General features: G+C 66.5%; 56 protein-coding genes and 1 tRNA gene (1 of these 57 only partly in view). 34 read left to right on the plus strand and 23 right to left on the minus strand.

The genetic code is table 11. The features are described from left to right. Positions 1-9 precede the first annotated feature (9 nt). Both AC5Y5O_RS05680 and AC5Y5O_RS05685 read right to left on the minus strand, forming a co-directional pair. Positions 10-354, minus strand: coding sequence for a DUF202 domain-containing protein (locus AC5Y5O_RS05680; protein ID WP_096283359.1), 345 nt, complete (start codon positions 352-354; stop codon positions 10-12). Beyond that, the gene (locus AC5Y5O_RS05685) at positions 351-752 is read right to left on the minus strand and encodes a YidH family protein (protein WP_423790839.1); all 402 of its coding nucleotides are present in this window, start codon (positions 750-752) and stop codon (positions 351-353) included. The genes AC5Y5O_RS05680 and AC5Y5O_RS05685 overlap by 4 nt, the downstream gene beginning before the upstream one ends. 236 nt (positions 753-988) lie before the next feature. Between AC5Y5O_RS05685 and AC5Y5O_RS05690 the strand changes: the two genes are divergently transcribed. Genes AC5Y5O_RS05690 through AC5Y5O_RS05710 form a run of 5 tightly spaced genes read left to right on the plus strand, consistent with a single transcriptional unit; the run spans position 989 to position 6,057 of the window. Next, entirely contained in the window at positions 989-2,464 is a 1,476-nt protein-coding gene (locus AC5Y5O_RS05690; RefSeq protein WP_341477044.1) for an ABC transporter substrate-binding protein, read from the plus strand. A gap of 32 nt (positions 2,465-2,496) precedes the next feature. Then, positions 2,497-3,387, plus strand: a complete 891-nt coding sequence (locus tag AC5Y5O_RS05695; RefSeq protein ID WP_096283363.1) for an ABC transporter permease — start codon at positions 2,497-2,499, stop codon at positions 3,385-3,387. Next, positions 3,384-4,187, plus strand: a complete 804-nt coding sequence (locus tag AC5Y5O_RS05700) for an ABC transporter ATP-binding protein (protein WP_500024158.1) — start codon at positions 3,384-3,386, stop codon at positions 4,185-4,187. Before AC5Y5O_RS05695 ends, AC5Y5O_RS05700 begins: the two co-directional genes overlap by 4 nt. Then, positions 4,184-4,543, plus strand: coding sequence for a hypothetical protein (locus tag AC5Y5O_RS05705; RefSeq protein ID WP_133160805.1), 360 nt, complete (start codon positions 4,184-4,186; stop codon positions 4,541-4,543). Before AC5Y5O_RS05700 ends, AC5Y5O_RS05705 begins: the two co-directional genes overlap by 4 nt. After that, a complete protein-coding gene (locus tag AC5Y5O_RS05710; RefSeq protein WP_096283367.1) occupies positions 4,540-6,057 on the plus strand; it encodes a SulP family inorganic anion transporter in 1,518 nt (505 codons plus the stop codon). Before AC5Y5O_RS05705 ends, AC5Y5O_RS05710 begins: the two co-directional genes overlap by 4 nt. 82 nt (positions 6,058-6,139) lie before the next feature. Here the strand turns inward: AC5Y5O_RS05710 and AC5Y5O_RS05715 are convergent, their stop codons facing one another. Next, positions 6,140-7,168 carry a zinc-binding alcohol dehydrogenase family protein gene (locus AC5Y5O_RS05715; RefSeq protein ID WP_500024161.1) on the minus strand — a complete coding sequence of 343 codons (1,029 nt, stop codon included), beginning with the start codon at positions 7,166-7,168 and terminating at the stop codon, positions 6,140-6,142. Positions 7,169-7,250: 82 nt separating this feature from the next. Here AC5Y5O_RS05715 and AC5Y5O_RS05720 point away from each other — a divergent pair, with 82 nt between their 5' ends. The 5 genes from AC5Y5O_RS05720 to AC5Y5O_RS05740 all read left to right on the plus strand — a co-directional run bounded on the left by AC5Y5O_RS05720 (position 7,251) and on the right by AC5Y5O_RS05740 (position 12,132). Beyond that, positions 7,251-7,922, plus strand: coding sequence for a TetR/AcrR family transcriptional regulator (locus AC5Y5O_RS05720; RefSeq protein WP_500024163.1), 672 nt, complete (start codon positions 7,251-7,253; stop codon positions 7,920-7,922). A 47-nt stretch (positions 7,923-7,969) separates the two neighbouring features. After that, positions 7,970-9,589, plus strand: a complete 1,620-nt coding sequence (locus tag AC5Y5O_RS05725) for a CocE/NonD family hydrolase (protein WP_500024428.1) — start codon at positions 7,970-7,972, stop codon at positions 9,587-9,589. Between the two features lie 121 nt (positions 9,590-9,710). Continuing rightward, positions 9,711-10,565 carry a transglutaminase-like domain-containing protein gene (locus AC5Y5O_RS05730; protein WP_096283373.1) on the plus strand — a complete coding sequence of 285 codons (855 nt, stop codon included), beginning with the start codon at positions 9,711-9,713 and terminating at the stop codon, positions 10,563-10,565. Positions 10,566-10,669: 104 nt separating this feature from the next. Next, on the plus strand, positions 10,670-11,749 hold the full coding sequence (gene cax / locus AC5Y5O_RS05735; protein WP_500024165.1) for a calcium/proton exchanger: 1,080 nt from the start codon (positions 10,670-10,672) through the stop codon (positions 11,747-11,749). 62 nt (positions 11,750-11,811) lie between these two features. Next, positions 11,812-12,132, plus strand: a complete 321-nt coding sequence (locus AC5Y5O_RS05740) for a DUF1330 domain-containing protein (protein ID WP_342930717.1) — start codon at positions 11,812-11,814, stop codon at positions 12,130-12,132. On the opposite strand, the gene AC5Y5O_RS05745 is transcribed toward AC5Y5O_RS05740, so the two are convergent. From AC5Y5O_RS05745 to AC5Y5O_RS05760, 4 genes are read right to left on the minus strand one after another with little or no spacing between them, the layout of a single operon-like run. Next, positions 12,110-12,511, minus strand: a complete 402-nt coding sequence (locus tag AC5Y5O_RS05745) for a protease inhibitor I42 family protein (RefSeq protein ID WP_500024167.1) — start codon at positions 12,509-12,511, stop codon at positions 12,110-12,112. The two genes, AC5Y5O_RS05740 and AC5Y5O_RS05745, sit on opposite strands and share 23 nt — an antisense overlap. Before the next feature lie 26 nt (positions 12,512-12,537). Further along, on the minus strand, positions 12,538-13,365 hold the full coding sequence (locus tag AC5Y5O_RS05750; RefSeq protein WP_096283381.1) for a mycofactocin-coupled SDR family oxidoreductase: 828 nt from the start codon (positions 13,363-13,365) through the stop codon (positions 12,538-12,540). Beyond that, positions 13,362-14,939, minus strand: coding sequence for a flavin-containing monooxygenase (locus AC5Y5O_RS05755; RefSeq protein WP_096283383.1), 1,578 nt, complete (start codon positions 14,937-14,939; stop codon positions 13,362-13,364). The genes AC5Y5O_RS05750 and AC5Y5O_RS05755 overlap by 4 nt, the downstream gene beginning before the upstream one ends. Continuing rightward, positions 14,932-15,534 (minus strand): TetR/AcrR family transcriptional regulator, encoded by a 603-nt coding sequence (locus AC5Y5O_RS05760; RefSeq protein ID WP_500024170.1) that lies wholly within the window; start codon positions 15,532-15,534, stop codon positions 14,932-14,934. The genes AC5Y5O_RS05755 and AC5Y5O_RS05760 overlap by 8 nt, the downstream gene beginning before the upstream one ends. 130 nt (positions 15,535-15,664) lie before the next feature. On the opposite strand from AC5Y5O_RS05760, the gene AC5Y5O_RS05765 reads away from it, so the two are divergent. Together AC5Y5O_RS05765 and AC5Y5O_RS05770 are read left to right on the plus strand one after the other, a co-directional pair. Beyond that, positions 15,665-15,838, plus strand: a complete 174-nt coding sequence (locus AC5Y5O_RS05765) for a hypothetical protein (protein ID WP_165796260.1) — start codon at positions 15,665-15,667, stop codon at positions 15,836-15,838. A gap of 224 nt (positions 15,839-16,062) precedes the next feature. Then, positions 16,063-16,593 (plus strand): hypothetical protein, encoded by a 531-nt coding sequence (locus tag AC5Y5O_RS05770; RefSeq protein WP_500024430.1) that lies wholly within the window; start codon positions 16,063-16,065, stop codon positions 16,591-16,593. On the opposite strand, the gene AC5Y5O_RS05775 is transcribed toward AC5Y5O_RS05770, so the two are convergent. Both AC5Y5O_RS05775 and AC5Y5O_RS05780 read right to left on the minus strand, forming a co-directional pair. Further along, positions 16,568-17,899: a cytochrome P450 gene (locus AC5Y5O_RS05775; protein WP_096283390.1), complete on the minus strand. Its 1,332-nt coding sequence runs from the start codon at positions 17,897-17,899 to the stop codon at positions 16,568-16,570. The genes AC5Y5O_RS05770 and AC5Y5O_RS05775 overlap by 26 nt on opposite strands. A 123-nt stretch (positions 17,900-18,022) precedes the next feature. Next, positions 18,023-18,592: a helix-turn-helix domain-containing protein gene (locus AC5Y5O_RS05780; RefSeq protein ID WP_096283392.1), complete on the minus strand. Its 570-nt coding sequence runs from the start codon at positions 18,590-18,592 to the stop codon at positions 18,023-18,025. A 64-nt stretch (positions 18,593-18,656) separates the two neighbouring features. On the opposite strand from AC5Y5O_RS05780, the gene espB reads away from it, so the two are divergent. Further along, complete coding sequence (gene espB / locus AC5Y5O_RS05785) at positions 18,657-20,081, plus strand: EspB family ESX-1 secretion system-associated protein (RefSeq protein WP_500024173.1); 1,425 nt, start codon at positions 18,657-18,659, stop codon at positions 20,079-20,081. Positions 20,082-20,234: 153 nt separating this feature from the next. Then, positions 20,235-21,272, plus strand: coding sequence for a ketopantoate reductase family protein (locus AC5Y5O_RS05790; protein WP_500024175.1), 1,038 nt, complete (start codon positions 20,235-20,237; stop codon positions 21,270-21,272). A 7-nt stretch (positions 21,273-21,279) separates the two neighbouring features. On the opposite strand, the gene AC5Y5O_RS05795 is transcribed toward AC5Y5O_RS05790, so the two are convergent. Together AC5Y5O_RS05795 and AC5Y5O_RS05800 are read right to left on the minus strand one after the other, a co-directional pair. After that, on the minus strand, positions 21,280-22,755 hold the full coding sequence (locus tag AC5Y5O_RS05795; RefSeq protein ID WP_096283396.1) for an FAD-dependent oxidoreductase: 1,476 nt from the start codon (positions 22,753-22,755) through the stop codon (positions 21,280-21,282). Then, a complete protein-coding gene (locus tag AC5Y5O_RS05800) occupies positions 22,752-23,159 on the minus strand; it encodes a hypothetical protein (RefSeq protein WP_096283397.1) in 408 nt (135 codons plus the stop codon). The genes AC5Y5O_RS05795 and AC5Y5O_RS05800 overlap by 4 nt, the downstream gene beginning before the upstream one ends. 86 nt (positions 23,160-23,245) lie before the next feature. Here AC5Y5O_RS05800 and AC5Y5O_RS05805 point away from each other — a divergent pair, with 86 nt between their 5' ends. Together AC5Y5O_RS05805 and AC5Y5O_RS05810 are read left to right on the plus strand one after the other, a co-directional pair. Further along, positions 23,246-23,803: a TetR/AcrR family transcriptional regulator gene (locus AC5Y5O_RS05805; RefSeq protein ID WP_096283399.1), complete on the plus strand. Its 558-nt coding sequence runs from the start codon at positions 23,246-23,248 to the stop codon at positions 23,801-23,803. Between the two features lie 4 nt (positions 23,804-23,807). After that, on the plus strand, positions 23,808-24,230 hold the full coding sequence (locus AC5Y5O_RS05810) for a nuclear transport factor 2 family protein (protein WP_096283401.1): 423 nt from the start codon (positions 23,808-23,810) through the stop codon (positions 24,228-24,230). Positions 24,231-24,238: 8 nt separating this feature from the next. On the opposite strand, the gene AC5Y5O_RS05815 is transcribed toward AC5Y5O_RS05810, so the two are convergent. Continuing rightward, positions 24,239-24,754, minus strand: a complete 516-nt coding sequence (locus tag AC5Y5O_RS05815) for a nuclear transport factor 2 family protein (RefSeq protein ID WP_500024178.1) — start codon at positions 24,752-24,754, stop codon at positions 24,239-24,241. A 33-nt stretch (positions 24,755-24,787) separates the two neighbouring features. Between AC5Y5O_RS05815 and AC5Y5O_RS05820 the strand changes: the two genes are divergently transcribed. After that, positions 24,788-25,669, plus strand: a complete 882-nt coding sequence (locus AC5Y5O_RS05820) for a TIGR03854 family LLM class F420-dependent oxidoreductase (RefSeq protein ID WP_500024180.1) — start codon at positions 24,788-24,790, stop codon at positions 25,667-25,669. 12 nt (positions 25,670-25,681) lie between these two features. Here AC5Y5O_RS05820 and AC5Y5O_RS05825 read toward each other — a convergent pair whose 3' ends face one another. Continuing rightward, entirely contained in the window at positions 25,682-26,257 is a 576-nt protein-coding gene (locus tag AC5Y5O_RS05825) for a hemerythrin domain-containing protein (RefSeq protein WP_500024182.1), read from the minus strand. Next, positions 26,250-27,695: an MFS transporter gene (locus tag AC5Y5O_RS05830; protein ID WP_096283407.1), complete on the minus strand. Its 1,446-nt coding sequence runs from the start codon at positions 27,693-27,695 to the stop codon at positions 26,250-26,252. The genes AC5Y5O_RS05825 and AC5Y5O_RS05830 overlap by 8 nt, the downstream gene beginning before the upstream one ends. Positions 27,696-27,813: 118 nt before the next feature. Here AC5Y5O_RS05830 and AC5Y5O_RS05835 point away from each other — a divergent pair, with 118 nt between their 5' ends. Next, complete coding sequence (locus AC5Y5O_RS05835) at positions 27,814-28,533, plus strand: NUDIX hydrolase (RefSeq protein ID WP_096283409.1); 720 nt, start codon at positions 27,814-27,816, stop codon at positions 28,531-28,533. On the opposite strand, the gene AC5Y5O_RS05840 is transcribed toward AC5Y5O_RS05835, so the two are convergent. After that, a complete protein-coding gene (locus AC5Y5O_RS05840) occupies positions 28,534-29,604 on the minus strand; it encodes an LLM class flavin-dependent oxidoreductase (protein ID WP_500024185.1) in 1,071 nt (356 codons plus the stop codon). 167 nt (positions 29,605-29,771) lie between these two features. Between AC5Y5O_RS05840 and AC5Y5O_RS05845 the strand changes: the two genes are divergently transcribed. Next, a complete protein-coding gene (locus tag AC5Y5O_RS05845) occupies positions 29,772-30,713 on the plus strand; it encodes an alpha/beta hydrolase (RefSeq protein ID WP_500024187.1) in 942 nt (313 codons plus the stop codon). A 3-nt stretch (positions 30,714-30,716) separates the two neighbouring features. On the opposite strand, the gene AC5Y5O_RS05850 is transcribed toward AC5Y5O_RS05845, so the two are convergent. Continuing rightward, a complete protein-coding gene (locus AC5Y5O_RS05850; protein ID WP_500024189.1) occupies positions 30,717-31,976 on the minus strand; it encodes an MFS transporter in 1,260 nt (419 codons plus the stop codon). Positions 31,977-32,262: 286 nt separating this feature from the next. On the opposite strand from AC5Y5O_RS05850, the gene AC5Y5O_RS05855 reads away from it, so the two are divergent. The 3 genes from AC5Y5O_RS05855 to AC5Y5O_RS05865 all read left to right on the plus strand — a co-directional run bounded on the left by AC5Y5O_RS05855 (position 32,263) and on the right by AC5Y5O_RS05865 (position 34,756). Continuing rightward, entirely contained in the window at positions 32,263-33,024 is a 762-nt protein-coding gene (locus tag AC5Y5O_RS05855; RefSeq protein WP_500024432.1) for an ABC transporter ATP-binding protein, read from the plus strand. Next, the gene (locus AC5Y5O_RS05860) at positions 33,021-33,986 is read left to right on the plus strand and encodes an aliphatic sulfonate ABC transporter substrate-binding protein (protein WP_096290781.1); all 966 of its coding nucleotides are present in this window, start codon (positions 33,021-33,023) and stop codon (positions 33,984-33,986) included. The genes AC5Y5O_RS05855 and AC5Y5O_RS05860 overlap by 4 nt, the downstream gene beginning before the upstream one ends. A 71-nt stretch (positions 33,987-34,057) precedes the next feature. Next, complete coding sequence (locus tag AC5Y5O_RS05865; protein WP_165796280.1) at positions 34,058-34,756, plus strand: ABC transporter permease; 699 nt, start codon at positions 34,058-34,060, stop codon at positions 34,754-34,756. A gap of 4 nt (positions 34,757-34,760) precedes the next feature. Here the strand turns inward: AC5Y5O_RS05865 and AC5Y5O_RS05870 are convergent, their stop codons facing one another. Next, positions 34,761-35,726 carry a 2-hydroxyacid dehydrogenase gene (locus AC5Y5O_RS05870; protein ID WP_096283421.1) on the minus strand — a complete coding sequence of 322 codons (966 nt, stop codon included), beginning with the start codon at positions 35,724-35,726 and terminating at the stop codon, positions 34,761-34,763. A 120-nt stretch (positions 35,727-35,846) separates the two neighbouring features. On the opposite strand from AC5Y5O_RS05870, the gene AC5Y5O_RS05875 reads away from it, so the two are divergent. Next, complete coding sequence (locus AC5Y5O_RS05875; RefSeq protein WP_500024191.1) at positions 35,847-36,788, plus strand: alpha/beta fold hydrolase; 942 nt, start codon at positions 35,847-35,849, stop codon at positions 36,786-36,788. A gap of 26 nt (positions 36,789-36,814) precedes the next feature. Beyond that, on the plus strand, positions 36,815-37,612 hold the full coding sequence (locus AC5Y5O_RS05880; RefSeq protein ID WP_096283425.1) for an adenylate/guanylate cyclase domain-containing protein: 798 nt from the start codon (positions 36,815-36,817) through the stop codon (positions 37,610-37,612). Here the strand turns inward: AC5Y5O_RS05880 and AC5Y5O_RS05885 are convergent, their stop codons facing one another. The 4 genes from AC5Y5O_RS05885 to AC5Y5O_RS05900 form a co-directional block, all read right to left on the minus strand. Continuing rightward, entirely contained in the window at positions 37,613-38,830 is a 1,218-nt protein-coding gene (locus tag AC5Y5O_RS05885; RefSeq protein ID WP_500024193.1) for a GNAT family N-acetyltransferase, read from the minus strand. 224 nt (positions 38,831-39,054) lie between these two features. Then, the gene (locus AC5Y5O_RS05890; protein WP_096283429.1) at positions 39,055-39,474 is read right to left on the minus strand and encodes a hypothetical protein; all 420 of its coding nucleotides are present in this window, start codon (positions 39,472-39,474) and stop codon (positions 39,055-39,057) included. Positions 39,475-39,484: 10 nt separating this feature from the next. Further along, on the minus strand, positions 39,485-40,696 hold the full coding sequence (locus AC5Y5O_RS05895) for an acyl-CoA dehydrogenase family protein (RefSeq protein ID WP_500024195.1): 1,212 nt from the start codon (positions 40,694-40,696) through the stop codon (positions 39,485-39,487). Between the two features lie 37 nt (positions 40,697-40,733). Beyond that, positions 40,734-41,345 (minus strand): TetR/AcrR family transcriptional regulator, encoded by a 612-nt coding sequence (locus AC5Y5O_RS05900; RefSeq protein WP_096283433.1) that lies wholly within the window; start codon positions 41,343-41,345, stop codon positions 40,734-40,736. Between the two features lie 153 nt (positions 41,346-41,498). Between AC5Y5O_RS05900 and AC5Y5O_RS05905 the strand changes: the two genes are divergently transcribed. After that, a complete protein-coding gene (locus AC5Y5O_RS05905; protein WP_096283435.1) occupies positions 41,499-42,386 on the plus strand; it encodes a fructose bisphosphate aldolase in 888 nt (295 codons plus the stop codon). A gap of 14 nt (positions 42,387-42,400) precedes the next feature. On the opposite strand, the gene AC5Y5O_RS05910 is transcribed toward AC5Y5O_RS05905, so the two are convergent. Further along, positions 42,401-43,234, minus strand: coding sequence for a DUF1707 SHOCT-like domain-containing protein (locus AC5Y5O_RS05910; RefSeq protein WP_500024198.1), 834 nt, complete (start codon positions 43,232-43,234; stop codon positions 42,401-42,403). An 83-nt stretch (positions 43,235-43,317) separates the two neighbouring features. Between AC5Y5O_RS05910 and fdh the strand changes: the two genes are divergently transcribed. From fdh to nrfD, 3 genes are read left to right on the plus strand one after another with little or no spacing between them, the layout of a single operon-like run. Continuing rightward, positions 43,318-46,659, plus strand: coding sequence for a formate dehydrogenase (gene fdh, locus AC5Y5O_RS05915; protein ID WP_500024200.1), 3,342 nt, complete (start codon positions 43,318-43,320; stop codon positions 46,657-46,659). Beyond that, positions 46,634-47,608: a 4Fe-4S dicluster domain-containing protein gene (locus AC5Y5O_RS05920; protein ID WP_500024202.1), complete on the plus strand. Its 975-nt coding sequence runs from the start codon at positions 46,634-46,636 to the stop codon at positions 47,606-47,608. Before fdh ends, AC5Y5O_RS05920 begins: the two co-directional genes overlap by 26 nt. Continuing rightward, positions 47,605-48,702: an NrfD/PsrC family molybdoenzyme membrane anchor subunit gene (nrfD, locus tag AC5Y5O_RS05925; protein ID WP_500024204.1), complete on the plus strand. Its 1,098-nt coding sequence runs from the start codon at positions 47,605-47,607 to the stop codon at positions 48,700-48,702. Before AC5Y5O_RS05920 ends, nrfD begins: the two co-directional genes overlap by 4 nt. A 6-nt stretch (positions 48,703-48,708) precedes the next feature. On the opposite strand, the gene selD is transcribed toward nrfD, so the two are convergent. Next, a complete protein-coding gene (gene selD, locus AC5Y5O_RS05930) occupies positions 48,709-49,692 on the minus strand; it encodes a selenide, water dikinase SelD (RefSeq protein WP_500024206.1) in 984 nt (327 codons plus the stop codon). Positions 49,693-50,026: 334 nt separating this feature from the next. Between selD and AC5Y5O_RS05935 the strand changes: the two genes are divergently transcribed. The 6 genes from AC5Y5O_RS05935 to AC5Y5O_RS05960 all read left to right on the plus strand — a co-directional run. Then, a tRNA-Sec gene (locus AC5Y5O_RS05935) sits at positions 50,027-50,122 on the plus strand. 21 nt (positions 50,123-50,143) lie between these two features. Further along, positions 50,144-51,463 carry an L-seryl-tRNA(Sec) selenium transferase gene (selA, locus tag AC5Y5O_RS05940; protein ID WP_096283452.1) on the plus strand — a complete coding sequence of 440 codons (1,320 nt, stop codon included), beginning with the start codon at positions 50,144-50,146 and terminating at the stop codon, positions 51,461-51,463. Further along, positions 51,460-53,250, plus strand: a complete 1,791-nt coding sequence (gene selB, locus AC5Y5O_RS05945) for a selenocysteine-specific translation elongation factor (protein WP_500024435.1) — start codon at positions 51,460-51,462, stop codon at positions 53,248-53,250. Before selA ends, selB begins: the two co-directional genes overlap by 4 nt. A 25-nt stretch (positions 53,251-53,275) precedes the next feature. After that, positions 53,276-54,223 (plus strand): NAD(P)/FAD-dependent oxidoreductase, encoded by a 948-nt coding sequence (locus AC5Y5O_RS05950; protein ID WP_096283453.1) that lies wholly within the window; start codon positions 53,276-53,278, stop codon positions 54,221-54,223. 170 nt (positions 54,224-54,393) lie between these two features. Continuing rightward, complete coding sequence (locus AC5Y5O_RS05955) at positions 54,394-55,722, plus strand: sensor histidine kinase (protein ID WP_096283455.1); 1,329 nt, start codon at positions 54,394-54,396, stop codon at positions 55,720-55,722. Between the two features lie 353 nt (positions 55,723-56,075). Beyond that, on the plus strand, positions 56,076-56,619 hold the 5' portion of the coding sequence (locus AC5Y5O_RS05960; protein ID WP_500024437.1) for a class I SAM-dependent methyltransferase. The gene runs 41 nt beyond the window's last position; 544 of the gene's 585 nt are visible here — the first part of the coding sequence; its start codon is at positions 56,076-56,078; its stop codon lies beyond the right edge, outside the window.

The following is a 56,619-nucleotide window of genomic DNA, read 5'->3' on the forward strand; positions in this document are numbered from 1 at the left end:
GTCGCCGAATCACACCCCGAGTGCCAGATAGGCAACCACGACTACCGTCAACGCCACGACCAAGACGGCGACAATAGGTACCGCGGCGCGAGCGCATAGTTGCGGAGGCAGTGGGCGGACCGTGAGAGTGCGGCGCCGGCGGATACCCACGGCGAACACCGTGAGCGCGAGTAACGCTGCCGCACTGCCGATACCGAGTCGGACGGTGCTCCCGTTCGGGTCGGTCACGGTGCGATCCTTGAGAACAATGAACACCCCGGAGGCGACGACGGACAGTGACGTACGCGTCCAGGACAGTGCCGTGCGTTCGGGCTGCATCCCGCGGTCCGGCGACGTGGCTGCCGAGTGGATCATCGGCTGACGCCGGACGCGGCCAATGCCAGGGCTACTGTCACCAAGCCGACCGTAATCAGGGCCACCGCCAAGTAGATCGGAGTGGACGGCCGGGGCAAGGGTTGATCAAGGCGCATCGCGTGGTCGACTTGGCTCCAACGATGCAGGCCAGCAGCCGAAGTCAGCATCGCCACGGTGCCGAGCACACCGCCGAGGATATGCCGCAGCCCCGGGACGGCCAATTCCGGCAGGAACTGCACGACACCGACCGCCGCGGCAAGCAAGCCCAGCGCGGTGCGCTGCCATGCCAGAAATGTCCGCTCGTTCGCCAGTGTGAATCGATAGTCCGGTTCGGCAGCGGTGGCGGTGGATGCTGCACCGTTGGCGTCCAATGTGGTTGACGAGCTTGTAGATTCCACAATCATCTAGTCTTTCGGTGGCCGTGGTTCGGCGCCAGAGCGGCGGTGGTGGCGTAACTCAAGTGTCATGTGCGCCGTTCTCGGCGCCGAAGACTGCCACGCGATGCCATGGCGAACCGCGCCCGGATGCCGAACCGCGGCACCGTGACCTTCGCGGCTCGAAAACGCCAGATGGCGTAACGGTGGCGCAACGTCCAGTGATCGAGCGGTAATAGATTGCCCCGACGCTGGACTGCGTGGACGACGTAAGACAGACCGACCGTCCCGGCCGACGCACCGGGCGAGCCCCCTGGTCGCGTGCGCGGGCGGTCGCCGCCGCGCTCGTCGTGCCCGCAGTGCAGATGCTCAGCGGATGCGGCCTACTCAGCGAGGGCGCCGAGGTGGTCAACGTGGGCTACCAGTCCAAGACCATCAACACCGTCAATGTCGGAACTTTGATGCGCGATCGCGGTGAGTTCGAAAAGGCGCTGGGCCAACTCGGCAAGTCCACCGGCAAGAAGTACCGCGTTGTATGGCAGGACTTCGCCTCCGGTGCACCTCTCACCGCGCAGATGATCGCGACGCATGTGGACATCGGCTCGATGGGCGACTACCCGCTACTTGCCAACGGATCGAAGACCAAAAGGTACAGCGATTCCGAAACCGAACTGATCGCTACCACCGGCTATAGCCTGCGCGGTTCCCTCAACCAGGTCGTGGTGCCCACCGGTTCCGCCGCCCACACACTCGCCGACCTCGTCGGCAAGCGGGTGTCGACCAGCCTTGGATCGGCGGGGGACGGCATGTTCTCAACCGCGTTGCAACACAACGGTATCGACACGCATGCCATCCACATTGTGAACCAGGATCCGTCGATCGGGGCCTCGGCGATCGACGGCGGGCAAGTCGACGCATTGGCGCAGTTCGTGCCGTGGCCGCAGCTGGTGATTTTCCGCAACCAGGGCCGGCTGCTTTACGACGGCGGCGACAACGAGGTGCCGACCTTCCACGGCGTCGTCGTCCGCAGACAGTTCGCCGACGCCAACCACGACGTGATGGCCGCGTTCATGCAGGCGATGAAGACGACCACCGACTACATCGTCGCGAATCCGCTCTCGGCCGCGTTACGGGTGAGCCAGCTCACCGGCATCGAACCCGAGGTTGTCTATCTCTATAACGGACCCAACGGCCTGGTGTCTTTTGACATGACGCTCAAGCAACAACTCGTGCTGGCTGCCGACAACGTCAAGAAATTCCTGGTCGCCCGGGGGTCGGTGAGCAAGGACTTCGACGTCGCGTCGTTCATCAATGACGAATACTTGCGGGAGCTGTTCGGCCCCGACTACGAGCGCCGGCGCGCCGACGTCGCGAACGCCAGCCGGCTGACCGGATACGACGGCGTGTGCCGTCAGCCCGTCGGCGATCCGGCCGAGGCGTCGGAGCTGTGGCCGCAAGGCGCCGCCACCACTACCGTAGCGGCCACGCCGACGTGCCTGCTGCGCCAGGTTGCGGCCACCGCCGCGGTGCGGGCCGCTTACGTGCCCGACGCTATCAGCCACACCAGATTGCTCGCGAATCACGCTGTCTGGCTTGATGATCCGACCGCGCCGGCGATGCAGCGTTACAAACCATTTGCGACCGACGCCGGCGCCGAGTTCTACCGCGCGCGTCACCCGGCGGCCACGCCGCTCACTTATCCGGCAGCTGTAGCGCAGTCTCGGTCGCTGGGATAGCCGACAACAGACCCCGTAGAGGAAGGAACCCCGTGACAACCACACTGAACCCCCATCAACTGGCCGTCAAACCCACACCAGCCTTGCCGGCCTCAGCACCGCGGCTCAGCTCGCGGCGGCGGATCACCTGGCGCATTCCGGCGGGCATACGGCGCCGCGCTGCGGCATTGTTCCTGCCGCTGATTCCGATCACCGCGTTCGTCGCGCTGTGGCAGATGCTCACTGCTCACAACGTTGTCGCTTGGCTGCGATTTAATCGGATGCCCGCCCCGATGCGGGTCGTCGACGCCCTGGCTGCGCGGATCAGCTCCGGGGGTTATTACGACGACTTGCTGGCAAGCCTGCAGCGGATTCTGCTCGGGTTCGGGCTTGCCGCAGCGGCCGGCATCGCCCTGGGAGTCTTGATCGGTCGCTCACCGACAGCAAGGATGACGCTGCGGCCCTTCATTGAGATCGTGCGGCCCATCCCGGCGATAGCCCTGGTCCCGCTGACCATCCTGCTGTTTCCTTCCAGCGAACAGGGCATCGTCTTCATCACCTTCTTCGCCGCTTTCTTTCCCGTCGTGGTCAGCACCATCCATGCCATGGAATCGCTACCGAAGGTGTGGGAAGAGGCCGCCAAAACAATGGGGGCGGGCCGACTGTCACTCTTATGGCACGTGATCCTCCCTGGTGCACTGCCCGGCATCTTCGCCGGCCTGTCCGTCGCGATGGGCGTGGCGTGGATCTGTGTGGTGAGCGCCGAGATGATTTCCGGACAGTTCGGTATCGGCTACTACACCTGGCAGTCCTACGGCCTGCTGGACTACCCGGGGGTGGTCGTCGGCATGATCTCGATCGGCGCGTTGGGCCTGATGACGGCGTGGGCAGTAGAACGTGTGGGCCGGCGAGTTAACCACTGGTTACCAAGGGCCGGCCAGTGAGCACCGGTGCGGTTCGGCTGGCCGGCTTGAAGCTGGGATTCAACGGAGTCGTCGCCGCCAACGTCACCCTGGACATCGATCCAGGCGAGGTCGTCGTCTTCCTCGGTCCGTCGGGATGCGGAAAGTCGACAATCCTGCGAGCGCTGGCCGGACTCCTGACTCCGCTGAGCGGGCACGCCGCCGTCGACGGCGCACCTGTCGCGGGCGATGCAGCCCAGTGCGCCATGGTCTTTCAGGAAGACGCACTGTTCCCGTGGCGCACCGCGCTGAAGAACGTCATGTACCCGATTCGGCTGCGCGGGCTCCGGGGCAAGGCGGCGAAAGCCGCGGCGCAAGGCCGTCTCGATCAGGTAGGCCTCGGATCCTACGGGGACCATCTGCCGAGCCATCTGTCCGGCGGCATGCGCCAGCGAGTTCAACTCGCCCGCACCCTGGCGTGCGAGCCAAAGGTGATGCTGATGGACGAACCATTCGGTGCTCTGGATGCTCAGACTCGACTGGAAATGCAACGACTACTGATGACGGTGTGGGAGCAACAGAAGATGACCATCCTGTTCGTCACTCACGACGTCGACGAGGCACTGTTGCTCGCTGATCGCATCGTATTGCTGAGCCACCGGCCCGCTACGGTCGCAGGCATCATCACGATCGACGAACCACGTTCTCCGGCAGCGCAATTCACCGAAGGCTACCAACGGCGGCGTTACGACATCCTGCAATTTCTGGGGCACGACCCGGATGACCGACAAGACGCGCCGCGCCCCGCGTGCCACTCCGCCGTAGGCGGTGAAGGACAGTGACGACAGAAAGCGACCTGAGAACACCGCGAGATCTCAGCGCCAACGCGCACCGCGGCCGCTACCACGTGCCCTACGTATCGGTGCGCGAACATATCCCGTACTCTGCCGCCGAGAGCCTCCGGCCAGCGAGCCACCAATTCCCGACGGCCTCTGGGCATTACGCCGACATCGCACAAGCACGTCTATTCGCCGACCTGTTGCGGGCAGAGCATGCCGAGCTGGGAGCCGCCGCGGGACTCGGCGCACGTGGGCGCGCTGCCCCGTGTCCTCCCGACCAGATGGTGTTGTTGCAAGCAAGGATGCGAGAAGTCCGCCAACTTCTCGAGGCCCTGGAACAGCGGTTTCCGTGGTCATGAGTCTGAAGACCCCGGGCACCCGCGCGGCTGCGACGGGTCCCGACAACTCCGTGCTGGGCGCGCTGCGCAGCCCCGCACGGTTGCGCACCGAAGCACTCGCCGGATTGGTGGTGGCGCTCGCCTTGATTCCTGAGGCGATCGCCTTTTCGGTGATCGCGGGGGTCGACCCGCGGGTCGGCCTGTTCTCTTCGGTCACCATGGCAATCACCATCGCGGTGGCCGGTGGCCGACCGGCTTTGATCTCCGCGGCCACCGCGGCCGTGGCCCTCGTCGTCGCCCCGATCAGCCACGAGCACGGAGTCAGCTATTTGATCGCGACGATCATGCTGGCCGGCGTCATCCAGGTGCTCCTCGGCCTGGCCGGGGTCGCGAGACTCATGCGGTTCATCCCGCGCAGCGTGATGATCGGCTTCGTCAACGCGCTGGCGATCCTGGTGTTCGTGTCGCAGCTGCCGCACTTGCTGGGGGTCCCGTGGCTGGTGTACCCGCTCGCCGCCGCGGGCATCGCGATCATGGTCGTAGTGCCCAGGCTCACCACATCCCTGCCAGCGCCGTTGGTGGTCGTGCTGGTGCTGACGGCGACGGTGGTTGCGTTCGGCTGGCACGTTCCCGACGTGGGATCTCAAGGGGCACTGCCGCGTTCGCTGCCGTTGCCTTCGATTCCGCACGTGCCGTTGACGTGGACGTCCCTGCAGATCATCACTCCCTACGCCATCGGCGTGGCCTTCGTCGGTCTGCTGGAATCTTTGATGACCGCCAAGCTCGTCGACGACATCACCGAAACCGCGTCCAACAAGACCCGCGAATCTTGGGGCCAGGGAGTGGCCAACATCCTCACCGGCATGTTCGGCGGCATGGGCGGCTGCGCCGTCGTCGGCCAAACCATGATGAACGTCAAGGTCGCCGGCGGTCGGACGCGGTTGTCGACCTTCTTCACTGGGGGGTTTCTGCTGCTACTGATCATGTCCCTCGGTGACCTGGTTGGGCGGATACCCATGGCGGCGCTGGCCGCCGTCATGATCGTGGTCTCGGCGGCCACCTTCGACTGGCACAGTGTGGCGCCACGCACGCTGAAAGTGCTGCCGCGCAGCGAGACCGTAGTCATGATCCTCACCGTCGTCGCGACCGTGGCTACCGGAAATCTGGCAGTCGGGGTGACGCTGGGCGTGCTCGCCGCCACGGTGGCATTCGCCCGCCGCGTCGCCCATCTGACCATTGTGGAATCCGATCACCTACCCACGACCGACGACTCCGAGACCCGCGTGTACCGGGTACGAGGCGAGCTTTTCTTCGCCTCCAGCAACGACCTCGTGCATCAATTCGACTATGTGAATGATCCCAAGGACGTCCTCATCGACATGTCCGACACCGACATCTGGGACGCCTCCGCGGTGGCCACTCTCGACGCCATTCGCAACAGATACCAGGTCCGTGGCAAGACCGTACGGATCAGCGGTCTGGACGGCGCCAGTCTCGAGCGCCTCAACCGGTTATCCGGCCGACTCGGCGTCTGACCGCGATCGCCGTCCCGTTTATGGTGCGTCGTAAGACATTCCGGGCATGGCATGTCCAGGCAGGCCTGTAGCCGGGTCCGGCTTACAGGGTCACGACGAGTTTGGCGGCCGACACACCGGCCATGAGGCGTTGGAACGCGTCGGGAATGCGCGCCAGTCCCTCGCCCACGATGGTCGCGGGGGGAGCAGCCCGGTAGCTGCCGTTAGCGAGTGCTGCGGGTAGGAATTCGACGTAGATTCCGGGCCCAACTTCGTTGTCCTTCAACGAGCCACCCCAGATGCCGCTCACCGACACGTCACCGTGCTGGGTGGTCGGGCTCGGCATGACGCTCGCGACGCGCTTGCTACCGCTGGTTCGGCTCGCGATCGCGATCCCTGCCTCGACCGATTGGTGCCCGATGGCCAGCGTGCCGGCCAGCTCGCGGTCACCGATCCATTCGACGATCTCGTCGACGGCGCCCGGACTGTCGTAGTCGAACGCGGCCGATGCGCCGAGGGATCGCACGTAGTCGAAGTTGCGCGGCGAGGCGGTGGCGATCACTTCGTAGCCCCCGGCGCGGGCGGGCTGAATTGCGTTGCTGCCCACACTTGTTGACCCGCCCCACACGAGCACGGCTTCGCCCTTGTCGAACGGCTCGACACTCGGCATCGTCAGCCCGAGGTGGTCCTGTTGAAATAGACCGGTCGCCGCGGTCGAGAGCCCCATCGGCAGCACGGCGGCCTGCCGGAACGACAGGTCGTCTGGAATGGGCGAGACCATGTGCGGCTTCAGCACGACGTAGTGCTGAAAAGCGCCTTCCGCCGGGCGATTCTGCGATTGTTCGATACCCATCGCGCCTCCGACGACCCGGTCTGCGGGAGCAAACCGGGAAATACCTTGCCCGACCTCGACGACTTCGCCCGCGACGTCGGATCCGACGACGGCCGGGTAGGTCAGCCACGGCAGGATCTGCTGCAGCAGCGGGCCGGTGATGACGTCGATAGGGTTTACCGCGACGGCGCGCACGCGGACCACGATTTCGCCGGGGCCCGGTGAGGTGTATTCGGCGGGGCCGACCTCGCAGGGACCGTCGGGTGTGCGCAGCCATAACGCCGTATTGTGTTGATTCACAGTCGAATTCCTTTTCCTCAAGGGGCGTGCCCACCGCGCGACCAACCAGAGCCGAAAGTAGTCGTTGACAACTACGTAGTCAATGACTACTTTTGGTGAGGTGGCCGAGCAGAAGCCGTTCCACCACGGCAACTTGCGTGCCGTCCTGCTCGACCAAGCGCAGGCGGTGCTGCGGGAGGGCGGCCTGGACGCGCTGTCCCTGCGGGAGCTGGCGCGTGAGGCCGGCGTCAGCCATGCCGCCCCGCGCAAGCACTTCGCCGATCGTGATGCGTTGCTCGACGCACTTGCCGAACGCGGCTTCGATCAGCTGGCCGAGCGAATCGGTGATGCGGCCGCACGAGAACCCGCCGACTTCCGACGCGCCCTGCATGCCGTGGCATCGGCGTATCTCGAATTCGCGGTAGCCGAGCCCGCGCTCTTGGACTTGATGTTCGCGGCCAAGGTGAACAACCCGTCTGATGCGGTCCGCAACGCATTCGTGAATCACATGGCGGCACTGTTGCGCATCATTTCCCGCGGTGTCGACGCCGGTGTGTATGCAGCGAGCGACGTGGAACGCCTGACGCTGGTGCTGTCGGCGAGTGTGCAGGGCATTGGCGGCCTGGTCACCTCGGGCCGGATCACGGAATCGCAGAGCGAGGCCCTTGTCGGCGATGCGATTGCGCTGTTTCTCGCGGGCGCATCGACCGACGGCTGGAGGACGTTCGCCGACGACCATCCCTGGCAGTTCTGGACGGACCGGGAAACACGATGACGGACAAGCTGATTCGCGAGGTACCGGCGGTTGAACGCTCGGCAGGTATGCGACTAGTCGATCGCGCGATGAACCGCATGCTCGGCCTGCCCCCGGCGACGACCGACTACTCGGTGCGCAAAAGTGTCCCCGTGCCGATGCGCGACGGCGTCGTCCTTCGCGCCGATCACTACCTGCCGCGCACCGCGACACCGGCCGGCACGCTACTGCTGCGCAGCCCCTATGGCCGCGGCGCGCCGGTGTCGTGGATATACGCCCAGCTATATGCCCAACGTGGCTATCACGTCGTATTGCAAAGTGTGCGCGGTACATTCGGTTCCGACGGCGAATTCGCACCGGCCACACACGAAGTCGAAGACGGGGCCGACACCGTGGCCTGGCTGCGCGACCAGCCCTGGTTCACCGGCACTTTCGCCACCCTTGGCCAGTCGTATCTCGGCTTCACCCAGTGGGCGCTGCTCGTCGACCCACCTCCCGAACTCGTCACCGCGGTCATCATCGTCGGGCCCCACGAGTCCAAGTCGCTTATCGCACGAAACGGCGGACTCGCCTTGAACAATGTGTTGTGGTGGTGTGCTCAGGTCGCCAATCAAGAGATCGGCGGCCCCGCGCGAAGAACGCTGCGGCAGTTCACTTCCGAGCGTGGCGTGCGGGCGGCGGCGAACCGGTTGCCGCTGGGCCGCAGCGGGCGGGACCTGCTGCGGCAAGGAGCATCGTGGTACGAAGACGCGCTGGAGCACAGCGGTGTCAACGACGAGTACTGGCGGCGCGCGGACGTCGAGGCGGCTCCGGACCGCACGAGAATTCCGGTGCTGCTGATCGGCGGGTGGCAGGACCTCTTCCTCGGTCAGACGCTCGAGCAGTACCGGCGGCTGAAGGCCAACGGATCAAATCCGGCGCTGCACATCGGTGCGTGGACACACCTCGAGATGTTGGGTAGGTCGGCCGGACTGATCACCCGCGAGACATTGCCCTGGCTGGCAAGGCATCTCGCCGGCACGAGTGCGGCGGCTCGGAGTCCGGTGCGTATCTTCGTCACGGGCGGCCCTGGCTGGCGCGACCTACCCGACTGGCCACCGGCCAGCCGAACCCGAACGCTCTATCTCAATTCGGGTGCCGCGCTGTCGGAGGCTGCGGCCACCGACGAGTCGGCGTCGCGATTCACCTACCACCCCGCCGATCCCACTCCCACGATCGGCGGGCCGTTGCTGTCCGCTTCCAACGTCGGGTATCGGGACGACACCGCGTTGAGCCTGCGAGACGATGTGATCACCTTCACGACAGCGCCGTTGACACATGACTGGGAGGTCATCGGAACGCCATCGGTGCAACTGCAGCATTGCACCGACAATCCTCATGCCGATGTCTTCGTCCGGCTCAGCGAGGTCGATTCGCGCGGTCGCTCGCGCAATGTTTCCGAGGGTTTCCTACGGCGCGTCGACCAAGACCCAACCGTGCGAATCCCGTTGGATGCCATCGCCCACCGCTTCCGAGCCGGGACACGGATCAGGCTGATGATTGCCGGCGGCTCGCACCCGCACTACGCCCGCAACCTCGGCACGGGTGAACCGCCACTGACCGCCTTCGCGATGAAGCCGTCACGCCACACCGTCGCGCACGCGTCCTCGTGTCTGGAGCTGCCCGTCGTGGCGTCCAACCGGCGTTAGCGCCTTGAGTCGCTGGCTGCCGACGAGCGGGCAGAGGCGTTGTCCGGTAGAAAGTGCGTAAACGAAAGCCCTGCCAAGCAGCGCGCGGGATTCGGCTCGCTTTGAGGAGAGGCTTGATCGTATGCCTGCATGGAGACGCCGCGGAGTGACAGACGACAGCAGCACGACCGACGTTCGCCGCAGCGTTGGCGCGGAAATGGAAGTCGAGGTGACCGAGCCCACGGTGCTGGACTTCCAGATCACGGTGAGTCGTCAACCAGGCCTCGAGGTGAGCGAATCGCTGACCATCAAGCACAACGGCAAGACCGTTGAGCCGCGCGAGATCATCGGTGCGCATCAAACCCGAATCCATGTCCTGCCCGCCGACAAGGGAACAGTCACCGCGTCGTACGAGGCGACGGTCGTCGGTCACGCGGACCTCGAACCCGTCACCGACATCGACGCCATCACCTATCTGCGCCCGAGCAGATACGCCGAAGCCGACAAGTTCTTCGGTTTCGCCGCAACCGAATTCCAGCAGTACGGCACCTCGGTGACTCTGCTCGAGAAGGTCTCGTCGTGGGTTGGCACCCGGCTGAATTATGTTCCCGGGTCTAGTGATCCGATCGACGGGGCCGCCGACACCTTGCTCGCGGGTGCCGGCGTGTGCCGCGACTATGCCCATCTGGTGATTGCGCTGCTGCGCGCGGTCAATGTCCCGGCCCGACTGGTCGCGGTGTACGCACCGGGCTGCCAGCCGATGGATTTTCATGCCGTGGCCGAGGCGTTGATCGACGGGGTCTGGCAGGTCGTCGACGCCACCTGCCTGGCACCGCGCCAGTCCATGGTCCGTATTGCCACGGGCCGCGATGCCGCCGACACCGCGTTCCTGGACAACCATGGCGGTGCCATCAACCTGCAAAATATGACCGTCACCGCGGTCGTCGACGGTGAATTGCCGAAGGACTCCGTCGAGCAGCTCGTCAGCCTGGGGTAGGAGTAGTGAAGCGATCGCCGGCCCCTTCGCCCGTCGCGGCTGAAGCCGCCCCGGTGGTCATTGCCGGGTCGGGGCATCGCGTCGACTGACACTAGGGTTGATCCATGCCGGATGCCGCCACGCCCGTCCTGGTCAGATCCGATCGAATCCTGTTGATCCTGTCGGTGGCGTTGGTGCTGTGCGCCGGGTTCGCCCACTTCGGCGGCTGGAACTCGGTGTTGACCTTCCTCATCGCCGCCGCGGCGGTGGGTGTGCTCGCGGCGCTCGTCGGCCACAGCGTGGATCAGCTCGGCGACCGCTTTGGAGCCGGCGCCACCGGGGTGCTGCAATCGGCGCTCGGCAATCTTCCGGAGCTGTTCATCTGCCTGTTCAGTCTGCGGCACGGACTGGTCGACGTGGTCCGCGCGGCTTTGGTCGGATCCATCTTGGCCAACCTGCTGCTGGTGTTGGGTCTCGCGTTCGTGGCCGGCGGACTACGTCATGGCACCCAGCAACTCGGGTCCAACCGGGCCCGCACCGTGACGGTGCTGATGTTGCTGTCGGTGACGGCCTTGTCGATCCCGTCGGTGGCTTACTGGATCCACACCCCGGCCTCCCACCACGAAGACGCGCTGTCGATCGTCGTTTCGGTGCTGCTGCTGGGGCTGTTCGTCCTATCCTTGCCGGCCTCGCTACGCCGGCACGACGACGAGGCCCAGCCCGCCGGAATCCACGAGCACCCGCGCTGGCCCGTCTGGCTCGCGATCGGCATGCTCGCCGGCGCCGGGGTCTTGGCGGCTTTCGTGTCGGAGTGGTTCGTCGACGCGCTGCAACCGGCCATGCACGCCCTCAACATCTCCGAGGTGTTCGCAGGCCTGGTCGTGGTGGCGATCGCCGGCAACGCGGTGGAGAATTTCGTCGGCATCCAGCTTGCCGCCAAAGGGCAATCAGCCTACGCGTTCTCGGTCGTTCTCAATTCGCCACTGCAGATTTCGCTGGTGCTGGGGCCGGCGTTGGTGCTCATCTCGCAGGCCACCGGCATGGCCGGGCTGACCTTGGTCTTCAGCCCGATGTTGGTGGTGGCGTTGCTGCTCGCGGTCATCCTCACCGCGTTCATCTCGTTCGACGGCGAATCGACGTGGCTCGAAGGCGCCACCCTGGTCGTCCTTTACGGGATCATCGCCGCAGCTTTCTGGTGGGGTTGACCCGTATCTGCTCGGCCGGCCGCTCATAGCGGCGAATCGCTGGCGCACGTAACGTCTCTGACATGAGCGTCTATGCCTTGAACCTCTTCGACATCGCCGACGCCGACGAGTACCGCGCCTACTCACGACGGTCACCTGCCGAGGTGGCCAAGCACGGCGGTCGGGTCGTTGCGCTCGGAAAATTTCAGGAGGCGGTTCTCGGCGACATCGAACCGCGTCAGGTGCTGATCCTCGTGGAGTGGGAATCGCGGGAAGCCTTCGACAACTACTGCAGCGACCCGGAACTCGCCGATCTGCATCCGCATCGCGAGGACGGATCATCGAAATACATCTGGCACCTGTTCGACCGTCTCGACGACCTCAGGCCGCTCCTAAATCGATGATCCTTTTCTGCACAGTCACATCCAGCCCATAGCGCCTTGCGACATTGCTCGCGTTGTCCTCCTGCACGAGCGTCACATGCACGGTGCCCGCGCCGGTGGCTTCATATCTGCTGGTATGGACGCCGGGGGCGGTGGGCGCTTTGTTGTCCCACTGATACCGGGACCCGAGATATTTGAGGATCGCGGTATCGGGCGAGCCTTCTTCGTGCCATTGGCAGTGCGACGTCGGGTAGTCGTCGGTCAAGACGATGTCGAAGATATCGCCCTTGTGAATCGTGACATGTCCGCCGTTGTCGGAATCATGCGCCGCCGCGTCCGGGCTGGAGCAGCCGGCAACCAGCACTAGGCAGGCCAACGGCATTGCCAGCTTCCCAAGCATGTTGACCACGCTAACTGCCCGGCGACTCAAATCTTGAGATAGCCCTTGTCGGCGGGGATCTGTGCGGCGGTGACCAACGAGGACGCGTCGCTGGCCAGCCAGACGACGATGTCGGAGATCAGGTCGGGGGCAGCCAGCGACTCGGTAGGCAGTGCGCCCGGCGAGAAGCTGTGGATGTAGTGCGGGTGGTCTTGAAAGACCTGGTACATCGACAGGTCGTTGCCCATCGGGGTGTCGGTGCCATAAGGGTGCACCGAGTTGACGCGGATGCCGAACTCACCGAGTTCGATCGCCAGCGAGTTGGTGAGGCCGACAACACCGAACTTGGTTGCGCAGTAATGCCCGCAGCCCGGCACTGCCTTGATTCCCGCGGCGGAGCTGATGTTGATGATCGATCCACCATTACCGGCGTCGATCATGGCCGGTACCACGGACTTCATCGTGTTCCACAGCCCGGTGAGGTTGGTATCGAGCGTCTCCTGCCACTGTTGAGCCGAAATCTCCCACACCCGGCCCCAATTCAGCACCCCGGCATTGGCTACGACGATGTCGAGCCGTGCGAATTGTTCGATCGCATTCGACACGACGCGCTGCTGGCCGGCCAGGTCGCGGACGTCGACCTCCTCGGCAAGGATCTTGCGGCCCTCACCCTCGACCAGATTGACCGTCTCGGCGAGGTCTTCGGGTGTCGCATGGGGATAGCCGTTGTGCTCGGCGACCGGCGCGCACGCGTCGATCGCGACGATGTCGGCTCCGGCGCGGGCCAACCGGACGCAGTGTGAGCGGCCCTGGCCGCGGGCCGCTCCGGTCACGAAGGCGACCTTCCCGGCTAGCGGCGTGGCGGTTTCGGTCATGCCGATAGCTCCTCTGCTGGCGGTGCCGGCTGCGGCTGGATGGCGGGTTGAGTGCGAAACTCGTAGTCCGTCAACGGCGATCGCCGGCTGAACCGCCGCGACGCGGTGATGGTCTGCGGGCGGTGGTAGACGGTGTCGCGCTGAGAGTTCACAAAATAGGTGGACAGGCCGGGATTGCAGGCCGTCAGGTAGAGGTGAACGGCCTTGCCCTGCCGCTGCATCTGATCGTTCCAGCGGTCGAACGCGGATTGGCTTACCGCGACGGAAGCCGCGCCGCGCCGCCGCACCTCGTCGATCATGCGCACGGCGTGGGCCGCCATCGTCTCGACGAAGTCGGGCCACGCGAATCCGACGAAGCCGAGCGGTCCAACGATCTCCCACCGGTTGGGCAGCCGCGGGTGCGCCGTCCCGGAATAGCTGCGCAACCCCTCGGCGCGGTAAAACTGCGCAAGGTCAAAGCCGTTGTCGCCCAGAACTGTTCCGGGACGGTAGGTCTCAGGGTCGGTCCATAGCTCGTAGCCGGTAGCCAGCACGATCAGATCGACGGGGCGATCCGTGCCGTCGGTGGTCCGGATCCCGGTACGGGTGAAGCGCTCGATCGGGGTGGTGACCAGCTGCGTGCCCTCATGGTTGAACACGGGCAGGAAGCTGCTGGAGATAACCGGACGCTTGGCGAGCAGGCCGTAGCGGGGAACCAGCGCGCGGCGCGTCTGCGGATCCTCGACCACTGCGCGCAGCAGCAATCGGTACAGCAGCCGGCACCAGGCGTCGTAGACCGGCATCAGGCGCGTGAGTACCCGGCCGGGCAGCAGCGGCAGCAGATGCATCAGCGGCGCGAGCATGAAAGCGTCCATGCTTGCCCGCCCCAGGGCATTGACGGCACCGACCGCTCCGGGCAGCCGCAACAGCCGGCGCATCCATGGCGCGATGTCGAAGTCGACCTTGGGCAGCACCCACGCGGGAGTGCGCTGATAGACAACAAGGCTGGCGGCCCGGTCCGACAAAGCCCCGGCAATCTGGACTCCGCTGGAACCGGTGCCGATGACGGCGATGTGTTTACCCGCGGTGTCATAGTCGTCGTCCCAGGCATTGGGCCGCAGGATGGTTCCGGCGAAGTCGTCGATGCCGTCGATGGCCGTGACGTCCTTGGCGTTGACGTAGCCGCCCACCGAGTTGATCACGAAGCGCGCCGACACCGGCGGCCGATCCTTGATCGAAAGGTGCCACCGACTGCCTGCGGCGTCCCATTTTTGTTGGACGACTTCGGCATTGGCTTGCAGGTGCTTGTAGAGCTTGAACCGCGCCGCGGTGTCGCGCAGATACTGGTAGATCTCCGGTCCCGGCGCGAAGAACCGCGTCCAGTTGGGGTTGGGCGCGAAGGACAGCTGGTACCAGAGCACGGGGATGTCGACGGCCAGACCGGGGTAGTGGTTGTCCCGCCAGGTGCCGCCGAAGTCGGGCCCGCGCTCCAAGATGACGAAGTCATTGATGCCCTTGTCACGCAACAACTTTGCTGCCGCGATCCCGCCCGGCCCGGCACCGATGATCGCCACTTCATAGTCGGGTTCAGCCACGGCCGGCCCCGGTCAGCCCGGCGACGATGTGATCGCAGACGTACCGGCGCACGGCACGGGGATTGTCGAGGTTGACCGCGATCGGCGGGATCAGCTCGAAACTGAACAGCATTCGCACGATCCATTCGCTGGCGCGCGCCGCGTCGACCGTGGGACCGACTTCTCCGTTGCGCTGAGCGGCTTGGACCAAGGGCTTCCACAATTCGATCGCGCGCCGCATCAACTCGTCGCCGCCGTGATCCAACAGCAGGACCAGGATGCCGCGATCCAGGCCGCGCGGTATCGATTGCGAGCGTTGACGGTGCGCACAAATCAGCACCGCGACCGCGGCCGCCTGCTCGGCCAGGGTGGCTTCCTCGGCGATCTCGACGGCCATGGTGTCGATGAACCCGGCGGCCAACTGATTCAGCGCGGTGGCAATCGCGTTGTCGCGGGTGCCCAACAGATTGTGGACGGTGCCACGCGATACGCCGGCGGCTTCGGCCACCGCCGTCAGGCTGAAGCGCCGGGGCCCTAGCTGGCGCAGCGTGTCGGAGGCGGCGGTCAATAACGCGTTCGGCACCGGCCTGGTGTCTCGCGCGGCATCGACGGGCACTTGAACACATTAGCGATATATGTTCAATGCGGTCAATGGCGCAGTGGATCGGACGAGCGCCGAAAATCGATGGTTTGACCAGGTATTGAGCGGGTATTTTCACGAAGCCATATTTGAGAAGGGGGCCGAGATGACGACGGTTGAGCATGGTCGCACGCGGTGTCCGCGATGCGCGGCGTTCGCTGAGTACCGGTTCCTCGAACTCGGCGACAACAAACTCGAGTATGAGGTGCGCTGCGGTAGTTGCGGCCATGTGCACTCCGAGGTAACCGGCGTATCGGCTGCTCCCGCCACTGCCGCGTAAAGGCTTGATAATCGGCTTGTATCGAGCCATAGCAACCCGATCTTGGACAAGCTCCGTACTGTCGGACGACGCTGAAGTCAAAGGGCGAGTTAAGCAACCGCCCATTTAGCGTCAGGAGCAAGAGCATGACCACGTCGTCACCCAGAGTTCATTACCAGGCCCGCGGATTCGCGCGGCGGTTGTGGATGTTCGCCATCGCCGGCGTCGTGGCCGCGGCGGTCGTCATGATCGCAACCGGGAATAGGCAGTCGGTGCGGCTGGCTTCGGCCGGCTCGATCGCCATCGTGAATGGCGTCTCGATAACGCCGGCTCCGGGCTGGACGGTCGCGCACCGCGGCCCCAACTGGGTGGCCCTGTCCGACAACGACTCCAGCGCGCAGTTGCAGGTGGCGGTCAAACCGGCCGACGGAACCGATCTCGTCGGCATGCTGCAGGCCGACATCAACCAGTTATCCGGGACGCCGGCGGCCGGCTTGATCAACGTCAAGAACCTGAGCGCACCCATCACGAGGACACTGCAAGACACCAACTTTCAGCAGGAGGCATTCATCAACTACACCGCGGACGTGTCGGGTCCGCAGGGGCCGATTCCTGTGATCGGCACGTTCAACGAGTTGCTGAACACCTCGACTCACCAGTCGGCTTTCGTCGACTTCCGGCAGGACGACAGTGCCGCTACGCAGGTGGACAGCGACGGCGAATTGATGATCAATTCGCTACTTGGACAGCCTATTTCGCGCGCCGGTGAGCGATGATGCGGGCGCCGTGAGAGGGGATGTAGACGACATGACGCGCGCGGGCTGTCTCGGGCCGGCTGCGCCCGGGCGAGAGACGGTAGTTGAGCAGGACCTCACGAAGGATCGCGGTGGATTCCATCATCGCGAATCCGCCACCGAGACAACGGCGTACGCCGGCGCCGAACGGCAACCAGTTCCAAGCGGTGGCAGAGCCGTCGAAGAACCGTTCGGGACGGAACGCGTGCGGATCGGCGTGCTGTCCGGGATCGGACTGGACCGGGCCGATACCCGCGAACACGGTGTAGCCGGCGGGGACGCGGTAACCGCCGAGTTCGATATCGTGGGTCAGGCGTCGTGCGACGGCGTAGAACACCGGATGTAGCCGCATCGACTCTTTGATGACCGCCTCGAAGTATTTGTCGTCGCCGGTGTCGACGGCCGCGATGGCCTTGTCCTGCAGCGCTTGATCATGCGCCAGGTCGTGCAGGGTCCACGACAGCGTGATGGCGGTGGTCTCGTGGCCCGCCAGCAGCAGGGTCACCATCTGGTCGCGCAGCTCGGCATCGGAGAGCCGGTCTCCATCTACTTGCGTGGCAATCAATTGGGATAGCACGTCGCCGCGATCGGCGGTGGTGCCAGCGCTGCGGCGCTCGCGGATCTCCGCGTAGAGCGCGTCATCGATCCGCTCCCGCAGTTGACGGAATCGTTTCCAGGGCCCGAACCGCTGCAACTGCGGGACCACCTCGCCGGCGTACACCGCCATGGATGCGGAGACGAGTCGCGAGAACGGGACACGAAGCGCGTCGAGCTGGGGTCCCTCCCGCAGGCCCAAGACCACGCGCAGCATCATCTCCAGCGTCACGGCGTTCATCCGCGGCTGCGCGGCGAACGGGGTGCCGACCGGCCACCGGCCGATTTCCCTGGCGGCCAGCTCCTTCATCATGTCCCGGTAGCCGCGCAGCGCGGCGCCGTTGAACGGTGGCACCAGCAGTTTGCGTAGTCGTTGGTGAGCAGCTTCGTCGGTGGTGACCACCGAGCCCTCACCCATCACGTTCCGAATCCCCTGAATTCGTCCTTCGCCCGCGTGGAAGGTCGTCGGCTCGCCGCTCAGCACGGACCGATTGAGCTCAGGACTGCACACCAGCACAGACGGCCGGCCCAGGACGGAGACCGCGATGACGTCGCCGTAGTGCTTGCGCAGCCAAGGCGTGATGCGATCCCGATGGGAGAACAGTGCGGTCTGCACCACGCCGGGCACCCGCGGGCCGGGTGGAAGCGGCAGCTGCGCGAGTCGATCGGTCGCGGCCGGCGTCGTCTGGCTCATGTCAACTCACCCAAACGGTGCGGAACATCGGCGCCTCCTCGGGGCTTTCGACGCCCACTCAGCCTACCGAGCATCCGCCGGTGCCGAATCTCGAGACGACGGTGCTGCGGCCTCACTGCGGCCTCAGTGCGGTTCGGCCAGCCTGGCCATCTCGGCGAACATCGATTCGCGCAACTCCTCGCGAGACAGATCCTGCAGTCCCGTTGCCGCGCGCACGAACGGCTCGAACAACTGCCAACCCAGCAGCAGAGCGATCGCGTGCGAGGCGCCGAGCCGGGCGCTCTCTTCGCTCTCGTGCTCGGGCCGAATGCCTTCCAGCAGCCGGGCCGCAGCGGGGAAGCTGGACTGCAGTTTGCCCGCTGGAAACCCGTCGAGCAGGGCACGCGCGATGACCCGAAGGTGGATGGAGGTGGCCGCCTCCCTCTCCTCCGCGGACGCATCGCCGTCGGTCAGGGTAGCCAGTTTCGCGGCCAGGTGATCGAGCACGGCAGCGACGAGCTTCTCTTTCGTCCCGAAATGGCGAAACACCAAGCCGTGGTTGACATGGGCCCTGGCTGCGATGTCGCGAATCGACGCCGCCCCGGGCCCGCGCTCGGCGAACATCTCCGCCGCACTGTCCAGGATCGCGGCCGTCACCTCCGCGCGGCCGGTCGGAATGGGAGCTGCATCGGGGCTTGCGCCGCGTGTAGTCATATGTCTACACTATCACCGTAGTCACTTGACTACACCAACGAAACTCCGAGGGGAACGATCTGCCATGACACAGCCGCAGACGCTGAGCGTGGAGTACGAGGAGCTGATGGCCCGAGCCGACGAGCTGGAGGCCCCGATCCCGGGCTTGCCTACCGAAAACCCCCAGGCCCCGTGCGTCCTACCGATGGTGATCACAGCGGCGGCTCAACTCGCGCTGTCCGCCGACAACATGCGGATCTACCTGGAAGCCGGCCAACGAGAGTGGGAAGCTCTGGCCGAGTCCCTGCGCAATGCCGCCAAGGCCTATGAAGAGGTCGACACCGGCGCCGCGGTGGCCGTCGACGGCGGCGATGAGTCCGTGTCGGCGGTGACGACCGGAACCCAGATGAAAAGCATCGCCCCGCCGCCGCTCACCGACACGCAAATCGCTGCAGCAGGCGAAGAGGCGCCGTACCGCGACGTCAAAGAGGCAGCGCAGGAGATCAGCGAACCCGATCAGGGCGCGGGGTTCACCAGCTTCGCCGATGCGTGGACCGCGTATCAGCGGGCGTTGTTGGAGGCCGCGTATCGGTTCCGGCCCTTCGAGTCCTGGGAGGGCGACGCGCGCTACGCGGTAGAGGCGAACTTCGACCAGCAACGGGCGTGGCTGTACCAAATGGCGGATCTGTGCGGCCTGATGGCGACCCAGGCCCGCGGCGTCGTATCGACGCAAAGTTGGGCGCTTCCGGAGCATCCCACGGTGCAACAGGTCGAGGACCTCGACTACCTCTGGTACCAGTGGCAGACCACCTATCCCTGGAAGATGCAGTGGTCCGACCTCAAGCCCGTGCTGGAAGAGGAGTACGCCGCGCTGCAGGAGAAGTCCGAACAGGTGCTGGGCGAATACGAGCAGCGGGCCGCTTTGCCGCTGCCGCCGATCAGTCCGCCGATGGCTCCCGCCGCCGGTGCCGTCGTGCCACCGATCGACCCCGGGGCCTACGACGTCGGTCCCGGCACCGAAACGCCCTATTCCGACTCTCCCTACGGGGAGCTGCCAACGGCAGAGAACCGATCGGAGTTGGGTGCCATGCCCGCTGCCGAGACGGCCGCGACGCCGACCGACGCGACCCCGGGCAGTGCTCCAACCGCGGTGCCGGACCCGTCGAAAGCGGCCGGCATGAAACCCGCGTCGGCCGGTGGCGCCGGGATACCGCCGCTGCGATCGGTCCCCTTGATGCCACTGCAGGCGCCGGCCGAAGGAGGAGGGGGCCTCCGGCCGGCGCCGGCAGCACTTACGCCAGCGGCACTGGGCCGCGTTATGCCGGGGGGCGCAGGCGCGATGGGCGCGGGCGGCATGGGCGTGCCGCCGATGGGTGCGCATGGCGGCCAGGGACAACAGGCCGGCAAGGGCAAACGCCGGCAGGCCGACGCATCGATCTACACCGAGAACCGCGCCTGGACCGAGGCCATCCTCGGCCGGCGCCGACCGAAGGATGCCGCAGACCACTGAGGGAAAGAGGGAGCGGGCCTTCTTCAGAGGTTGTTGGTCGCGGGGTGCCAGCAACCTCCGGCGGAGGCCCGCTCTCGTATGCTCACCCGAGCTCCCAGCAAGCCGACGTAACCTCGCGCAGGAAAACATGGGAGCGGACGGAAGGTGGGCCAATTGTCTGCGGAAGTTGACCACCGATACGTGATCGTCGGCGCCGGCGCGATCGGCGGCACCGTGGGTGGGGTGCTGGCCCGCGCCGGTATCCCAACGGTGTTGGTCGCGCGCGGCCGGCATGCCGAGGTCTTAGCCGCTGAAGGCATCACGCTCAAGACGCCCGACGGCGCCTTCCGTACCGCGGTCAGCACGGCGCGAGGACCCGACGACATTCGGTTGACCGATCGTGACGTCCTGGTGTTCGCCACCAAGACCCAGCAACTCGATGCGGCACTACAGGAATGGGTCGACCGACCCGTCCATGGCCCGGGCGGTGGCACCGCGGGTGAGCGACTGCCGGCGATGACCGCACTCAACGGCGTTGCCGCAGAAGAGAAAGCGCTGCGCTACTTTCGCCGGGTATTCGGGGTGTGCGTGTGGTTGCCCGCCGTGCACCTGGAACCGGGTGAGGTCATCGTGCGAGCGTGGCCGGTGGTCGGGCAGTTCCACATTTCGCGGTGGCCCGCGGCGCTGTGCACGCGGGAGGACGCCGACCTGCTTTCCGCCCTCGCGGAATCCTGGACAGCGGCCGGCGTGCTGGTCCGCACGCCCGACGACGTCGCCCCATGGAAGTACAACAAGCTGCTGAGCAACCTCGGCAACGCCGTGGGCGCCCTCACCGGCGACACGGCCGGCGAGATAGTGGCCGCGCTGCGACGCGAGGGCGAAAACGTATTGCGGTACGCGGGAATCGAATTCGTCTCGTTCGAGGTCTCGACGGCCACCCGGGCCGACGGGCCGACGATACGGCTGGTGCCCGGATCGAACACCGGACCGAGCAATTCCACCTGGCAATCGCTGAGCCGCCAGACCGGTAACGTGGAGACCGACTTCCTCAACGGCGAGATCGTCCGGCTCGCTCATCAACACGGCATCGAAGCCCCCCTGAACACCGCCTTAGCCCGCGCTGCCCGGGCAACGGTCCTCAGTGGCCAGGGTCCCGGACGCTATTCGGCCGAGCAGCTGGCACAACTGGTGGGGGTCGACAGAATCGGCTGACGGCCAACTACTTTGCTAGACAGTCGAGTTCACGACCCGTCCAACGCGCGAGCGCCTCCGCGCCCGCGGTCCGGTCGGTTGAGGCACCCGCCCAGGCGATGTAGCCGTCGGGACGCACCAATACTGCCGGTCCCTCGTCGGCCCGCTCGGCCTGCGCGAGTCCCGCCGCGTCGATCGGGTCCGCGCCCCGCTCGCGGATGAAGACGAACCCGGGCAGGCGCTGCAGCTCGGTGAGCCTGCCGTGCCGCAACGGAATCTGCGTGGCACGGGTGCCTACCAACGAACTTTCGCCCTTGTGGTGGGGATACCGCAGCGTTGTTCCGGCGAAGCCCCCGGCGATCGCGTCACGCACGCGGGGAACGCGAAGAATGTTGGGCGCCAGTAGATTTCGAACGGCGCGAGCGACTGGCTGGTGGAGTTTGATGCCGCGGGCCATCAAGCCGGACTGCAGCAGCACTCGTTTGCCGATCGGATGACGCTCGTCGTGGTAGGTGTCCAGCACGGCGTCGTCCGCGCCGGTGAGCGCCGCGTCGATCTTCCATGCGAGGTTGGCCGCGTCCTGGATGCCGGTGTTCATGCCCTGACCGCCCATCGGGGAGTGGACGTGTGCGGCGTCGCCGGCCAGGAACACTCGCCCGTGCCGATACTGCGCGACTTGGCGTTCGTCGCAATGGAATCGGGACTTCCAGCCCACGTTGAGCAAGCCGGGATCGGGATCTATCGCCCGGGCCAGGATGCCGCCGATCTCGTCGGAGTCGACGGGCACGTTGTCGGGTTGCTGATTCGTGCGATCCCAGACCATCGCGCGGTACCACGCACCGCTGGCATCGCGATCATCGTAGGGGGCCAGAAACGCGAACTCGTTGCGAGTACTGCCCAGCGTCAGGCCGCGCCCGGCGGGTCCGTGCGCGAGCAACACATCGGCCAGGACGATCGACGACAGGATCGTGCGGCCGGGGAAGTCCGCACCCACCAATGCGCGCACCGTGCTGTGCGCACCGTCGGCACCGATCACATACTTTGCCCGCCAACGGGTGTGCGGCCCCGCTTCGTCGCCGTGCGGTCGCACGGTCACCGTCACGCCGTCGTCGTCCTGGTCGAGGCCGATGACTTCGACACCACGTCGGACGCCGGCGCCCTGCGCGGCGGCGTAGTCGGCCAGTGCCCGATCGACATTGGTCTGCGGCGTGATCATCGCGAATTGATACGGCGAGTCGAGGTGGGTGAGGTCGATGCGGGCACCGCCGAAAATCGTGACGCCCGGTGCCTGATGCGAACGCGCTAAGAGGTCTGCGGCGAGCCCCCGGGCGTCGAGGACCTCTAGCGTGCGGGCCATGGTGGCGAAGGCCCGGCTGGACGGGTTGACCGTGGGCCACCTCTCCAGCACGGTGACCGAGCGGCCTGAGCGAGCGAGATCACCGGCGGCGGTCAGTCCAGTCGGTCCGGCGCCGACGACGAGCACATCGACGTGGTGGACAGTCATCGCGCCACCGCTTCCGGGTGCGGGTACCAGCGGCGGATGTCGTCGGGCGTCGCTACGGCTGCGCGATTGAAGACGAAGCGGCAGTCGGGCTGGGTGATGTGTGCGGCGTTGACGATCGACTCGAACAGCAGCGTGTTGTTGGGGATCAGCCGCACGCCGGCACCGATGAGCACCGCGTCGTATCGCTTGGCCTCCAGCCAGGTGCGGGCTTTGTCGGCACCCGCATCGCCGAAGTCGATGAGGCAGTTGTCGACCTCGTAGCCCGCGTCGCGCAGCGCGGCCACGTTGTCGTTGTTCGCGGTGCGCAGCTTTTTCCGCGACAGGCCCGGGAATTGCGCGAAGTCGGGTGAGGAGTAGTCGATGACGTCGGGATCGAGTCCGATCTGGATTGCTGTGACGGCCATGGCCGTACCCCCGTTCAACAGTTGTTGAAATCAAACGGTAGGCCGGAGCGCTGATGATGTCAACAATTGTTGAATACACTTTCCCCATGGCGCCCAGAGCCCGCGACGCAGCGGCCACCCGGTCGACGATCCTGACGACCGCTCGTTCGCAATTCGGGAACCACGGTTTCGAACGGACCACCATCCGATCGGTGGCGTCGGAGGCCGGCGTCGACCCGGCGCTCGTCATGCACTACTTCGGAAGCAAGGCAGAGCTTTTCGCCGCGGCCTCCCGATTCGACGTCAAGTTTCCCGACCTCACTGGCATTGCCCCCGAGCGCATCGCCGATCTGTTGTTGCCGCTGTTCATCGGCGTGTGGGGACCGGAAGGGCCGCTGCTGCCGCTGCTGCGCGCGGCGGCGACCAACCGCACCGCCGCGGACGCGCTGCTCGCGATGTTCGTCGATCAGGTGACCCCGGCACTATCGGCGGTCGTCCCCGATCGCGCCCACGAGCGCGCCGCCCTGGTGGGATCGCAACTTCTCGGCCTCGCGACGGCCCGCTACATACTGTGCATCCCGTCCCTGGCCGACATGGACGACACCAGGCTCATCGAATGGCTGCGACCCGTGTTCGTGCACTACCTGGTGAATCCGGCACCATGATCTGATGCATCCCTTCCGGAAGGCGGTCGAGGACCGCGACGAGGCAGCCATCCAGGCCTTGCTGTCCGACAACGTGGTGTTCACCAGCCCGGTGGCGTTCAAGCCCTATGTCGGCAAGCCGATCACCGCGGCGATTCTGCGCGGCGTACTGCGGATCTTCGAGGGCTTCCACTACGTCCGCGAGATCACCGGCGCCGACGGCCGCGACCATGCGCTGATCTTCGAGACCGGCCTATCCGGGGCGCCCGGCGTCAAGATCACCGGCTGCGACTTTCTGCATTTCGACGAGGACGGCCTGATCGACGACTTCATGGTGATGGTGCGTCCGCTGTCCGGCGCGACGGCGCTGTCCGAGGCGATGGCCGCCCAGTTCGGCCGGATCCAGCAGGAGGCTGTCCAACTGGCCGAGAAGTTCGCCACCGCCTGACAGCGGCGCTACTTCAGGACCGCACCGAGGATCCCGACGCGCCCGGCGTCGGCTTCGCGGCGCAACACCGCGGTGGCCAGGTCGAACCGCACGCCAGGAACCGTTTCGTCGACGAACGGATTTCCGGTCCACCAGGTGATGCGGCAGACCCGGTGAGTGATCCGCCAGCCGAGGGGAGTGCGTACCCACGCATCGTCGTACCAACCGCTGCCCTCCCAAAGGGGGTTGCCGTCGACGGCCTTGCGTACCAGCCGCCAGCCGCCGTTGCAGAAGCTGTGCGCGCGGTCTTGATCGACCTGGACCACATGGGTGGACATGGTGTGCTGGGTGGAATCGAAAGGGTCATGGAATGTGGCGAACTCGGACTTGAACCGCTCACGATCCGTCCAGCGCGATGCCGGACCGTAGTCGGCATCCACATCGTCGGCGAAGATCCGGTCGAACAGTTCCCAGCGCCGGGAATCGACGGCCAGGCCGTAGAGGTTCACCAATTGAGTGATCGCCGTAACGTCGCTGTCGGTCATGCTGCTGGATAGTAAGCGCGAAGGGAGACGCGGGTGAAGATTCGCTTCGGGGTCGGACTTGGTGCGGACAGCACACCGGACCAACTCGCCGGCATCGTCGATCATTTGGAGAGCGCCGGCGTCGACTCGCTGTGGTTCTCCGAACTTGTCTATGCACCAACGGTGGATCCGATGGTCGGGATGGCCTATGCGCTCGCCCGCACCACGCAGTTGAAGGTGGGCACTTCGGTCGCGGTGCTGCCGGGACGCCATCCGGTACTGGTGGCAAAACAACTGGCGTCGTTGGCGGCTATCGCACCCAAGCGGGTTCTTCCGGTCTTCGGTTTACGGTCGGCGATCCCGGCCGAGCGTGAGCTGTTCGCGGTCCCGGACGGAGAGCGCGCGGCGGTGTTCGACGAGTCGCTGCGGGTGCTGCGCTGGGCGCTGTCCGAGGATCCGGCCGGCTATCACGGCCAGTACTTTACCGTCAGCGGTGCGACGATCACGCCGAAACCTTTTCCACCACTGGATATTTGGCTGGGTGGTTCGGCGCCGGCGGCATATCGCCGCATCGGCGCCCTGGCGGATGGCTGGTTGGGCAGCTTCCTCACCCCCGCCGAGGCGCGGGCGGGGCGCGAAGCGATCGAGCGCGCCGCCGATCAGGTCGGCCGCCAGATTGAGCCAGATCACTTCGGCATCTCATTGGGCGTCGCCGACGGCGAATTGTCACCAGAGTTGGTCGCGGCGGCCCGCCGGCGTCGGCCCGACGTCGATCCCGCCGACCTGATCGCCGCGGACTGGGATCAGCTGCATCGCCAACTCGACGGCTATCTGGACGCGGGGTTGACGAAATTCGTCATTCGCCCGGCCGGCGCGGAGCCGGTGGAAGACTTCGTCGATCGATTCGTCGCCGAGCTGGCGGCCCGGCACAACTGAACACGGCTGCGCCTATTGCCCTTTGAGACTGCCGATGTGCAATGAGAAGTCTTGCGGCTTCGACGGCGGGGCGTTTTCGACGCCCTCGACATAGGCCTCGGGGTCGTGGTCGACGATTTCGATTCCCTCGGTGGTGGGGTGCCGGGTCATGAATTCGCTGTACTGCTGACCGAGCGCTACGCGCAGTCCGATCGGGGCGTTGCGGCGAAAGTCTGCCAGGCCTTCGCGTTCCTCCTCGGCCATATGGTCGTCGTTGGCAACTCGGGTGCGGCCCACCGCCGCCCACCACGATTCGGTGCCCACCGAGGCTGCGTTGGCGTCGCGCACGCCGCCGCGAATGTCGTTGTGATCACCGATGGCATCCAGCGTCTCGCCTTCGGGGTCGTCGGCTCCGCGTTGGAGCAGTTGCGGGTAGAAGATCTTCTCTTCGATGTAGGCATGTACGTCGAGCTTGTCGGCCAGTGGACGCCAGACTCGCGCGAGTGCGCGGGGGTTGGGCGGCGTCTGGGCCTGCAACTCGTCCAGCTTGGCGAATTGTTGGCGGAACCAGTCGTGGTCGTCGAGGATCAACATGGTGATGTCAGCCATTGCAACTCCCCGCCTTCTGCGCCTCGCGGTCATGGTGTCCGACGTCGACGGCAGCAGTCAAGCCGCTGCCTTCGGTCTTCCACCAGACTGCCAGCGCGACGGCGATCAACGCCGAGGCGCCGGCGGCGGCGGCGATGAACACCCAACCGCGCCGGACCGCGGCCAGATCGATGCCGGGCTGGTAGATCATCGTCAGGATTGCGGTGCCGAACACCGTGCCCAACTGCCGAGCGGTATTCGTCAGTGCCGATCCGGCGCCCCATCGGTGTGACGGCAGGGCCAGACCGCTGACGGCGGAAAGGCTGGGCATGACCAGGCCGACACCTGCCCCGGTAAACAATTGTCCCGGAAGGAAATCAGCGAGGTAGTGCGGCTCGGGACCCACCCGGCAAAGCCAGACGGCGATTCCGACCGCATACAGTGTGGCACCTGCCGCGGCGACCGCGCCGATCCCGAACCTGCCGATCAGCCGGCCGGCGAACGTCAGCGACACAACCACCACGACCGCGGGACCGGGTGACAAACACCAACCGGCGGCGGCGGGTGCCTTGCCCCACACCGTGGTGAGCAGCATGACGCTGCCCAGCAGCATCGCACCGAACGCCGCGGCGAACAGCAACAGCGCCAGGCAACTCGACCACATGGGGACCACGCGTACGGCAGCCAGGTCCAATGCCGGGGAGGGATGACGCAGCGAACGCCAGATCGCCAGTGCCAACGCGCATCCGGCGCCGGCGACCGCGATCACGATCTTGCCGGTGTCAGAACCGGGCACGGGCAGCTCGATCAGGGCCCACACCAAAGCCCCGACGCTGAACACAAGACTCAGCGCGCCGAACAGGTCAGGCATCCCACCACCTGTCGTAGCGGTCTCCGTGAGAACCCGCAGACCGGCCACCAAGGCCAGCACCGCCACCGGCAGGTTGACGAAAAAGATCCAACGCCAAGATAATTCGACCAGCAGCCCGCCGATCGGCGGGCCCAGAGCCGCGGCCATGGCGGCCACCGCCGACCAGGTGCTGACCGCAACAGCCCGCCGCCCCGCGGGCACAGCGGCCATCAGCAGCGCAAGCGAACTCGGCATCAGCATCGCGGCGCCGAACGCTTGCACCACGCGGAATGCCACCAGCAGCGCAAAGGATCCGGCCAGCCCGCAGGCGGCCGACCCCACAGTGAATACAGCCAACCCGCACAGGAAGATTCGGCGATGGCCGTAGCGGTCTCCCAGGCGGCCGGCCGGATTCAGGAACGCCGCGAAGACGAGGGTGTAGGCGTTCAGGATCCAGGACATCGCACCGAGATCGGACGTACCGAAAGCGCCACGAATCTCGGGGAACGCGATGTTGACGATGAACAGGTCCAGGCTGGCCAAAAACGACGCGGCGGAAACCACGACCACCGTCGCGGTTGCTCGGGTGGTCGAGAACTGCGTGGTCAAGGCCGCCTCGCGGATCAGGTGATTGGTCGACGGACGCCGCCGAACGCTGGATATAGCAGACTATACCGTGCAGTACCGGCCGCCGGATGTGAGAAACCTCTCGGCTTAGGCTGCAGTCGTGACCATTCCCTATGACGAGGCGCTGCGCGAACAGGTTCGCCGCAACGTCGCCGCCCACGATCGTCGCATCGTGACAGACCCGAGCAAGCGGCACGCCGCCGTTGCCGTGGTGCTCGTCGATTCGGAGGTCGGCGAGGACCGGGTGGACCCGGTGTCCGTGGAGGACTGGAATGCCGGCCGCCCGATGCCGTCCGCCGATCTGGACGGGCGCATGGTCGACGTGTCCGGCGGTGCGTCATTCCTGCTGTGCCGCAGAACTTCTCGCCTCAGCTCGCATGCGGCGCAGTGGGCGCTTCCCGGTGGCCGCCTCGATCCGGGGGAGACGGTGGTCGACGCGGCGCTGCGTGAGCTGCATGAGGAAGTCGGGATCGAACTGGCAGGCTCGACCGTGCTGGGACTACTCGACGACTACCCGACTCGTTCCGGATATGTCATCACGCCGGTGGTGATTTGGGGCGGTGGCCGGCTCGACCTTCATCCGGCGCCCGACGAGGTGGTGGCGGTCTACCGCGTGGGGCTGCACCAACTGCAACGCGACGACTCGCCGCGGTTCATCACCATTCCGGAAAGTCCGCGACCGGTCGTGCAGATCCCACTGGGCAACGACCTGATACACGCGCCTACCGGTGCGGTGTTGTTGCAGCTGCGCTGGCTGGGCCTGGAAGGCCGGGACGACCGGGTTGACGGGCTGGAGCAGCCGGTCTTCGCGTGGAAGTAGTTACCCGACAACTACATTGGTAGCCGTCTGGGCTGCCAGCGGCCGGCTGGAAATCCGCTCCCGGAGAACCGGAGCGACGTCGGACTGAAACAGCTCGAGGCTACGACGCTGTTGGTCTGGTGTCACGCCGTCAATATCGGCGGACAGGTGCATCACTTCGTGGCCGAGCTGCTCGTGGTATCTGCCGACCTTGTCGATCACCTGCTGGGGGCTGCCCACCAATGCGGAGCTGCGTTCGACGAAATCCTCGATCGAGTCGAACACCACCGGGACTCCCGCGCGGCGCGCGAATGTCAGGCGGGCCTCGAACATCGGCCGGTAGGCCGCCACTGCTTCCTGCGACGTTCGGGTGACATAGAACCCAGCGGTTCCCGCGCCGACCAAGGCATCTTCGGGGCGGTGTCCGTAGAACTCCCACCGCTGCCGGTAATGGCGCACCAGCTCCGCGTATGGCTCGATGGGGTTGACGACATTGGCGGAGAAAATCGGATCACCGTGACGAGCCGCGAGGTCGACGGAGTCCTTGCTGGTGGCGCTGCCGTGCCAGATCCGTATCCGGTTCTGCAGCGGCCGGGGAAGTGTCTTGGCGTTGACGAGCGGCGGCCGGAATCTGCCCGACCACGTCACGTTCTCGCTCTCCCATAGCAGGCGAAACAGCTCATAGCCTTCGCGGTTGCGGTCCCACTGGTTCTCGGCCGTCACGTGAAACAACTGGGCCTGTGCCGTCCCGTTGCCCTTGCCGATGATCAGCTCCAGGCGCCCGCCGGACAGGTTGTCCAGCGTGGAGTAGTCCTCGAATGCGCGCACCGGGTCGAGCAGGCTCAACGTCGTAACCCCGGTGAACAGGCCGATTTTCGAGGTACGCGCCGCGATGTTGCTGAGCACCACCGGCGGCGATGAAGAGATGAACGGGTCTTCGTGGCGCTCGCCGACCGCAAAGCCGTCGAAGCCCAGCTCCTCGGCGAGCACCGCCTTCTCGAGCACATCGCGCAAACGAACAGCCGGGCTCTTCTTCTCACCTGAGACAGGGTCCGGCACATGGGTGATCAGCGTTATCAGCAGAAACTTCACTGGTATGTACGAACCGATCGGTCCTCGACTTCATTCCATCCGGGCGGCGAGATAAAGCGCGCCGATATACACAGTTCGCACACGAGCGGGCCATCGATCTAGCCAGACACCGATCGCCGGGGGCAAACTAACGAACGACATCGCCGCTGATCGATTCAGGAGTGCCCATGACGACGTATGCGTTCGATCCGGAAATTGCTGCGGCGCTGCCATATCTGCCCGACCTGCCGGGTGGCGACCCGTTGGCCATTCGGGCGGCGATGTCGGACCTCATCGCAGCGCTTCCGGTGCCGGACGCCACGGGACTGCGGGTCGAGGAGCGGGAAATCCCGGGTCGCGACGGCGATCCCGCGGTTCGGATCCGCATCTACTCGCCGGATCAGCGCAGCGCCCCCGCCGCGGTGTACAGCGTCCACGGGGGCGGGTTCATCGCCGGTGACCTCGACACCGAACACGGCTCGAACGTCTTCCTTGCCCGCGAACTCGGCGTCGTCGTGGTGTCTGTCGACTACCGGCTCGCACCCGAAACGCCGTTCCCCGGCGGCCTGGAGGACGTGTACGCCGGGCTGGTCTGGATGGCCGAGAACGCGGACGAATTGGGCATCGATGCGCAACGCATCGCCATCCACGGGATGAGCGCCGGAGGCGGACTCTGTGCCGCGCTGGCGTTGCTGGCTCGCGACCGCGGCGGGCCGCACATCGCGTTTCAGTTCCTGTCGGTGCCCGAACTCGACGACCGACTCGCCACGTCGAGCATGACCGACTTCATCGATACACCGCTGTGGAGCCGCCCCCGAGCGATCGTCAGCTGGGACTGTTATTTAGGCGCGGGTCGCGCCGGAACCGACGACGTGCCGATCTATGCCGCGCCGGCTCGTGCCACCGATCTGGCCGGTTTGCCGCCGGCGTATGTCGCGGTTATGCACTTCGACCCACTTCGCGACGAAGGCGTCGCCTACGCGGTGGCCATGCTGGCGGCCGATGTGAGCGTTGAATTGCATTTGTTCCCAGGAACTTTCCATGGCTCGATGTTGATCCAGGACGCGGCGATATCGAAGCGCGAAGAGGCGGAGAAGATCGCCGTGCTGCGCCAAGCGCTGGCACTGTAGCGATCACACTGGCTGAGATTCGTTCTGCCGATGGCCGTTTCGGCGCAGCCGCACCGCCCGCGCTGCGGCGGTCGCCAGCGCCAGCACCGCCATCACCGTGAGGATCGTCGCGGCGGCTTTCGCGGACCCGATGGTGCTCAGCAGCATCGGCAGGCCGAAGCCGATGTAGCTGACCGTGTAGAACGTGCCGGTGAGGGCACCGCGCAAGTGTTGCGGCGCGGCGGCTTCCAAGTCGATCAGGCCCTCACGGAGCAGCAGCCCGGATGCGCAGCCCAGCACCACCAGTAGCGACAACGCCACGGTCAGCGGCATTGTCGACGGCGCCGCTGCGGTCACCGCGTAGCCGAGTGCGGCCAGCACCGCGCCAACGGTGCCGGTTTGCGGACCCCACTGCCGCGCGCGGGCGATCAATTGAGTGGTGCCGCTGACGCCGTTGGTGATCAGCGCTGCGGTTCCCGCGGCCAGCGGGGCGGCGAGCCCGGTGTGCACGTGGGTGGGGACCGTGACGAAGGCAAGAGTCGCCGAGGAGTACACCCATGGCGACAGAGGCAGCGCCCAGCACAACGCCCGCGTGATGTCGGGGCGTGCCGACGTGGTCTGCTTGTGGACGGACACGGATAGCGGTGCGGCCACGTCCGTGCGCTGAGCTGACACCACCGCGACGACCGTGGCGAGCACGACCAGCGCGGCGGCGATGCCGAACGACTCCCACAGCCCGGATTGCCCCACCGAGGCCATCACGCCAGATGCGAACGGGCCCAAAGCGAAACCGGCCGTCAGGACGGCGCCGGCAATCGCGGCGCCCGCCGGCCCCTTCATGTCCGAGGCCCAGGCGGTGCACGAGCTGACCACGAGCCCGACTCCGGCCCCGACCACCAGGCGGCCCCCGAGCAAGACCGGAGTATGCAGTGACAGCAGCATCGCGACCGTGCCGGCCAGTGTGGTGATCGACCCCGCCCACGCCACGGGCTGGCGTCCCAGTACGTCCGATAGCCGGCCGCCGATGAGCAGGCCGGGCAGCAGTCCCACCGCGTAGATCCCGAAGATCGCGTCCAGCGTGGTCCGATGGAAATGCTGGTGATCGCTGAGCGCCGGGATCAACCCGGCGAAATGGTTGGCCGCCCACCCTGTTGCCAGCAGGACGACCAGCACCGAGGCGAACAACTGTCCGGATCCCCTGGATTCACCGCGTCCGTCATGTCCATGCGGTTCCACCGTCGCGGGTTGCACCCGGCGCGGCACTGCCACATTTGACCTGCACACGAATTTCTCCCAGTCTCTGCACGCGGTTGATGGACGAACTGTGTATCGCGGTGATATCGGCCACAGCGTTCTGCTTTTGGAAGCGCGACGCGAAAATCAGCGCTGCACCCTGTCCACAGACGGCGACGCCCGCGTGGTTATTCCGACTGGCGATACAACGACGGTTGTCAACCCCAAGACTGCCCGGCGGGGCGGGGTTTGAATCATGCCCGAAGCAAACCTGGTGGTCTGTCACAACGATTCCTAGGCTGCGCGGGTGATGTCGACCAATCCGGCGCCGGCCCGGGTGTCCCTTCGCGGTGTCGACCGCACGTTCGGAGCACACACCGTGCTGCACGACGTCGACATCGAAATCGAGCCGGGCGAGGTGGTCGCGCTACTCGGCTCGTCGGGCAGCGGCAAGTCCACACTGTTGCGGCTCATCGCCGGTCTCGACAGTCCGAGCGGGGGGCGGATCGAGATCGACGGCGAAGCGGTGCGCGGAATCGACCCACGCTGCGCGGTGGTGTTTCAGGAGCCGCGGCTGCTGCCCTGGCGATCCTTGGCCGCAAACGTGGCCTATGGGCTGGCGCCCGGCACGGTACGCGCGAAAGGTATTGGTGCAGTTGAACACTGGCTTGAGGTCGTCGGGTTGCGCGAGTTCGGCAAGCACTATCCGCGGCAAGTCTCCGGTGGTATGGCGCAGCGCGCCGGCCTCGCGCGGGCTCTGGCGCGACGCCCGCGCGTTCTGTTGCTGGACGAGCCGCTGGCCGCCCTTGATGCTCTGACACGACTGCGGATGCAAGACCTGCTCGATGCCGTGCAGCAGGAGGCAGGTACGACAACGGTGTTGGTGACCCATGACGTGGACGAGGCCGCGATCCTCGCCGACCGAGTGCTGATCCTGCGCACGGATGACTCGGGCGGCGGCGCCCGTATTGCCGCGACGCATGACGTCGCGATACCCAAACCACGCGACCGCGGGGATCCGCGAATCGCCGCGTTGCGGGAGCAATTGTTGGACGAGCTCGGTGTACCCCGACGAAACAGTGAGGCAAAAGCATGGTGAAAGGTCGTTACCTGACTTCGATTTCGGTGATCGCCGGCATCGTCGCGGTATCGGGCTGCGGTTCGAATGCGGGCCCTACGGCGTCGAGAGACATCCATCTGGATTACGCCTACTACAACCCGTTGAGTCTGGTGGTGCGTGACCAGCACCTACTGGAAAACCGCGGTTACAACGTCACATGGGTGCTTTCGGCCGGCAGCAACAAGGCCAACGAGGGGCTGCGGTCTAAAGCACTGGACATCGGATCGACCGCTGGGTCCGCCGCATTGGTCGCGCGGGCCAACGGATCGCCGATCAAGGTCGTCGACCTCTATGCGGGCGGTGAGTGGACGGGCCTGGTCGTCACCAAGGACTCGCCGATAAATTCGGTAGCCGATCTCAAGGGCAAGAAGGTAGCTGTTACCAAGGGCACCGACCCGTACTTCTTCCTATTGCAATCGCTTGCCACAGCGGGACTTTCACCGAGCGATATCGAGATCGTCAACCTGCAGCATGCCGACGGCAAGACCGCGTTGGAACGCGGCAACGTCGATGCGTGGTCCGGGTTGGATCCGTTCATCGCACAGACCATCCAGCAGCAGGGTTCGCGATTCATCTACCGCAACCCGAGTTTCAACACCTTCGGCGTCTTGGACGCCCGCGAGGATTTCATCGCCGATCACCCCGAAGCGCTCCAGGCGGTCGTCAACAGCTATGAGGAGGCCCGCAAGTGGGCGAAAGCGCACCCCGATCAACTGGCGGCATTGCTGGCCTCGCAGGCGAACATAGCGCTCAGCGTGGCGCAGGAGGAGCTGAACCGGACGCTGGTGGATATCGACTCGGTGCCGGGGGACCCGGTGCGCACGGTACTGACGCGGGTGGAGCCGCTGGCGGTAGCCGACTCCGATATAAAGTCCGACGACGCGGGCCGCAACGCGTTGAGCACGCTGATCGAACCGAAATTCGCTCAGCAAGCGCACTGACGTCGCGGTCGGGCCGGCTGGCGAAGTTGCCGCTGGCGTTAGTGGGACTGATTGTCCCGGTGCTGCTGCTGGTGAGCTGGCAGCTCGCCACCGCGACCACGGGGTTCTTCTCGGCTAGCCAGCTTCCTCCTCCCGGTGACGTGGTGTCGGCACTGGTCGGACTCATACGGCGTGGCGAACTCTGGAATCACCTGCAGGCCAGCGGTTCTCGGGTGCTGGTCGGCTATATTGCGGGCGCCGTCGCGGGGCTCACGCTGGGTTCCCTGGTCGGGCTGTCGGTAATCGTGCGCCGATTGCTGGCGCCGACTGTCGCGGCGTTTCGCACCGTGCCTTCGCTGGCGTGGGTTCCTTTGCTGCTGTTGTGGTTTGGCATTGACGAGACGCCCAAGATCCTGATGGTCGCCATCGGCGCGTTTTTTCCCGTGTACACGACGACGGCATCTGCGCTCTCACATGTCGACCCGCAGTTGGTGGAGGTGGGACGGGCCTACGGTCGACGGGGCGCGTCACTGCTGGCTACGGTGATGTTGCCCGCCGCTGCACCGGAATTGGTGAACGGGCTGCGATTGGGCCTGGCAAACGCGTGGCTGTTCGTGGTCGCCGCCGAACTGATCGCGTCCTCGAAGGGCCTGGGGTTCCTGCTGCTGGACAGCCAAAACACCGGACGCACCGATGTGATGTTGTTGGCCATCGTCCTGCTGGCCGCGCTGGGCAAATTGACCGACAATGCCCTGGCCACCGTGGAGAAGCGGCTGGTGCGGCGGCGCTAGTGGATTATCCGCGGCGGCGCAACACCGGTGTCACCAGCTCGCCGGTGTTCAGGTAGCTCTCGAGGTTGCGGATCGTCAGCAGTGCCATGGCCCGTCGGGTGCGGGCTGTCGCACTACCGATGTGCGGGAACAGCACCACGCTGTCCAGATCGTAAAGCGCCGCAGGAACATTGGGCTCGTCGGCGAACACGTCCAGGCCCGCTCCGCCCAGTGCGCCGGCGGCGAGCAACTCCACTAGCGCGTCCTGGTCCACGACACTTCCCCGAGCAATGTTGATCAGATAGCCGTCGGGACCCAACGCCGTGAGGACGGAGCGGTCGACGAGATGACGAGCCTGCTCGTCGCCGGTCGTGGCCACGACCAGCACGTCGACCGATTCGGCCAACTCTTGCGGCGACTGGGCGTAACGATACGGCGATCCGTCGATTCGGTGCCGGTTGTGATAGACGATGGCACAGTCGAATCCGAGCAACCGGGTAGCGATTGCCGATCCGATGCGGCCCAATCCCAAGATGCCGACCTGAAGGCCACTGACATCTCTGGCGTAGGGGAATTGACCCTCGTTTGCCCAGCGGCCCGCCCGCACGTAGCGGTCGGCCGCACCGAATCGGCGCAGTGTCATCAGGATCAGGCCCAGCGCGGTGTCGGCGACGGTGTCCGACAGCACATCCGGAGTATTGCTCACACCGATGCCCCGTTGTCCGGCCGCGGCCAGGTCGATCAAATCCACTCCGGCGCCGTTGTTGACTATCGCTTCCAGATTGGGCAGCGCTGCGATGGTTTCGGCGTCGACGCTGTAGCGGCCGGAGGTCACCACCACGCGAATCTGGGCCGCATGCTGCGCTAGGAACTCGGCGCGCCGCGGACCGCTTGGGAGTAAGGGAATTTCGTAGCGAGCCGCCAGCTCTTGTTCGAAGGTGGGCTCGAAGCTGTCGCCGATCCGCAACACGTCGCTCTTCTCGACCGTCACCTATGCATCATCTCCCACCGCATCCGGGCCGGCATCGCCGGCATAGGCGGTACGAAACGCCGTGCATGACCTTGCCCGGAATTCCGCTATGCACGGCCGGCCTAGCTGCACAATGACGCGATGCAGATCGTAGATAGCGCCCGTAGACTCCTGTCGGCCATCGCAGTGCTGGTCGTGCTGGTCGGTTGCGGCGCCCATCACCAAGCTGCGCCAGGGTCGGGCGGTGGCGGCGACTTTGCCGGTCCGATCGAGATCGGCAACGGCCGGCATCTGTATCTGGAATGCCACGGAAGGGGCAGTCCGACAATCATTTTGGAATCCGGTTATCACAACTCGTCGGATCCGTGGAATCAATCCGAGGTGGTTGCCCCAGCTGTCGGTCCGGGTGTGCTACCTGCGCTGGCCGACGACCACCGCGTTTGCGCCTACGACCGGCCCGGCACCTTGCGCTATCCCGACCCACCCAGCATCAGCGACCGCAGTTCACCGGTTGCGATGCCACGCACCGCCCAGGACGTTGTCCAAGATCTGCATGCCTTGCTGGCCGCCGCACATCTGCCGGGCCCCTACGTTCTGGTCGGGCACTCGCTCGGTGGGCTGTTCATCCGCCTGTACGCGCAGACCTATCCCGAACAGGTGCGGGCATGCGCGTTCGTCGACGCCTTCGCCGTCGAGATCCCGGGCCTGATGGGATCGGACTGGCCGATCTACCGCCAACAGCTGGATCACCCGTTGCCGCAGTTCTCGAATGCGGATTCGTTCGAGGTGATCGACATCGACAAGAGCATCGCGCAGGTCGCCGAGGCGCGACCTTTCCCGCCGGTGCCCACCGTCGTATTGACGAGGACCGAGCCGTTCGCGGTTCCCGGCAGCGTCTCGGGTGAGCAGAGTGCCACGCTGGAGCGGGCCTGGCGAGACGGCGCGTCGGATCTGATCGCGCTGCGGCCGCAGACACCGCACCTGGTCGCGACCGACAGCGACCACTTCATCCAAATCCGCCAGCCCGACCCGGTGGCGGCCGGTGTACGTCTGGTGATCCAGAGGTCTGCCGAAAACCGCTGACGAAGCGCTGCGGCATACTCGGCCCAATGACGGGGGTGCTGACTGTGGTCGCTGTGGCCGAACTCGGCGGCCTGATCACGCTCGGCGTGCTGCTGATCGTGTCGCGACGCCAGCTCAGCGGCGCGCGCGCCGCACTCGAACGCAGCCGGCGCAGCAGTGGCCGGCGCCGCCGCCGACGCGGAGTCGCCCCTTTTGCCATCAGAACCGCATTCAAGACGGCAGATTCGCTACTCACCAAAGGCGTCGGCGCGACGGTCCGTAACTCGGTCGAAGACCTGGCCGGCTGGGCGCAGGTGGAACGGCCCGACCTGGCCAGGCTCACCGCCGATGGTGATGTCGTGATCGCCTTCTCCGACATCGAGGATTCGACCGCCCACAACGAGGCTTTGGGTGACCGCGAGTGGGTGCGGGTGCTGCAACAACACAACAGGCTTGTCCAGAGACTCGTCGACGACCACGGCGGACACGTGGTGAAGAATCAGGGCGACGGATTCATGATGGCCTTCGCCGATCCCCGTCAGGCCGTGCTGTGCGGCATCGGTGTGCAGCGCGCGCTGCTCGAAGACACCGAAGGCATTCGCGTCCGGATCGGCATGCACCTCGGACCGTCGGTCCGGCGCGGCGGCGACCTTTTCGGCCGCAACGTCGCGATGGCGGCCCGGGTCGCCGGGCAGGCCGATGGCGGCGAGATCCTGGTCAGCGAATCGGTGCGCGACGCGATCGACGGCGCACCGGATATCGAGCTCTGCGCACCGTGCGAGGCCGAGTTGAAAGGCTTCCAGGGCAGCCACAACCTCTACCCGGTCCGGGTATTCAAAGACTGATCAGAAAAACGTTCCCGCATGGGGTGCTTCGGGAACGGCGAACAGCCGGTCGGCCACGGCCAGCATCGCCGGATCCTCGGCCCGCGCCAGCCCCGCCACGGCAAGACTGCGCCAGGTCGTGCCGCCCAGCAGCACCGCACCCAGCCCCTCGATCCCGACGTGCAGATCGGCGGGCCGGGTGGTGGCCTCGACGCTATCGTCGGTAATCGTGTAGCTGGCCGAATTCTTCGGCAACAGTGGGTCATTGACGGCGACGGTGACGGCGCCGGCGCCGGCGTAGGAGCGCGCCGCCAACGCACGTTCCGCGTCGACGACACGCAGCCATGTTTCGTCATGCACCGCGGTCACCTTGACTGCCCGGCGGTCGACCAATAGCGACGGCAGCGGATCATCGAGCGGCAGCATCCAAAACGTCACTCGGTCAATCAGATCCAGCCCGAGCAGGAAGCGCAGCAGCCCCAGGTAGGCCTCGACGGTGGGCGCGAAGAAATCCTCGACCATAATGGTGCGCTGCTCGCTGACAAACCACCTGTCGGTGTCGACGGGACGGTAGCGGACGAAACCCGACTCGTCGCCCGGCTCGCCGTGCACGGCGACATACCAAGCTCCAGAAGACAATTCGGTCCGCAGCCGCACGCCCTCCCACCACACGCCGGGCCGGTCGATGGTCCCCGCCCGGGATGGGCGATGGGCGTCATAGATGCGAGGCAGTATCTCCCAGGCCTCGGCGGCGCCGACAAGTCGCACCGGGCCACCCGTCGCGACTCCGGGACGAAACGCCGCCCGCGCGGTCTGGACCTGCGTGCTCTGCATAGCGCTGGCCACGCCGTAGCCATACCGCCCGTAGATCGTGGCCTCCGACGCGCGCAACGATGCGACCACCTCCCCTCGCGTGGTGAAGTCGGCTAGCTGGTGGCGCATCAGGTCGGTGGCGATGCCCCGCCGGGTGAACGACGGCAGCACCCCGATATCCGTTACCGCGGCGTGGCTCACGGCAACTCCGCCGGGCAGGGTCAACCTGTTGGTCACGGCATAGGCGGTGCCGACCAGTTGTCCACCGACGAACGCCCCGACCATCCGTCCGGGGTCGATCATCTTGGTGATCTGGCCGGGGGGCAGATCGGATATCGGTGGAAAACCGACCATCGCGACGCGAAAGACGTTAAGCGCAGCGATGAGGTCGTCCTCGCTGTCGAGAACCCGGAGCTCGGTGGTCATGTGGTCATCATGGTGTGAGCCCGCGCCGCCGACCCAACCGGCCTTCGCATTCGCAGCAGCACCGGCAGCATGAGCACCGCCGCGGCCAGCCAGGACACGGTTGGCAACCAGGGCAAGGCGGCCGCGGTGCCCTCATCACTGTCGGAAAGGATTACGGAGCCGGTAACGGAAGTCGTTCGAATCAGGACAATTCGGGGCGAAGAAGGGACGAAAAGCGAACAGTGTCAACCGATGGACGTGATTCCCGCATTGGAGATCGTGAACCCTTTGCCACCGGAGACCGTGCAGGTCACCCCGTCCAGTTTCGACGTGCAACTGAAGGGGCCGACACTCGCGGTCTGATCGTAGGCAAGGGTCGGCGTGGTCTCGGCCGGATTGCCGACACACGAAGCGCCCTTACAGCTGGTGACGACCCCACCGGTGGACAGGTGCGCCGACTGCTCCGGCGAAAGGGTCTGGCAATACACCTCGTCGGGCAGACCGGGTTCGCGCTTGTAGTTGACCTCGCAGCTGATGTTGCGCGACGGAGACAAAAACGAGCACAGCGATGCCGTGCAGACGGGGTTGTCCGCGGCCGCCAGGGGCATGCTTACGCGGGAGCCGAGGACGATGGATCCGATTGTCGCGACGACCGCACGTTTCATGCTGTCAAACCTAACGGATCGGCAGCCCGGTCAGCGCCCGCGAAATCACCAGGCGCTGGATTTCGCTCGTCCCCTCGAAGATGGTGAAGATCTTGGCGTCCCGGTGCATCCGCTCCACCGGGTAGTCACGGGTGTAGCCGTTGCCGCCGAGAATCTGGATGGCCTCGTCGGTGACGTAGACCGCGGCCTCGCTCGCGACCAGCTTGGCCATCGAGCCTTCGGCGGAGTCGAAGTTCTGGTTGTTGCGGGCCATCCAGCCGGCACGCCACACCAGCAGGCGGGCGGCGTCGACCCGGCTCTTCATGTCGGCGAGCTTGAATGCCACCGCCTGGAACTCGCCGATCTTGCGGCCGAATTGCTCACGCTGGCAGGCGTATTCGAGTGCGTACTCGTAGGCGGCCCGGGCCACGCCGACGGCCATCGCGCCGACGGTCGGCCGGGTGCGCTCGAAAGTCTTCATTGCCGCCTGGCCACCCGCCGACGCGCCGGATTTGACCCGCGCGATCCGGGCCTCGAATTTCTCGCGGCCGCCGAGAATGCAGTCCTCGGGCAACCGGACATTGTCGAGAACCACCTCGGCGGTGTGCGACGCGCGGATGCCGTGCTTTTTGAATTTCTGGCCCTGCGATAGCCCCTTGGTCTCCGGCGGGATGACGAACGACACCTGGCCGCGGGTGCCCAGCTCCGGATGGACCGACGCCACCACGATGTGCACGTTGGCGATACCGCCGTTGGTTGCCCACGTCTTGGTGCCGTTGAGCACCCACTCGTTCGTCACCTCGTCGAACCGGGCCCGGGTGCGGATGGCGCCGACGTCAGAACCCGCATCGGGTTCCGACGAGCAGAACGCACCGAGCTTGGGGTCGCCGGGCGTACCGAACATCTCGGGCAAGTACTGGCCGAGCTGCTCGGGAGTTCCGTTGCCCGCCAACGCCGCTGCGGCCAGGCCGGTCCCCATGATGGAAAGCGCGATGCCGGCGTCGCCCCAGAACATCTCCTCGAACGCGGTGAGGAAGCCCAGGCCGGTCGGTTCGGCGGCCTGCTGCGCGAAGAAGTCGGGAGAGTAGAGGCCCACCTTCGCGGCCTCCTGGATCACCGGCCACGGGGTTTCCTCCCGTTCATCCCATTCGGCCGCGGCGGGTCGGATGGTTTCGGCCGCGAACTGGTGCACCCAATCGCGCACGTCGATGACGTCGTCGCTCAGTTGCAGTGAGAAAGTCATAGTTCCACTCCTGGAAGAGGTTGATACGCTTGGATTTTCAAGGTTTTCTGGGGTTGGTGTGTTGTGCGAGGACGCTGACGGTCTGGGTCACCCAGGCTTCGAAATAGCGATCCTCGTCGACGTTGCCAGGCAAGCGTCCGGACAGCGCCTGCAGCGTCGCCGCGTGAGACAGCGAAGCGATCGCCACGGCCGCCGCGGCCTCGGGATCCGGGATGCTGGTACGGCCGGAGCGATTGGACGCGGCCAGCTCGTCGGCGAACCGTTGATAGGCGTTGTCGGTGATGACCTGCCAGGTCTTCTCGTCGAGATCGCCGAGCTCCTCGGGTTCGCGCAGCATGACCTTGAGCAAATCCTCGCTTTGGTTCAGATTGCTCCAGATCAGTTGCCCGGCGGTACGCACCGCTTGCTCGACGCTGCCCGGCTGCCCGGCATCGAACTGCTCTCGGGCGGCGACGATGCTGTCGATCCGTTGGGTCACCGCCGCCTCCAGCAGTTCACGCTTGGAGGCGAAGTGCTTGTACAACGCTCCCGATCCGGGGGCCAGGCCCGACGCCCGCTGGATGTCGGCGACAGACGTCGCCGCATAGCCCTTGGCGGCGAAGAGCTTCAGCGCCTCCGCCAGCAGTCGATCGCGTCCCGAATCGGGCATGGTGAGAGAGTACTCACTCACCATGGCGATGGCAAACCGGGCGCGGCACCTGCACTAGCCCCGGGTGGCGTCCGTGCGCAATGCTGGGACCCGGGGTCGCGGGTTCGGCGCACCCGGGCCCGGCCCGGATCAAGCAACGACGGAGGGATCGCAGTGAACGAAGAGCAACGCAACGCGATGGCGTCGGGGCGTGGCTTTATCGCCGCGCTGGACCAAAGCGGCGGCAGTACGCCAAAAGCCTTGAAACTGTATGGGATTGAGCAAGACACCTACGACAACGACGAGCAGATGTTCAACCTCATCCACGAGATGCGTGAGCGCCTGATGGCCAGCCCGAGCTTTTCCGGCGACAAGGTACTGGCCACGATCCTGTTCGAACAGACCATGGACCGGGCCATCAACGGCGAAGACACCGCGGCCTATCTGTGGAAGCAGAAGCACATCGTGCCGTTCGTGAAGGTCGACCAGGGCCTCGGCGATGCCGAGAACGGTGTCCAGCTGATGAAGCCGATGACCAAACTCGATTCACTGCTGGATCGGGCCGTGGACAAGGGCATATTCGGCACCAAGATGCGCTCGTTCATCCAAGAGCCCAACGAGGCGGGCATCAACGCCATTGTCGACCAGCAATTCGAGTACGCCGCCACGATCGCCGAGCGCGGATTGATGCCGATCGTCGAGCCCGAGGTCAGCATCAAAAGCCCGGACAAGCCCAAGGCGGACGGCCTGCTAGTGGCCGCGCTGCACGCAAAACTCAATGAGCTGCCGGGCGACCGGCAGGTGATGCTCAAACTGACGTTGCCCGACGAAGACAACCTCTACGCTGCGCTGATCGAGCACCCCCGGGTGCTTCGGGTGGTCGCGCTGTCCGGTGGCTACAGCCTCACCGAGAGCTGCGAGATCCTGGCCCGCAATCACGGACTGATCGCCAGCTTCTCGCGGGCGTTGACCGAGGGACTGACCGCCCAGCAGAGCGACGCGGAATTCGACGAGAAGCTTGGATCGAACATCGCGGAGATCTACGCGGCGTCGATCACCTAGGCGGGCACCCCGGGTCAACGCGCCGGGGGCGAGACCTGTGTGACGCTGCCGTCGGTGCCGACCGCGATCGACCCGCTGAGCGGCCCGTCGGAGGCGTGGATGCGCAGGCTCAGTGGTCCTTCGCGATGAGATTCGACCGTCAAATAGATTCGGCTGGCGTCGTAGATGTGCAGCGTCTGCGGTGCCTGCTGCACGACGCCGAGGACGGCCTGCACGTCGAACTTGGCAAGGTCACCGACTGCGGAGTCCGGCAAGGCGGACGGAGTGGGACCAAGGTTCATCCAACTGCCGTCGCGGTATACCCACGTCACCACCTTGCGTGCATTGGCGGTGTCCGGACGCATCACCACCGCTTGGTCTTGGTAGACGTTCAGCTGATAGCCGAGGGTGTCGCCGAACTGGGTGCGCATCTGCGCCAGCAGGGCCGTCATTCCGGCGAAGCTCAGCAATTGCTGCGGCTGCGGTGCCGCACTCGCGGTGTTGCCCGGGGAGCCGATGCTGGGCGACGTCGTGGTCAGGTCCGGCGCAGGCGTGCCCGATGGCGTGTTCCACTGCATCACGGCGAAACCGGCACCCAGCAGTAAGAGCACCGCGGCCGGCGCGCCCGCGATCCAGATGGCCCGGCTACCGACTTTCGGCGTCGGGTGCGCCGGTGCGACCGGGGTGTGATGGATTTGCAGGTCTGAAAGCAGCGATTGCAATTCGCTCAGGGTGGTGGCCTTGGTTGCGGCGCTGATCCGCTGGCGGTGTTCTTCTGTCGACAGCTGGCCGTCGCCGAGTGCCGCGTCGAGTGCTTGGCAGGCGTTGTTGCGATCGGCGTCGGTAGCCCGGGTGCTGTCGCTGATCACAGCAAACATCGTAGGAGGCGCGGTGGAATACCGCGCCGGTTCCCGGCGGGTAGTCGATCGCGCGCACCACTAGGCTTCAAGACATGGCTTCGAAGCTGCCCTCGCCGAAGATCCTTCTCGAATGGCCCGTCATCCGTCAGCTGCGCTCGGCCGACACATTCGGCCGTGGGCCGGCGGTGACCTCCAGGCACACCCGTGCGCTGGCCCCACGCACCACGACCGCCGACCGCGTCGTGCAAAGCGTGTGCCCGTACTGCGCGGTCGGCTGCGGCCAGAAGGTGTTCGTCAAGGACGAGAAGGTCGTCCAGATCGAGGGCGATCCGGACTCGCCGATCTCGCGTGGCCGCCTGTGCCCCAAGGGGTCGGCCAGTGAGCAGCTGGTCAACTCGCCGAGGCGGCAGACCAAGATGCTCTACCGCGCCCCGCGCGCTACCGAATGGCAGTCGATCGATCTCGACACCGCCATCGACATGGTGGCCGACCGCTTCGTCGAGGCCCGCCGGCATGCCTGGCAGGACATCGACAAGAAGGGCCATCCCCTGCGGCGCACCATGAAGATCGCTGCGCTCGGCGGAGCCACGCTGGACAACGAAGAGAACTACGTCATCAAGAAGCTCTTCACCGCCGCCGGCGCGATCCAGATCGAGAACCAAGCTCGTATTTGACACAGCTCCACGGTTCCCGGTCTGGGGACTTCCTTCGGGCGCGGTGGCGCCACCCAATCACTGCAAGACATGGCCAACGCCGACTGCATCATCATCCAGGGCTCCAACATGGCCGAGTGCCATCCCGTCGGCTTCCAGTGGGTCGAGGAGGCAAAGGCGCGCGGCGCGAAGCTGATTCACATTGATCCGCGCTTCACCCGCACCTCGGCCGTGTCGGACAAACACATCCCGATTCGGGCGGGCTCGGACGTGGTGCTACTCGGGGCGCTGATCAACTACGTCATCGGCAACGACAAGTGGTTCAAGGAGTACGTGGTGGCCTACACCAACGCTGCCACCTTGATCAACGAAAACTACCGCGACGCAGAGGATTTGGGCGGCCTGTTCTCCGGCTACGATCCCGAGACCGGACAGTACGACCTGTCCAGCTGGGCGTACGCGGGCCAGGAAGAGGAAGAGGCCGACATCGAGCACGGGTCCAGTGCCTCGGCCCGGGCGGCCGGTGACGCGCACGGCAGCGGCGGTCCGCCGTTACCGCACGCCCGCGTGCAGCGCGACGAGTCGTTGCAGCATCCGCGCACGGTGTTCCAGATCGTCAAGCGGCACTACGCGCGGTACACGCCGGAGATGGTGCGCGACGTCTGCGGCATCGGCATCGAGGACTTCGACTACCTCGCACGCACGCTCGTCGCTAACTCGGGCCGGGAGCGCACCACCTGCTTCGCTTACGCCGTCGGCTGGACGCAGCACACGCTGGGCGCCCAATTCATCCGCACCGCAACGATTCTGCAGCTACTGCTGGGCAACGTGGGGCGCCCGGGCAGTGGCATCATGGCGCTGCGCGGGCACGCCACCATCCAAGGGTCTACCGACATACCGACGTTGTTCAACTTGCTGCCCGGCTACCTGTCGATGCCAAAGGCCGGTGTGCACGACACCTTTGCTGACTACATCGAAGCGGTCGGGCCGAAGAACCAAAAAGGATTCTGGGCCAACGCCGACACCTACATCGTCAGCCTGCTCAAGGCATGGTGGGGCGATGCGGCCCGCGAGGACAACGACTGGGCCTACGACTACCTGCCGCGACTGTCCGGGCCGCACGGGACGTATCAGACGGTCATGTCGATGCTTGAAGACGAGGTCGACGGGTACTTCCTGCTGGGACAGAACCCCGCCGTCGGATCGGCGCACGGCCGGATGCAACGCATGGGTATGGCGCACCTGAAGTGGCTGGTGGTGCGCGACCTCAACATGATCGAGTCGGCCACCTTCTGGAAGGACGGCCCCGAGATCGCTTCCGGCGAGCTGAAAACCGAGGACATCGAGACCGAGGTGTTCTTCTTCCCGGCGGCGACGCACGTCGAAAAGGCTGGTTCCTTCACCCAGACCCAACGCCTTGTGCAGTGGCGGCACAAGGCCGTCGACCCGCCCGGCGACTGCCAGAGCGAGTTGCAATTCTTTTTCGAGCTGGGCAAACGAATCCGGCAGCGGCTGGCCGGATCCACCGACGAACGCGACCGGCCTCTGTTGGATCTGACCTGGGACTATCCCACCGATGAGCATGGCGAGCCCGATTCGACAGCCGTGCTGGCCGAGATCAGTGGCTGTTATTTGACCGGGCCGAAAGCCGGCCAGCCGGTGCCCGGGTACACCGAACTGGGTGCCGACGGGTCGACGTCCTGCGGATGCTGGATCTACTCCGGCGTGTACGCGGACGGCGTCAACCAGGCCGCCCGGCGGGTGCCACACGGCGGCACCGGACCCAGCCAGTCGGAGTGGGGCTGGGCATGGCCGCTGGACCGGCGGATTCTGTACAACCGCGCCTCGGCCGACCCCGACGGCAAGCCGTGGAGCGAGCGCAAGCGCTACATCTGGTGGGACCCTGAGCAGCAGCGCTGGGTCGGTCACGACGTGCCCGACTTCGTGGCCGACCGGGCACCGGGTAGCCGGCCGGACCCAGATGTCGGCGGCCCGGATGCCATCGCGGGCGACGACCCGTTCATCATGCAGGCCGACGGCAAGGGCTGGCTGTTCGCGCCCAAGGGTGTGGTGGACGGGCCGCTACCCACACACTACGAGCCGCAGGAGTCGCCGGTTGCCAACGCGCTTTACCCGCAACAGCAGAACCCTTCGCGAATCACCTTCCCGCGCAAGGACAATCTGAGCGCTCCCAGCGCCGGCGACCCAGGCGCCGACGTATACCCGTACGTGTTCACCACCTACCGGCTCACCGAGCATCACACCGCCGGCGGCATGAGCCGGTGGCTGCCCTATCTCTCGGAGTTGCAACCGGAGATGTTCTGCGAGGTCTCACCCGAGCTGGCCGCCGAACGCGGGCTCCAGCCCTACGGGTGGGCCACGATCATCTCGCCGCGTGCGGCGATCGAGGCACGGGTGCTGGTCACCGAGCGGATGAGCCCGCTGCGAATCGGCGACCACACGGTGCACCAGATCGGGCTGCCCTATCACTGGGGTGTCGGGAGCGACGCGGTGGTGAGCGGGGACGGGGCCAACGATCTGCTAGGCGTGACGCTGGATCCGAACGTCCAGATCCAGGAGTCCAAGGCCGGGTCCTGCGACATCCAGCCCGGCCGGCGGCCGCAAGGCGCGAAGCTTTTGCGGTTGATCGAGGAATACCAGTCGCGCGCAGGCGCCACCGTGGAGACGGACAATATTCGAGTGAGCGAAGCTGTCTGGGAGAGCATCGATCGCGAGCGAGACGGGAAGGGAACCGATGGCTCAGCGGATCGGACCGAGTGACCCAGCCGCCGATGCAGGGTGGGAAGATGTCAAGCCCCGCAAGGGCTTTTTCACCGACACCTCGATCTGCATCGGTTGCAAGGCGTGCGAAGTGGCGTGTAAGGAGTGGAATCGCAACCCGCGCGACGGCGACCTCGAGCTGCTGGGATCGTCCTACGACAACACCGGCTCGCTGGGCGCGAGCACCTGGCGACACGTGGCGTTCATCGAGCAGGGTCGCGACCGTATCGAGGAGGCACGCGAATCCGGCCGCGCGCTGGTGAGCCTGGGCATGCCCGCGGTCCCGGGTGCTGCGGATGTCCCCGCCGACACGAAACCGCCTGATACCCCGGAGTTTCGCTGGCTGATGTCCTCCGATGTCTGCAAGCACTGCACGCATGCGGGCTGTCTCGACGTCTGCCCCACCGGGGCGTTATTCCGCACCGAGTACGGCACCGTGGTGGTCCAGCACGACGTGTGCAACGGCTGCGGAACATGCGTCGCGGGTTGCCCTTTCGGCGTGGTCGAGCGCCGTAGCGACGGCACGTATGCGACGCCGGTGGACCGGCCGGGCCGCCCCAAGGAGGAGTTCGTCACCGGCGTCGCCCAGAAGTGCACGCTGTGTTACGACCGCCTGATCGAGGACCAGATACCCGCCTGCGCCCAGACCTGTCCGACGACGTCGATCAAGTTCGGCGATCACGACGACCTGGTGGACCGAGCGCGCCAGCGGGTGGCTCAGCTGCACGCCGAAGGACGCACCGAGGCAAGGCTTTACGGCGCCAACGAGCACGACGGCGTCGGCGGTACCGGTTCGGTCTTCTTATTGCTCGACGAGCCCGAGGTCTACGGTCTGCCGCCGGATCCGCGGGTGTGCACCGCCGACCTGCCCACGATGTTCAAGCGGGCGACAATGGCTGCGGTCGGCATGGCCGGAGCGGCCGTGCTGGCGTTCTGGAGTAGCCGGTGAGCACCTCGGAATTCGACAGCTTCCGCCCGCCAGAACCCGAGGGGGGCAAGCGCCGCAGGAAAGTCGGGCGCGGCGCCCGTCGGGGCGGCGGCAGTGGTTCCGACGGCTCACGCGAAATGCCGATGGTCCCCGAGGCCGAGTTCACCTCGTATTACGGCCGTCCGGTGGTCAAGCCCGCGCCCTGGGGACATGAAGTGGCCGCTTACCTTTTCTTGGGCGGCGTCGCGGGCGGGTCCGGCCTGCTCGCGGCCGGCGCTCAGCTCACCGGCCGAAAGAAGTTGCGCCGCAACACAAGACTGTCCGCTCTGATCGCGGTGTCACTGGGCGCGGTCGCGCTGGTGAAGGACTTGGGCCGGCCCGAGCGTTTCGTCAACATGCTGCGGACCGTCAAGCTGACCTCGCCGATGAGCATCGGTTCGTGGATCCTCAGCTCGTTCAGCGCCGGCATCGGGATAGCCGCGGTTGCCGAGATCGATCGAATGACGGGCGAACGAATTCCGTTGGGCCCGTTGCGGTCCGTGCTGCGCGCCGTGGAGGCACCGGCCGGCCTGGGTGCCGCGGTACTGTCGCCACCGCTGGCCGTCTACACCGCGGTGCTGCTCACCGACACGGCCACCCCGACGTGGAATGCCGCGTACCGAGACCTGCCCTTCGTGTTCGTCAGCTCCGCGAGCCTGGCCGCCTCGGGATTGGCGATGATCACCACCCCGGTCTCCGAGGCCGGGCCCGCGCGCAAGCTGGCGGTCATCGGTGCGGTCGGTGATCTGATCTCGGCCAGGTTCACAGAGTCCCGGATGGACCCGGTGACCAGAGAACCGCTGCACCATGGCAGGCCTGGCTGGCTGCTACAGACGAGCGAAATACTGGCCGCCGCAGGCGGTTTGGGCGCGTTATTCGGCGGGCACCGCCGCGATGTCGCCGCGCTGTCCGGCCTGACGCTGCTGACGGCGTCGGCGATGTTGAGGTTCGGCTTCTTCGAGGCGGGCAAGGAATCGGCCCGTGACCCTCGCTACACGATGGAGCCGCAGCGGCGCCGGCTGGCGGCTCGCCGCGCGGCAGGCATCACCGACGACTCGATCACTTCCGCCCGGTAAAGCGGCCTAGCGGACCTCGATGCCCTCGCCGGCGACGGTGTGACCGATCACCGGGTGACCGGGCAGTTCGCCCACCACGAGCAGGCCACCCGAAGTCTGCGCATCGGCGAGCAGCAGGAGATCATCCTCGGTCACGCCGGGGCCGGGACGCAGATGCGGGCGCACCCAGTCGAGGTTGCGCCGGGACCCGCCGGAGACGAACCCGTCGCGCAGCGCCGCCCGGCCGGCATCGAGTACCGGGACCGCGCAGCGGTCGATGACCGCGCCCACCTTCGAGGCCCGGCACATCTTGTAGAGATGACCGAGCAACCCGAAGCCGGTCACATCCGTGGCCGCGTGCACACCGTTTGCCAGCGCGGCCTCGGCGGCGTCGCGATTGAGCCGGGCCATCGTCGCGATCGCTTCCGCGAACACCTCGCCGGTCTGCTTGTGCCGATTGTTGAGCAGCCCGAGCCCGAGCGGTTTGGTGAGGGTCAGCGGCAGCCCGGGTTCGGCGGCGTCGTTGCGCAGCAACCGATTCGGGTCGGCCACACCGGTCACCGCCATGCCGTACTTGGGCTCCGGATCGTCGATGGAGTGACCGCCGATCACCGGGCAACCGGCCTCCGAGGCCACCGCCAGCCCGCCGCGCAGCACCTCGGTCATCAGCTCCAGTGGCAGCACATCGCGCGGCCACCCGACCAGGTTGATCGCGACCACCGGGCGCCCGCCCATCGCGTAGACGTCGGAGAGCGCGTTGGCCGCGGCGATCCGACCCCAGTCGTAGGCATCGTCGACGACCGGCGTGAAGAAATCCGCCGTGGACAGCACCGCGATGTCGCCGACCAAGACCGCGGCCGCGTCGTCACCGTCGTCGAGGCCGACCAGCACATTCCCGTTGGTCTGCCCGGCCAGGCCACGGACCGCATCTTCCAGCTCGCCGGGCGGGATCTTGCAGGCACAGCCACCGCCGTGCGCATAACCGGTCAGCCGGGTCTGCGTCTGGGTCATGCCACGAGCCTACGAGTAGCGGGCGGGCTCACCGTCTGCCCGCCTCCTAGCGACAACTGCCAACGTCGTCACACTCGTCACTCGCGGGTGCGTCCCTGGCGTTGACTGTGCACCCACGGCGGCGAACGCCGGGTGCGGCCGCGCGACCCGCACGCTCAACGCCACCGCCGCACAGTCAACGCGGTAGGACGGTTTTGTCGCTCGGAGGCGGGCACTTCGGCCCCACCCGCGGCGGGCGGGCACTTCGACCCCGCCCGCGCCGGCGGCCACCGGGCCGATGGGGCAACCCGGGCGGGCTCGTCGGTATCGGCGCTGACCACGCTAGTTTGTGCATGGAGGCGTTTGGGTTCCTGGTGGTCCCCCCGGTCTTCAAAACCGGTGAGATCGAGTATCTCGGTCTGGCGGGTTCGATTCCCGTCCGCCTCCGCCAGCCCTGGACGCGAGGAGGCACGTGACACAGGTCGACCCGCGCCGCCTGATTCCGCGCACGGATCAGTTGCTTTCGCTTGCGCCGGTGCAGGAGGCGCGAAGCCGGCTGGGTGAGCACGCGGTCAGGGACGTGGTGCGCGACATCCAGGACCGGGCCCGCCGCGGCGACCTGGCGCCCGACCAGGTGCAGGACGCGGTGCTGGCGTCGCTGGCCGCGCACCGCAACACCAAGCTGCGCCCGGTGCTCAACGCCACCGGCGTCGTCGTGCACACCAACCTGGGCCGGGCGCCATTGGCCGCGAGCGCGATCGAGGCACTGGTGTCCGCGAGCGGCTACGTCGACGTGGAACTCGACCTGGCGACGGGCACCCGCTCGAAGCGCGCGGTCGCCCTCCGTCAGGCGCTGCTGGATGTCTGCCCCGCCGCCGAGGACGCGCTGGTGGTCAACAACGGGGCGGCCGCGCTGGTGCTGGCAACCACCGCGCTGGCAGCCGGCGGCGAGGTCGTGGTGAGCCGCGGCGAGCTGATCGAGATCGGTGCCGGATTCCGGCTGCCCGACCTGATCGCATCCACCGGTGCCCGCCTGCGTGAGGTCGGGACCACCAACCGCACCCATTTGAAGGACTACGCGGACGCGATCGGGCCGCAGACCGGATGCGTGCTCAAGGTGCACCAGAGCAATTTCCGGGTGGAGGGGTTCACCTCCGCCGTCGCGGTCTCCCAGCTGCGGGCGCTGGCCGACGAGACGCATGTCCCCTTGGTCGTCGACCTCGGCAGCGGGCTGCTGGCGCCCGATCCGCTACTGCCCGAGGAGCCCGACGCCGCCACCGCGCTGGCCGCGGGCGCCGACGTGATCACCGCCAGTGGCGACAAACTGCTGGGCGGCCCGCAGGCGGGCATCGTGCTCGGCCGCAGCGAGGTGGTCACCCGGATGGCGCGGCATCCGCTGGCGCGTGCCGTGCGTGCCGACAAGCTCACCCTCGCCGCGCTGGAGGCGACGGTCCGGGCAGGCACCTCGCCGGTGACCCAGGCCCTGCACGCCGATCCCGACCGGCTGCGGGCACGCGCGCAGCGTCTGGCCGAGGCGGTCGGCGCATCCGTCGTCGCGCACGACGGCCGAGTCGGTGGCGGCGGCGCCCCGGGCGTCCCGTTGCCGGGCTGGGCGGTCCGCCTCCCCGAATCGGCGGCGGCTGCCCTGCGCGCCGGAGAGCCCGCGGTGCTGCCGAGGGTGCACGACGGCGCCTGCCTGCTGGATCTGCGCTGCATCCCCGAGTCCGACGACGGTCGTCTGCTGGCAGCGGTGCGCGCCGCGTTAACCGGAACGCCCGAGGCGGACCGCTGAGCACCCACGTCCTGGCCACCGCCGGCCACGTCGATCACGGCAAGAGCACGCTCATCCGTGCCCTGACCGGCATGGAGCCCGACCGGTGGGAGGAAGAGCGCCGCCGCGGCCTGACCATCGACCTCGGCTTCGCCTGGACCACCCTGCCGTCGGGCCGCGAGGTGGCCTTTGTCGACGTGCCCGGACACCAGCGCTTCCTGGCCAACACGCTGGCCGGCCTCGGTCCCGCGCCGGTGGTCTGCTTCGTCGTCGCCGCGGACGAGGGTTGGCGAGCGCAGTCCAGCGACCACCGCGATGCGCTCGCCGCGCTGGGCATCCGGCACGGCCTGATCGTGGTGACCCGCGCCGACCGGGCGCCGGACCGTGCGCCCGAGGTGCTGGCCCAGGCGCGCGACGAACTAGCCGGCACCGGGCTGCGGGATGCGCCCGGGGTGGTCGTGTCCGCGGTCGACGGGACCGGGCTGACCGAATTGCGTGCCACCCTCGATCGCGTCTTGGAGCAGCTGCCCGCACCCGAGACCACCGCCCGGGTGCGGCTGTGGGTCGATCGGTCCTTCACGATCACCGGCGCGGGCACTGTCGTGACCGGCACGCTCGCGGCCGGCACCCTGGCGCGCGGGGATCGGCTGAACCTGCTCGACGCGGACCGGCCGCAGTCGGTCGTCATCCGCGGTTTGCAGAGCCGCGGCGAGCCCTACCCGAGGCTGGGGCCGGTGGCCCGGGTCGCGCTGAACCTGCGTGGCGTCTCGCGCGACGTCATCCAACGGGGGAGTGCGCTGGTCACCCCCGGGGCGTGGGTCAGCACCGGCACGCTCGATATTCGCCGCACCACCGGCGGCCCGTTGACCGACGCCGCCGCCCGGCTCGTCGTGCACGTCGGCACCGCGGCGGTGCCGGCGCGGTTGCGGCCGTTCGACGACGACCACGGCCGGCTCACGCTCGACCGGCCTCTGCCGCTGGTGCTCGGCGACCGATTGGTGCTGCGCGACCCGGGCGGCCAGCGGGTCCTCGGCGGCGCCATGGTGCTCGACGCCGACCCCCCGGTGCTGCGGCGGCGCGGCGACGGAACCCGTCGAGCCGCGGCGCTGAGCGCGCTGGACGCGGCCGGTGACGTCGGCGCCGAGGTGGCCCGCCGCGGCGCGGTGCGGGAGAGCCATCTGCGCCGGCTGGGGTTCGTGTCATCGGCGATACCCGAGAGCGTGCGGGTGCTCGACGACTGGTGGGTGCACGCCGCGACGTTCCAGGCCTGGCAGCAGCGGCTGCGCGCCGCGGTCGAGGAACTGCATGCGCGAGACTCGTTGGCAGAGGGTCTATCTCGCGGTGCGGCGCGCGACCTGCTGGCCCTGCCGGACGAGTCGCTGCTCGACGGCGTCACCCGCGACGCGGGACTGGAGCAGCGGGGCGGCCACATTCGGATGCCCGGCGCTCGCGACGACCTCGGGCGGGCCGAGGCCGCCGTGGGCGAATTGGAAGCGCGACTGCGGGCCGAGCCCTTCGATGCGCCGGAGGCCGACGATCTGTCGGCGCTGCAGTTGTCCGCCCGCGAACTGGCGGCCGCCGAGCGGGCCGGGCGGGTGCTGCGGCTGCGCGACGGGGTCGTGTTGCTGCCCAGTGCGCCCGCTCTGGCGATGCGGGAGTTGGCCCGGCTGGCGCAGCCGTTCACCACCAGCCAAGCGCGCCAAGCCCTCAACACCACCCGGCGGGTGGCGATCCCTTTGTTGGAACATCTCGACGCGCGGGGCTGGACCCGCCGGCTAGACGCCGGCCATCGCGAGGTGGTGCGATGAACCCGATTGTGGGGGAGGCATTTACGTGATCATTGTTGTCGGCGCGGGGATATGCGGTCTCGCCGCCGCCTACGAGTTGTCCAGGCGCGGAGAGCCCACGGTCGTGTTCGAACGCGGCGAACCGTTCTCCGAACTGTCCGCGGGTCTGGCGCGCATCTTCCGCATCGCCCATCAGCGCCCCGCACTATGCCGGCTGGCCATCCGGGCACGCGCCGGCTGGCAGCGTTGGGAGAGCGAGCTCGAGGTGGGGCGGCTGCTCGGTTCCGAGGGTTTCGTTGCGGCGGCCCCACCCGAGGAGACCGCAACAGCGATGACGGAGGCCGGCGCCGAGTTCTCGTGGCTCGACCACCACCAGATCCAGGCCCGGATACCGTTCGTCACACCGCCCTGGGAGGCCGCGATTTTCGATCCGCGCGGTGGCAGCCTGCGCACTCGCCGTGCTCTGAGCGCCTTGGCGGCCCGGGTGGAGATCAGGCGCGGTCAGGTCGTCTCGCTCGGCGACGACGGCTCGGTCCGGCTTGCGGATGGCACCGTGATGCGGGGTGACCAAGTCCTGGTATGCGTGGGTGCCCAGACACCGGATTTGCTGGGCCCGTTCGATGTCGAGCTCACCCCGCACACTCGCTACACCTACGAGGGCGCAGACGCCACCGGCGCCGCCTGTCTGGCGGCCCCCGAGGGCTACGGGCTGCCACTGGGCAGCACCGGCCGATGGGCGTTCGGTCAGCCGATACCGGATCCGACCGGGGTGCGTGCGCTCTTCCCGGCCCTGTCGCCGGTGGGCCAGGTGGACTGCTTCACGGTGCATGCTCCGTGGCTCGACGCCGGCGGAGATGGGTGGAAGGCGGTGCGGCGCGGCCGTGTGGTCGGCTTCGTCGGCAACAACCTGATGAAGTTCGGGCCGTTGCTCGGGGAACTGCTCGCCGAGGCCGCTTGCAGTGCGGGGCTACCCAGCGAATTGAACCTTGCCTGAATCGAAAGTCGTTGCACCGAAAGCCATTTCAAAGGCACAGTGGAACACGTCTTTCGGTGTCACGCGGTTGAGCGGTCCGCCGACCGAGTAATGGGCCATGATGGTCGCGAAGCAGTATTAGCTCAGTAAGGGAGCCCACCATTCGCGCGTTGAGAAAAATTCGACTGCCGATGCGTGTCTTGTCGTTGCGCACCATCGTCATCGTTGCGCAATTGGGCGTGATCGCTCTCGTCGTCACGCTGGGCGTATGGGTCTGGGTCGGCGTCACCAACGATCAGTACAGCCAGCTCGACCGCCGGCTGGACTCCGTGAGCAGCCTCGGCGACATCAACACCTTGCTCAACAGCCCGCACCAGAGCACCCCCGACCGGCCGTCGCCGGACGGCAATCTGGTGCGCACCGCCCGCATCGGTGCGTTGACCGTGTCGGTGCCCAGCGACATCGTCTTGCCCAAACTCGCCAACGGGTACGCGAACACCACGATCAACGGCGTGCAATACCGCGTCCGTACCTTCAACGCGGGTCCGGTCTCGATCGCGCTCGCCGCACCGCTGGCCGAGGCGCAGCATCGGATCAACGAACTGCACCTTCGGGTGTTGTTGATCTGCGCCGGCGTGATCACCGGCACCTTCCTGGTCGGCTGGGTGATCTCGTTGATCATGGTCAACCCGTTCGTCCTGCTGGCCCGGCAAGCCCGCGCCATCAATGCGCAGTCCAGTCCCGACGAGGTTGCGGTCCGCGGTGTGCGGGAGGCCGTCGAGATCGCCGACGCGGTCGAGCAGATGCTGGACCGTATCGGCAACGAGCAGCAGCGCACCAAGGCGGCACTCGAGTCGGCCCGTGACTTCGCCGCGGTTGCTTCACACGAGCTGCGCACCCCGCTGACCGCGATGCGCACGAACCTGGAGGTCCTGTCCACTCTCGAGCTGGCCGCCGAGCAGCGCGAGGAGATCATCGGCGACGTCATCCGCACCCAGAGCCGCATCGAGGCAACGCTGACGGCGCTGGAGCGACTCGCGCAGGGGCAGCTGACCACCGTCGACGACTTCGTGCCGTTCGACATCACCGAGCTGTTGGATCGTGCCGCGCACGATGCGCTGCGCATCTACCCCGACGTGGAGGTCTCACTGGTGCCGTCGCCGACGGTCTTGATGGTGGGGCTGCCGACGGGTCTGCGGCTGGTGATCGACAACGCGATTGCCAACGCCGTCAAGCACGGCGGTGCCACCAAGATTCAACTCACCGTGAGCAGTTCCGCCGAAGGCGTCGAAATCGCGATCGACGACGACGGCACCGGCGTCCCCGAATCCGAACGCACCGCGGTATTCGAACGCTTCTCTCGCGGTTCGACGGCATCGCGCTCGGGTTCCGGACTGGGGCTGGCGTTGGTTGCCCAACAAGCAGAATTGCACGGCGGGAACGCATCTCTGCACGCCAGCCCGCTCGGCGGAACGCGACTTCTGCTCAAGCTGGCCGGCGACGGCCGCGGCCCTTGCTGAGTCAACCACACGAAACACGCAGCAGGCCAAACGGTTTAGCGTGAGCAGAAGCGTTGCTGTTACGACGCGCGCGAATTCGTAACAGCGCGAGCAAAATTTGCTGTCCCCGGGAATCACCGATTGCATCCGCGCATCTGCTGGTGAGCTACTCGGATCACGCTGCGCACCAAGCGATTAACGACGGGCAGCAGCAACGCCACGCGACGGGTGGAACGGTGTGGATCCATGGCATGACCGAAGCCGGACGTCTGACATCGACCCGTGAGGCTCCGGAAGCGGGCTAGCGCCCGCGCCCTTAGTTAGGGTACCCTAACTTGAACGACGAGTTAGGGGACGTGATGTCGACGACCTGGATGGATGCTCTGCTCCACAAACGCCGCCACCAAGGCGCAGCTCCCTATCCGCATCAGGCGGCATTCTTTCTCAACAATCCGATCCGCCGGGCGCTGTCCAATCCGGCACGCAAGGTCGACAGCATCGGCCTCACCGGCACCGAGCACGTGCTGGAAGTCGGGCCTGGCCCGGGCTTCTACAGCGTGCAGATCGCCCGGCGGCTCACCTACGGCCGGCTCGACCTGTTCGACCTCCAACCCGAGATGCTGGACAAGGCGCGGCGGCAGCTCGAGCGGGCCGGGTTCCACGACATCGGCTTTACGGCGGGGGAGGCTAGCGACGGGTTTCCTTACCCAGAAGACACTTTCGACGTGGCATTCCTGGCCGCGGTGATCGGCGAGGTGCCCGACAAACCGGCCTGCATCCGTTCCCTGGGTCGGGTGCTGAAGCCGGGAGGGCAACTCGTTTTCGCCGAAGCGTTTCCCGACCCGGACCGGATGAGCGTGCGGGAATTGCGCGATCTCGTCGAGCCCGAGAACTTCGAATTCGCGCAAGCGACCGGCA

It is taken from the genome of Mycobacterium sp. NGS40, from assembly GCF_059812735.1.

Excerpts from the sequence above, each read along its gene's own strand:
- AC5Y5O_RS05680 (WP_096283359.1), bottom strand. The coding sequence starts at position 354 with ATGATCCACTCGGCAGCCACGTCGCCGGACCGCGGGATGCAGCCCGAA.
- AC5Y5O_RS05710 (WP_096283367.1), top strand. The coding sequence starts at position 4,540 with ATGAGTCTGAAGACCCCGGGCACCCGCGCGGCTGCGACGGGTCCCGAC.
- AC5Y5O_RS05720 (WP_500024163.1), top strand. The coding sequence starts at position 7,251 with ATGACTACTTTTGGTGAGGTGGCCGAGCAGAAGCCGTTCCACCACGGC.
- AC5Y5O_RS05725 (WP_500024428.1), top strand. The coding sequence starts at position 7,970 with ATGCGACTAGTCGATCGCGCGATGAACCGCATGCTCGGCCTGCCCCCG.
- AC5Y5O_RS05730 (WP_096283373.1), top strand. The coding sequence starts at position 9,711 with ATGCCTGCATGGAGACGCCGCGGAGTGACAGACGACAGCAGCACGACC.
- cax (WP_500024165.1), top strand. The coding sequence starts at position 10,670 with ATGCCGGATGCCGCCACGCCCGTCCTGGTCAGATCCGATCGAATCCTG.
- AC5Y5O_RS05740 (WP_342930717.1), top strand. The coding sequence starts at position 11,812 with ATGAGCGTCTATGCCTTGAACCTCTTCGACATCGCCGACGCCGACGAG.
- AC5Y5O_RS05745 (WP_500024167.1), bottom strand. The coding sequence starts at position 12,511 with ATGCTTGGGAAGCTGGCAATGCCGTTGGCCTGCCTAGTGCTGGTTGCC.
- AC5Y5O_RS05750 (WP_096283381.1), bottom strand. The coding sequence starts at position 13,365 with ATGACCGAAACCGCCACGCCGCTAGCCGGGAAGGTCGCCTTCGTGACC.
- AC5Y5O_RS05765 (WP_165796260.1), top strand. The coding sequence starts at position 15,665 with ATGACGACGGTTGAGCATGGTCGCACGCGGTGTCCGCGATGCGCGGCG.
- AC5Y5O_RS05770 (WP_500024430.1), top strand. The coding sequence starts at position 16,063 with ATGATCGCAACCGGGAATAGGCAGTCGGTGCGGCTGGCTTCGGCCGGC.
- AC5Y5O_RS05775 (WP_096283390.1), bottom strand. The coding sequence starts at position 17,899 with ATGAGCCAGACGACGCCGGCCGCGACCGATCGACTCGCGCAGCTGCCG.
- AC5Y5O_RS05780 (WP_096283392.1), bottom strand. The coding sequence starts at position 18,592 with ATGACTACACGCGGCGCAAGCCCCGATGCAGCTCCCATTCCGACCGGC.
- espB (WP_500024173.1), top strand. The coding sequence starts at position 18,657 with ATGACACAGCCGCAGACGCTGAGCGTGGAGTACGAGGAGCTGATGGCC.
- AC5Y5O_RS05795 (WP_096283396.1), bottom strand. The coding sequence starts at position 22,755 with ATGACTGTCCACCACGTCGATGTGCTCGTCGTCGGCGCCGGACCGACT.
- AC5Y5O_RS05800 (WP_096283397.1), bottom strand. The coding sequence starts at position 23,159 with ATGGCCGTCACAGCAATCCAGATCGGACTCGATCCCGACGTCATCGAC.
- AC5Y5O_RS05805 (WP_096283399.1), top strand. The coding sequence starts at position 23,246 with ATGGCGCCCAGAGCCCGCGACGCAGCGGCCACCCGGTCGACGATCCTG.
- AC5Y5O_RS05810 (WP_096283401.1), top strand. The coding sequence starts at position 23,808 with ATGCATCCCTTCCGGAAGGCGGTCGAGGACCGCGACGAGGCAGCCATC.
- AC5Y5O_RS05815 (WP_500024178.1), bottom strand. The coding sequence starts at position 24,754 with ATGACCGACAGCGACGTTACGGCGATCACTCAATTGGTGAACCTCTAC.
- AC5Y5O_RS05825 (WP_500024182.1), bottom strand. The coding sequence starts at position 26,257 with ATGGCTGACATCACCATGTTGATCCTCGACGACCACGACTGGTTCCGC.
- AC5Y5O_RS05845 (WP_500024187.1), top strand. The coding sequence starts at position 29,772 with ATGACGACGTATGCGTTCGATCCGGAAATTGCTGCGGCGCTGCCATAT.
- AC5Y5O_RS05875 (WP_500024191.1), top strand. The coding sequence starts at position 35,847 with ATGCAGATCGTAGATAGCGCCCGTAGACTCCTGTCGGCCATCGCAGTG.
- AC5Y5O_RS05880 (WP_096283425.1), top strand. The coding sequence starts at position 36,815 with ATGACGGGGGTGCTGACTGTGGTCGCTGTGGCCGAACTCGGCGGCCTG.
- AC5Y5O_RS05885 (WP_500024193.1), bottom strand. The coding sequence starts at position 38,830 with ATGACCACCGAGCTCCGGGTTCTCGACAGCGAGGACGACCTCATCGCT.
- AC5Y5O_RS05890 (WP_096283429.1), bottom strand. The coding sequence starts at position 39,474 with ATGAAACGTGCGGTCGTCGCGACAATCGGATCCATCGTCCTCGGCTCC.
- AC5Y5O_RS05895 (WP_500024195.1), bottom strand. The coding sequence starts at position 40,696 with ATGACTTTCTCACTGCAACTGAGCGACGACGTCATCGACGTGCGCGAT.
- AC5Y5O_RS05900 (WP_096283433.1), bottom strand. The coding sequence starts at position 41,345 with ATGCCCGATTCGGGACGCGATCGACTGCTGGCGGAGGCGCTGAAGCTC.
- AC5Y5O_RS05920 (WP_500024202.1), top strand. The coding sequence starts at position 46,634 with ATGGCTCAGCGGATCGGACCGAGTGACCCAGCCGCCGATGCAGGGTGG.
- selD (WP_500024206.1), bottom strand. The coding sequence starts at position 49,692 with ATGACCCAGACGCAGACCCGGCTGACCGGTTATGCGCACGGCGGTGGC.
- AC5Y5O_RS05955 (WP_096283455.1), top strand. The coding sequence starts at position 54,394 with ATGCGTGTCTTGTCGTTGCGCACCATCGTCATCGTTGCGCAATTGGGC.